Consider the following 54581-nt stretch of genomic DNA (forward strand, 5'->3'; position numbering starts at 1 on the left):
GCCCGGTAGCATGACTTAGCCTTCGGGCGTGACGTCGTCGCCGGCTCGGTGCCTGGACGGCGGGGCGCTCCGTCGCGTCAGGTATATTTCTTGTCGCGCTCGAGCAGCTCGATCGAGATGCCTTCAGGCCCGCGGATGAAGCAGATGCGTACGCCGGGACGGATGGTCGTCGGCTCGCGCGTGAACGTGACACCCTTGGCCTTGATTTCGGCGGCGACCGCGTCGATGTCCTTCACCGTCAAGCCGAAATGGTCGAGGCCCTGATGCGGGTGCGGAGGTGGCGGGCTGACGGCGCTGTCGCCCTCGAGCGGCGCGATGAAGATCCTGGCTCCGCCGAGGTTCACGTCGATTCGTCCCGGCGCGCGCACGATCTCGCCACCAAGGATGTCCTGCAGCCAGGCCGCAGTGGCCTCTGGATCGGGGCTGCGCAGATGGACGTGATCCCAAGCGACGGCGAACGGCATTTCATACTCTCCCAACGGGTCTATTCGATGCTACGGCGCATGCTAGCAGTATCGCCGGTGGCCACCACCGCCGTTGCCGACTCGCATGACGTTGGGGGAACCTTAGTTCGTCGCCCGAATTAAGGTAAGCTGTGACTAAATCCATCTTCGATGGTGCTGCGGTCGCGATCGGTGTGCAACCATGAATGCGAGGCTCGACCGACTCGGATTGGGGCGCTTGGCCGGCACCGGCGAACGACTGGCGCGGGCGGTGACGATTGCGAGCGTCTCATTTGGCCGAAGCCTTCTATGGCTGTTGGCGGCAATCATCGTCGGTTGCGGCATTTGGATGCTGCTACCTCTCTCCAAGGGCAACAGTGCTGAGCCGGTGAGGCCTGAGCTGGCGGCTGTTGAAGCGCCTCCCTCCGGCGATGCGTCCAAAGTAGCCTCGCCAGTGTCCGAAGCTCAGGTGCCGGCGACAGCAGAACTTGGTCGTCTCAGGATTTCATCACAGACCTGGCGTCGCGGCGGCCTCGGCTCCAAAGCCCTGGTGACGTTCACGCTGCGAAACGACAACGACTATGCCGTAAAGGATGTCGAGATCGTCTGCGCCTTCACGCGGCGCGATGGAAGTCATCTGACCGACCGCAGCCGCGTGCTGGCGGATCCGGTCAGCATGAAGAGCCGCAAGACCTTTGTGCGTATCCCGATCGGCTTCGTTAACGTGAATGCCGATCAGGCAAAATGTTCCCCGGTTGCAGCACGCCGTGCTTGAAGGCGACTTGTCCCGGTAGCTGAAAAGTTACCTTCTGCAGTCCTTGGCCGAAAACTATGCATCACCATTTGAACCGAACGGCTGGGCCAGGAACCAATTGGAAGATCGCCTGTTGAGGCGAGCAGAGCCCACGCGGGGATGCGGGGGGCGGAGCGCGGCCAATGCCCATCTTTAGGTATTTCATCTTTGTCGGTGGAGCTTTGCTCACACTGCTGTTCGCGGCGGATTTCGTTTTCCCGGCGGCGCCCGTAGCGCAGGCCGTCGCGACCGCAAGCAACGACCAGCCGCTGATCCGAATCCGGTCCGACCGCCATCTGCCTGAGCGCGTCGTCCTCGACACCAGCCAGCCGACGATTGTCGCACCCGCGGTTCAGACTGCCGCAGTTGCGGCTCCCCAGCCACCGGTACAGGAGAGCCGGTCGCCGGCTTTGGCCGAGATGTCTGCCAAGACGCGGGTGCGCGAGACCTTCGCCCAGTTCACGCCAGAGCCGAGGGCCGGGACCGCCGCAGCGAGGAAGTCCGACGCGGGCCAGCCCCAGACGTTCCAGGCCCAAGCGTCTCCTGTCCAGGCTCAGCCCAAGCGTAAGATCGTCAGGACGCAACCGGCGCATCAGCCGGGCCGCCCCATGATGCTGGTCGCTCAGCAGCCGCATTTCGGTCTCTTCAGCACGACTTGGTGACGGCGCCTTCGGCTGCCTCGATCGAGGTGGGAAGGGCTTTTTATTGGCCGGCCTCTCTGCTAATTCGAACCAATCCGACCGCCGTCGGGTGTGCTGGCTCCTCGCCAGTGCCGGCCGGCGGATCTCGGTGGCCCGCTACTCGGGCCAGGGCGCTCGTAGCTCAGCTGGATAGAGCATCGGATTTCGATTCCGAGGGTCGGAGGTTCGAATCCTTCCGAGCGCGCCAGTCCTCTTTGTTCCATATATGTTCTAAAGCGGCGAGGATGCCGGGTCACCGCCGCGAGGGCCTGCGGCGTCCATCAGCCTGCCGGGACACCGCTTTGCCGGCCGCGTGCCAGCGTGTCGGAGGGCGCCTCGTGGAAGATCGCGCGGTAGGCTGCGGCAAATTCGCCGAGATGATGGAAGCCTTGGGCACGTGCGCAGGTGGCCACGGTGACGCCACCCTTGAGGAGGCGGGCGCGGGTCGCCCACAGCCTCTTCAGGCGAATGTACTGGTGCAGGCTCATGCCCCGCACCTTGCTGACGGCGCCGCCGAGCGTACGGATCGAGACGTCGAACTCGCGGGCGAGATCGGCTGTATAGATCGGCGCGGTCGGATAGGTAGCGACGTAGTCGTCGATGCGCTGCACGAGCTTGATCGCCCGCTCGCTGTGGACCGAGGTGCTCCGATCCGACGTCGAATCGATTCGAAACAAATCGTCGAGCGCGAGCAGCAGGCCTTCCTGCAGATGGGCCGCAACCTCGGTCGTCTCGAACAGGTCTGGCTGCACTGACGCGGTGCGCAGGATGTCGAGCAGGAGCTGTCGGGTGTGGAGCAGGGCGGGCCGGTTCGCGACATGGGCGCGCAAATGGTCGGCGCGGTCGAACCAGCCCCGGTCTCTCAGCTCGGGGGAGAAGATGATCATGGCGTGATGATTGGTCCGGGGCTCGACGAAATGGCACTCATCGTTGCCGTGGAGGGCAGCGAAGAAGCGGGCGTCGAGATCCACACCTTTGAAGTTGACCTGAAGATCGTCGCTCATCGACAGGATCACCATCCCGCTCGACATGCGATAAGCGGTATCTAGGATCCGCGCGAACGATCTCATCACGATGATGCGGCACGCCGGCAGGGAGACGATGGCTCGGGCCGCCGCGAAGTTCGGGATGTCGAGCGGAATGCTCCTCGCATCCTCCATCGTCTCAATCGGCCGAAACGCATCGACATCGGAGAAGCCGATCAGTTGAAGGGCAGAGGAGGGAGCGAGGTCGTCGAACAACATGATTCTGGCCGGCCGCTGAAATGAGACAATCAAAGGAACATCGCTGCATCATCAATGGCGAAGCATCGAGTTTCAGTAAACCGAATTTCAGGGCCGTAGTATTGCGGACATCATGCCATGAGGTACGTTGGCTCATCGCCGTTCCTCAACGCTCTGCACCTTCATGTTGACAGCACCGAAACACGATCGGTTAAATCGTCATAAGTGACCTTTTCGGCTGATCTCATCTTTGATCTAGATCAAACATGAACGGCTTGGGGCCAGTGATCCACTGCGCAAGACATGATCTCGCAAAAGCGAAGGGGCCCGAAGGCCCCTTCAAACGTCACCAGCGGCGATAGCCGTAGTACCCATAATGGCGCGGCCCGTAATAGCGCGGCGGCCCATAGTACCGCGGGCCGTAATAATATGGCCGCGGCCTGTAGTAGTAGCCATAATAGTTCGGCCGCCACCAGCACCGTCCCCAGGCGTCGCAGACCATGCGGACCTGCTCGACGCCGGAGACCTGCGGTGTCGCAGGTGCAGGCGCGATGGGCATGGCGGATGCCGTCGACGATGCAACGAGGGCGCCGAACAGGAACGCGGCCAATCGGCCAGTCGTGAGGTTCATGATGTCTTCCTTCGCTTACGCGATGCAGGATATCGAGGTTGTTCTGATCAAATTGTGGCCGAACCGAAATGTAATACAGATGAACAGGCGAGCTGACCCTTACGTCACGGCTCGGCAGCGGGCCGTAGGCCGGGCAGGCCGTGTCGTGACTTGAGCTTGATCCTGCGCAATTCGCAAGTTTGCCTTGGCTCTTACTGTCGCCGTCATGGCAGCGGCGTGGTGCCTGCTGCCGGGCAAGGTGAGCTGAATGCGAGTCATTCCAGATCTGTCGATCTCGCCGGAGAAGGTGTTCTTCGTCATCTCGAAATCGCGCCGGTCCGACAGCGAAGCGGGAGGGGGTGGCGTCATCCTGGACTTCGGCGACGACGACATGAGCTACGGCCGCGGTGGGCGCGGCGAAAGCACCGACCGTGCCGAGCTCGCGGGCTTCATCCGCGCTCTCAATGTTGACGAGCAGATCGATCTCGTGGCGCTGACCTGGCTTGGCCGCGGCGACGGTGATCTCTCCGATTGGCGTCAACTGCGCGCCCAGGCCGCCCAGGCGCACAACCAGCGTACCGCCTCATACCTGATCGGTACGCCAATGCTCGCCGACTATCTGGAGGAGGCGATGACGCAATTCGGCAAGTCCTTCGAGGAATTCGAAGAACAGCTCTGATGCCGGATGCGGCGTCTGCAAGTGAAGGAGAAGTTGCGATGGACAAGATGAGAATGGACAAGGGTGACTGGCTGGTCGTGTGCGACGGGCGCAAGGCGCTCATTCTGGAAAACCTCGGCGACGAGATGTTTCCGAACCTCCACACCAGGGAGGTGCACGAGCAGCCCAATCCCGCGACCGCCGCTCAGGGGGCCGACGCGCCGGGCCGGTTGCATGGCGCGGTCGGCGGCGCACGCAGCTCGGTCGAGCAGACCGATTGGCACGACGAGGCCGAGCGCGCCTTTCTGCGGAGCCTAGCCGGCCGGCTCGATGCCGCCGTCAGCTCCGGTGAGACGACGGCCCTGACCATGGTGGCCTCGCCACGTGCGCTCGGCATGATCCGCGCCGACTATTCGGACGGGCTGCGCAAGGCGCTTCAGGGGGAGGTCGGCAAGGACCTCGTCAAGCTGCCGGTCTACGAGATCGAGAAGCAATTGCTGCGGTCGGGCGCCGCCAAATAGAGGAGCCGCAGCGGCCGCGGCGCCTCAGTAGCAGGGGTGCCGCCGGCCGTCCTGACCAATATAAGCGGCCGCGCTGCGGTAGCAGTGGTTGGTCGCCGGGCCGTCATAGTAGGCGAAGGTGCCGGGGGTGATACCCGGGCCGTAATTGTGCAGGTAGCTGATCGGGTAGGGCAGCGGGCTCGCGTAGGAGCGGTGGTACCGGTGGCGGCCGTTCGCCTCCGCGAGGGCGGGGGCCAGGACCGCAGCCGTCAAGGCCGCAACCGCGGCGACACGCGTCAACTTGCTCATCTCGATTCTCCGGAACCCGCTCGAATGGGTCAGCCTGTTATAGCAATTTCGAGCGGCCAAGCATCGCTCCGGAGGCCAGAAATCAAGGCCAATCCCGCAGATTTCCGGGTGGGTGTGACAGAATTGCCGGACATGCGGCCAAAGCTGCCCATTTTTGGCCTTTTCGGGATGCTTAACGAATTCCCCACACAAGTATGACCAAAGACTATTCGGTTCAGAATTCTTCCGCCGGCCCGGGGGCATTTGCCGGCCCCTCGAGTCCGGTACATTCCTGAAGGCCTTCGCCGTCATCTCGCCATGCGCATCACGCTTCCGAGTCTGCTGTTGCTCTGCCTCGCCGCCGCCACGCCGGCGCGCGCCGAGCTGCACATCACGCGCGACCACGGCGGCTATGTCGAGGAGTACAAGGCCAAGTACAAGCGGGTGCGCGAAAAGGGCGAGCGGGTCATCATCGACGGCATCTGCAATTCGGCCTGCACGCTCGTGCTCGGCATCGTGCCGATGAACAAGATCTGCGTGACGCCGCGCGCGAGCCTCGGCTTCCACCAGGCCTATTACGACAAGGCGTTCACCTTCGGCATCAAGGTCACCAGCGCTGAGGGTACCTCCGATCTCATGTCCTACTACCCCGACACGGTGAAGGACTGGATTCGCCGCAATGGCGGGCTCACCACGGACATGAAGAAGATCAAGAACGGGGTCGAGCTCTGGAAGATCGTCAATCCCTGCCCGGACGAATGGTGAGCGGCTGAGACGGACCGCGATCCTCCGTCGCAGCGCAGCATATCGTCACCACGAAATTCGCATTGCCGCATGGCCGAGGGTCGGGCAATGAGGGCGGCAATGAATCATAATCAAGAAGCCCTGGCCGCCCGCGCCGCGCCGATCCTGTTCGTGCTGCTCTGGAGCACCGGATTCATCGGCACCAAATACGTCGTCAACAATGCCGATCCCTTGACCTATCTCGCCATCCGCATGGCGATCGTGGTCGGGCTGATGGCAATCATCGCGGGAATCGCCCGGCCGAAATGGCCTGATAGCGCCGGCATCGCGCACAGCGCCGTCGCCGGCATCCTCGTCCACGGCTTCTATCTCGGCGGCACCGCGATTGCGATCGCGCATTCGATTCCGGCCGGCCTGTCGGCGCTGATTCCAGGTCTGCAGCCGATCCTGACCTCGACCATCGCCAATCGCTGGCTCGGCGAACGGGTCACGCCGCTGCAATGGGCCGGGCTCGTGCTCGGCCTCGGGGGGGTGGTGCTGATCCTGCACAACCGTCCGATGACCGGCGAAGCCGGGCTCGGCTGGCTCGCCTCGGTGGTCTCGCTGGTCAGCATCACGCTCGGCACGCTCTATCAGCGCCGCTATTGCAATCACATCGACTGGCGCGCCGGCAATCTCGTGCAGTACGTGGCGGTCACCATCTTCTTCGCGGTCGGCGCCTTCCTGTTCGAGGATCGCGTGGTGCACTGGACACGGGAGTTTGTGCTTGCGCTCGCCTGGCTCGCGGTCGCGCTCTCGATCGGATCGATCGGGCTGTTGTACTGGCTGATCCGCCACGCCGCGGCGACCTCGGTCGCGAGCCTGTTCTATTTGGTTCCGGCCGTCACGGCCCTGATGGCCTATCTGCTGTTCGGAGAAAAGCTGGATGCGATTGCCATTGCTGGCATGGCGCTCTGCGCCGCGGCGGTCTTTGTGGTCAATTGGCGGTCCTGACGGCACGCAGTTCGGCTCGCCGGAAACGCGGAAGTGCTTCAACGCCGAGCAAGCGGCGAGGATAGATGCGGGCTGTCTCCGGGCGCGCCCGCACCCGGAGACGTCTTCCGGTGCGATCAGCGCTTGGCCTTCTTGGCCTTCTTCTTCGACTTGCCGGCTTTCTTGGTCGCCTTTTTCGCAGACTTTTTCGCGGCCTTCTTGGACGACTTCTTTGCGGCCTTCTTCGTCGTCTTCTTCGCAGCCTTCTTGGCTTTCTTCTTGGCCGCCTTCTTCGGCGCTACTTTCTTCGCGACCTTCTTGGCGGCTTTCTTCACCTGCTTGACTGCGGTGACTGCCGCGTCCTTGGTCGTTTCCACGGCAGTGGTGATCGTCTCCATCGCCTGTTCGGTGATCGGTTTCTCGTCGTCCATATCGTCCCCCACGGTTTGCATGGAGCGATGACGATAGCGGGTTTCGAAATCGTGTCAAAGCGACGCTCAACCTTTGCGGATCTTTGCGTAGGCGGCGAGCGCGCGTTCGCGTGCCCTGGCATGATCGACGATCGGCTGCGGATAGGTCTTGCCGATCGTGATGCCCGCGCTCGCAAGCTCGATCGGCGTTGCCTGCCAGGGCCGGTGGATCAGCTTGGCGGGCAGGGCCTTCAGCTCCGGAACCCAGCGTCGAACATAGGCTCCATCAGGATCGAACTTCTCGCCCTGAAGCTGCGGATTGAACACGCGGAAATAGGGCGCAGCGTCCGCGCCGCAGCCGGCGACCCATTGCCAGTTGGCAGGATTGCTGCCGGCGTCCGCGTCGACCAGCGTGTCCCAGAACCAGGCCTCCCCCTCGCGCCAGTCGATCAGGAGGTGCTTGACCAGGAAGGAGGCCACCACCATCCGCACCCGGTTGTGCATCACGCCGGTGTGCCAGAGCTCGCGCAGGCCGGCATCGACGATGGGGTATCCGGTGCGCCCGCGCTGCCAGGCGGTGAGCGCTTCTTTGTCGGGCTGCCAAGGGAAGGCATCGAAGTTCGTCTGCAGGTTTTCGGCGGCAAGGTTGGGGTGATCGTGGAGGAGGTGGCGGCAGAATTCGCGCCAGCCGAGCTCGCTCAACAATTTTTCGACGCCTTGCCCGCGTGCCGGATCTTCCGCCGCGGCAAACCGGGCGGCGTGCCAGACCTGACGGGGGCTGATCTCGCCGAAGCGCAGATGCGGCGACAGCCGTGAGGTCCCGTCTCGGTCCGGACGGTCACGATCGCCGGAATACGTTCGAACAATGTGCTTGAGGAAGTCGCGCAGGCGCAGATGGGCGGAGGCGGCACCGGGGCTCCATGCCTCGCGCAGGCCGCCCGCCCAATCGGGCGTGGTCGGCTCGAGCTTCCAGCTCTCCAGTCCATCGCTCGCGATGCTCGGTGCAGGGCGCAGCTGCTTCGGCGCGGGCAGGGGCTTTGGCGGGTCGCCGAGGGCCAGTACGCGGCGCCAGAACGGGGTGAACACGCGCAGGCCCCGGCCGTCCTTGGTGCGGATCGCCGCGGGCGGGACCAGCAAGTCGCCCGGAAAGCTTTGCGCGTGCATGCCGAGCTTCGCAAGGGCCGCTTGGAGCTGTCGCTCAACCGCCTGATGAGGCGCCTGCGCGATCTCGTTCCAGTAGACGGCGCGGGCACCGCTCTGTCGCACCACCTCAGGGATCACCTTGGCCGCCGGTCCTCTGCCCAGGACGAGCGAGCCGCCGCGCGCGGCGATCTCGGCTCCGAGCGCCCGCAGCGACTGCGCCAGCCACCAGCGTGCCGCGCCGCCCGGCGCTCGCCCCGCCGCCTCGTCCAGTACGTAGAGGCAAAGCACCGGCGCTCCGGACTTGGCGGCGGCGTGGAGGGCGGGGTGGTCGGACAGGCGGAGATCGTCGCGAAACCAGACGATGACGGGCGGGGTCAGGGAAGGCCTCGTTTACCAATTGGAAACCGTACGGCGTGCGGCGGTGGGAACCCGTCGTTAATGCGGCTGTAAGTCAATTGCACCAATATGCAGGAATTACGGGGGTCATTCCATCCATGTCCAATCTTCTAACGGCGAAGTTCCTGCCGCGGTTTAAGCTCGGCACCAAAGCGGTCCTGTGCGCGGTGCTGCTGATCGCAATGAACACGGCGCTCGTGGTCGGCGCCGGCTATTGGTCACTGACATCCGCCTTCACTGACCGCGCCCTGCGCGACATCGAGGTCAATCTGCGCACGCTGGGGCTGGCCTTTGCGGAGACCGTTCCCGAAGCCAAGATCACGATCCGAGACGGCGCGGTGGTCCGCGCCGAGATCCCCAAAATGCCCGACTTCAGGGATCACGCCATCGTCGACCGGGCGGTGTCCTATGTCGGCGGCAACGCGACCCTGTTCGTGTTCGACGCGGCGAGCGGACAGTTCATCCGCCGCTCGACCAACGTGAAAAAGGAAAACGGCGACCGCGCCGTCGGGACCCAGCTGGCCGCCGATCATCCGGGGCAGGCCCCGCTGCGCCGTGGCGAGGCCTATAAGGGGCCGGCCACGCTGTTCGGCAAGACGTTCATGACCGCCTATTTCCCGATCGCCGATGGCACCGGCAAGGTCGCCGGCATTCTCTATGTCGGCATCCCCATGGTGCAGTTCGAGGGCATGCTGTCCCAGGCGATGGAGAGCATGGCGGCCGCTGCCGGGCTTGCCGCGCTTCTGGTGCTGGTCCTGACCCTGCTGGTCGTCCGGCGCATCACCCGGCCCCTGACCTCGGTGACGCATTCGCTCACCGCGCTTGCCAACGGTCAGAGCGACGTCGCGATCGAATGCGAGGACCGTGCCGACGAGATCGGCGAAATCGCCCGCACGGTCGCGGTGTTCAAGAGCAACTCGCAGGAACGGGCGCGCCTGCGCACTGAGCAGGCAGTGGCAACCGCTGCTGCAGCCGAGCAGCGCAAGGCCGAGCTGCGCAACTTCGTCGAGGGGTTCCGCGGCAGCGTCGGCGGCATTCTCGACAAAGTGCTGGCATCGTCCGGCGAGTTCGAGCGCGCCGCGCGACAACTCACCGACGCCGCGCGCTCCACGGCCGATCTGTCGGCGCAGTCGGCAGGAGCATCCGAAAGCGCCTCCGAGCATGTGCGTTCGGCGGCGTCCGCTTCCGACGAGCTGTCTCAATCCATCTCCGAGATCACCCGCCGGGTGCAGGAATCGAACGAGATCTCCGCCGAGGCGGTGCGGCAGGCCGAAGCGACGGACCAGCGCATCGCGCAGCTCTCGGAGGCCGGCTCGCGCATCGGCGACGTCGTCAAGCTGATCACCTCGATCGCCGAGCAGACCAATCTGCTGGCGCTGAATGCGACGATCGAGGCTGCACGCGCGGGCGATGCCGGCCGCGGCTTCGCGGTGGTGGCTCAGGAGGTCAAGACGCTCGCCGGCCAGACCGCGAAGGCGACCGACGAGATCTCGAACCAGATCGAGAGCATGCAGCTTGCGACCGAGGAATCGGTCGCAGCCATCAAGGCGATCAGCCAGACCATCGAGCGCATCAGCGGCATCGCAGGCTCGATCTCGGCGGCGGTCGAGCAACAGAAAAGCGCGACGCACAACATCGTGGCCAGCGTGCGCGCCGCGGTGTCAGGCACGGCCGATGTCGCGGTCAATGTCCGTCACGCCGCCAAGGGCGCCAGCGAGACGGGCGAAACGTCGAGCCGCATGTTTGCTTCCGCCCAGGCGCTGTCGGGCGAGAGCCTGCATCTGAAGGCCGAGGTCGAGAGCTTCCTCGACCGCGTGCACGCGGCGTGATTCTGGGTCATCATCCCGGGATGGTCCGAAGGACCAGCCCCGGGATCTCGAGATCTCGGGTTCGATGCTGACGCATCGCCCCGGGATGACTTTTTGGGGCCGCTATCCGCGACCGCCAAAAGTCATCTGGGCTGCGGGACGATGCGGATGTAGGGCTTCGGCTCCTTCCAGCCCTGCGGATAGATCGTCTTGGCCTCGTCGTTGGAGACCGAGCCCGCGATGATGACGTCGTCGCCCTGCGACCAGTCGGCCGGGGTGGCGACGCGATGCTTGGCGGTGAGCTGGAGCGAGTCGATGACGCGCAGGATCTCCTGGAAGTTCCGGCCCGTCGTCATCGGATAGACCAGCACCAGCTTGATCTTCTTGTCCGGGCCGATGATGAAGACGTTGCGGACGGTTTGGTTGTCGGCCGGCGTGCGGGTGAGGGGATCGCCAGAGGTCGAGGCTGGCAGCATGCCGTAGAGCTTGGAGACGTTGAAATCGGTGTCGCCGATCATCGGGTAGTTCGGCGCGGCGCCTTGGGTCTCCATGATGTCTTCCGACCATTTTGCATGACGGTCGACCGGATCGACCGAGAGGCCCATCAGCTTGACCCCGCGCTTGTCGAATTCCGGCTTCAGCTTGGCGAGGGCGCCGAGTTCGGTGGTGCAAACCGGCGTGAAATCCTTCGGGTGTGAGAACAAGAGGGCCCAGCTGTTGCCGATCCAGTCGTGGAATTTGATCTTCCCTTCGGTGGTTTCGGCTTCGAAGTCAGGGGCGGTGGCGCCGATCGGAAGTGTCATGATCTTACCTCATCTCATTGAATCTAATCGAGAATTCGTCTCCGGCCGTCACATCCATTATAAGAGCTTCGCCGGCCTAAGTGAACGCCAACTGAACCGGCTCAAGTAAAATGTGAATTCCTTCTTTGAAGAGCCGATTTTCTAGCAACTTATTGTTACAGCGGCAGCTGCGGCGAAACAGCTCCACCCGGGGTCACACGGTCTCGCTCGCCCCGATAATGCCTTTTATGACTTTCATCACGCTCGCCCGGCGCGTTCTAGAACCAGATTGGTCCTGATAGCGACCAATTGGCAACCATCTAGAAAAGTCGCGATCCCCGTATCGAATCGTTAACCACCCCTTTACGCCGGCATGGAAATGCTGGTCGATCAGAAGAAGTCTGGAAGTGAACTATGTCCGCCGCTGCGCCTAAGCCCACCGAGCCGTCGTCCCTCGTGCCGTCCTGCCGCGATACCGCAGCTCATGCCCTTTCCGTCGTGCGGGACGGCGTGATCACGGGCGAAGGCCCGACCACCAAGGGACGGGTGCATTTCTCCCGCTCGCTCGACGCCGATGACACCGCCTGGTGCGTGCGCATCCTCACCGCCACCGCCGTCAACGACCAGCCGGTCAGCCGCGCCGAGGCCGAAGTTCTGTTCGAGATCAACGAGGCCGCGACGGAGCGCACCGATGGCGGCCGGTTCGACGACCTGCTTGCCAAGGCGGTCGCCCATTATGCCGCGAGCGCCTCGGGCCTGAAGGTGCCGCCGCGCAGCGTCGCGCTGTCGGCCGACACCGAGATCGAGAGCTGGGCGCCGTCCTATGCCTCCAAGGTCAACAGCGAGATGCTGGAGTGGATCGCCGGCCAGATGCGTGGCAAGCGCCAGAACAACCGTCGCCTGATGGCGATGGTGGCGACCTTCCTCGGCGCCACCGCACTGCCTCTGGCGGGCCAATTGCCGAACGTGTTCGACATCGGGATGTAAGGCAAATGGGCCGCGGTCGCGGCTCGCAGCGTCGTTCGGTTTCCTCCTGTCCCGGACGCGGCGCAGCGCGTAAGCGGTGCGGCGCAGAGCCGGGACCCAGGACGCCGCGCGGTTCGCTGTGACATGGGCCCCGGCTCTGCAGCGCATCGTCCAAGAGACGCCGCGCTGCGTCCCGGGCACGAGACCTGAGTTTCAGGCAAACAACTGTCCCAACAGCGTCATTGCGAGCGCAGCGAAGCAATCCAGAATCCCTCCGCGGATACATTTCTGGATTGCTTCGCTGCGCTCGCAATGACGGAGTGTGTGGTGGGCAGCGCCGTTCTTCAATTCGCATTTCGCTCGCGGACACGCTTCCGCATCCTCGCGGCATTTCTCGCCCGAGCTTTGCCTTGTCGTCCCACCCTCAATTGAAAGAGGGCGCAGGGAAGACCGGGTGCCGGCCGGGCACCCACGGTCCACTGTGCGAAAGGTGGCAACGAAGAATTTGCACAGCGGCATACAGGTGAAGCCAAACATCCGGCCTTCCCTGCGCAGTGGCTTTACGGCTTATGTCGTGCTCTCCCCGGGGAGCGATGCACTATTGCCCCCGTCGCCTTGCGGATGGCTGATGCGCTTGCCCGGTTGGGCCGCAACATCACCGCAAGACTTGGCGCACAGACCCCGGGCGCCAGGACCACACGATTTTGCCGTACGCCGATGACACCGGTCGTATGCGCGAGGTCTTTGCTCACGGCTCTCCGCCCTGCAAACCCTTTCGCGCCAACGCCATCAGCGTCCACCGCCCCCCGGCCCGCGTTCGTGACGATCGCGATACGCCCCTCTTCCTTGGGCCGGGTTGCGCGACACATAGGCGATTTCCGAATTTCGGTAAAGCGGAATATTTTGGGCCGCGTGCGTTGACCCATAGATTGGATGTTTTGCCCGTCGGGCAACGCAAGGGATGGTAGCTGCAACCATTCAATCCGGCGCGGTCTGCGCCGCCGGTGGATTCGGTGCAAGCGCCTGCGCCGGCTTCGTCGCGGCCGGATAGAGCTCGGTCTTGGCGAGATCGCGGCGGAGCGACGATGGCGCCGTGTGCAGGGCAAAAGCGATCGCGATCTGCGTTCTGTTCTGAAGCCGGTACTTGCGCATGATGTTGCCGATATGAGCCCGCACGGTGTTTTCCGAGATGTTGAGCTCGTAGGCGATGTTCTTGTTCTGCATCCCCCGCGCGATCAGCGTCATCAGCTCCCGTTCGCGCGGCGTCGGTGCGATCAAGTCCTTCGGATCCGAGCTCATGGCTGATGCCTCCCTGGCCTTTGCGAACATCCCGGCATGCTCTCACTCCGTCTTGAGCGCCTCGATCGGGCTCAGCTTGGACGCCTTGTGGGCTGGATAGAAGCCAAAGACGAGGCCGGTCGCGATCGAGAAGACGAGAGACAGGCCGATCGCCTGGCCGTCGATCGAGGTGACCCAACCGGCCATGCGGGCGACCGTCATCGAGAGCGTGATGCCGCCGGCGACACCGATGGCGCCGCCGAGCAGGCAGAGGACGAGCGCTTCGCAGAGAAACTGCAGACGGATGTCGCGCATCCGCCCGCCGAGCGCCCGGCGGATGCCGATCTCCCGCGTGCGCTCGGTGACCGACACGATCATGACATTCATGATGCTGATGCCGCCGACGAGCAGCGAAACCGAGGCGATGGCGACGAGCAGCAGCGCGACGGTGCGGATCGCGCCCTGCTGCGCTTCCATGGCGGCGGCGGGATCCTGGACCTTGAAGTCGTCGTCCTGGCCGGCGGGGATGCGGTGGCGCTGCCGCAGCAGGTTCGCGATCTCCGCGCTCGCGCCCGCCATCTGACCGTCTGCGGCGACCTTGGCGATGATGTAGGCGACCGCGTCGCGGTTGATCTTGCTGGCGCTGCCGAGGAAGCGCAGCTTGGCCGTGGTGAGCGGCACGAAGGCGACGTCGTCCTGAGCCGGTCCCTTGCGGTCGAGCACGCCGACCACCTCGAGCGGGACCTTCATGATCCTGATCTGCGCGCCGATGGGATCGTCGCCGGGTGCGAACAGCTCGCGCGCGACCGTGCTTCCGAGGATCACGACCTTGCCGGCACCGGCCTCCTCGGTGGCGGAGAAATAGCGCCCGGCCGCGAGCTGCCAGTCGCGCACCATGAAGTGGCCGGTGGTCGTGCCGTTGATCGTCGTGTTCCAGTTCTTGCCCTCGTGGATGACCTGCGCCGTTCCCGCGATGGAGCCGGCTGCGGCCTGGATTTCCGGGATCTGCTCGATAATGGCCTGCACGTCGCTCTCGGTCATCGTCAGCTTGCTGCCGTCCTTGAGACGCACACCGCCCTGGTAGACCGCGCCGGGGGTGATCATCAGCACGTTGGCCCCGATCGAACGGATCTGCTCCTGGAGGCGGAGCTGCGCGCCGGCCCCGATCGCGAACACCGTCACGATCGAGGCGACGCCGATCACGATGCCGAGCATGGTGAGGAAGCTGCGCAGCGGATTGAGGCGCAGGGCGTGCAACGCGATCTGAAAGCCCTGCAGCATCGTCATGACACAGCGCTCCGTTTCGCCAGAGCAGGGGCCTGCGTTTCGTCGCCGACGAGCTCGCCGTCATGCAGGTGGATCGTGCGCCGGCACTGGGCCGCGATGCCGGGATCATGGGTGATCATGACGATGGTCTGGCCGATCCGGTTGAGCGCGGCGAACAGGGACAGGATCTCGGCACCGGTGCGGCTGTCGAGCGCGCCGGTCGGCTCGTCGGCGAGCACGATCAGGGGGGAGGCGATCAGTGCGCGCGCGATCGCGACGCGCTGCTGCTCGCCGCCGGAGAGCTGCCGCGGGAAGTGATGGGCCCGGTGCAGCATGCCGACCGCCTGAAGGCTCGCTTCCGCGCGCGCCATGCGTTCCTTGCGCGCGATGCCGCAATAGACCAGCGGCAATGCGACGTTCTCGATGGCATCGTGGCGGGCGAGCAGATTGTAGGATTGGAACACGAAGCCGATGCTGCGAGCGCGCAGGGACGACCGGCGATCTTCCGTGAGATCGGCAACGTTGGCGCCCTGAAGATAGACCGCGCCCTCGCTCGGCAGGTCGAGCAATCCGATCATGTTCATCAGCGTCGACTTGCCGGAGCCGGACGGTCCCATCACGGCGACGATCTCGCCTTGCGCGATGTCGAAGCTGACATTGCGCACCGCGGCCACCGCGACGCCCTCGGTGCGATAGGTCCTGCTGACCGACTGGAGGCTGATGAGGGGCGCAGCGGCGGTCATGACCCGAACCTGATTCCGAGTATTTCCATGCCCGCCGGGCGGATGGCTTGGCCGACGGCGACCTCGCTGCCCTCGACGAGGTCTCCGCTCCGGAGCGCGACCTGCTCGGTGCCGGCGGCGCCGACCGTGACGGCGACGCGCTGCAGCGCGCCGCTGGCGGTGCGCACCCACACGCCGCTGCGTCCGGTGTCCGGCCGCGTGCCGGTCGGCTGGAATCGCAGCGCTGCAAGCGGCACTTTCAGCACGTCGTCCTGGCGTTCGATGACGATCTTCACCAGGGCAGTCATTCCCGGCAGCAGCGCGCCGTCGAGGTTGGCGGTCGCCAGCACCACGGTGTAGGTGACGACGTTCTGCTGGGTCTGCGGCGCCTTGCGCACCTGGCGCACCACGGCCTCGAAGCGGCGGTCCGGGTAGGCGTCGACGGTGAAATGCGCGTGCTGCCCGGGCGCGATGCGGCCGATATCGGCTTCATCGACCTGCGCGTGAATCTCCATGTCCTCCAGGCGGTGCGCCACCATGAAGGTGGTGCGCGCTTCAAGTCCGACCGCGAGCGTCTGCCCCTCGTTGACGAACCTGCCGACCACGACGCCGTCGATCGGCGAACGGATCATGGTGCGGTCGAGATCGGCCTGGGCTGCGGCGAGGACGGCGGCTTTCTCCGGCACCGCCATGCGAGCCTGCTGCAGCTCCGCCTCGATGCGGCGGACGTCGGCCTGCGCACCCTCCACCGAATAGGAGTTGAGGGACATCAGGATCTCGGCTTCGCGTTCCTGGGCGAGGCGCGCGGTGAATTCGGTCTGTGCGTCGTCGACCGCGGTCGTCGCCACCACGTTCTGCGACTGCAGCGCCAGCTTGCGCTGCAGCGTTTTCTGAGCCGAGGACTTCACCGCCTGCGCGCTCTCGAGCTTGGCCGCGAGCACGTCGCGGCTGCCCCTCGCATTCTGCAGATCGATCCTGGCCCGGTCGAGCTTGGCCCTGGCGATGTCGACCAGGGCATTGGCGACGGCCAGCGACGCCCGGGCCTCGTCGACCTTGGCCGCAAAGCTGCGCGGATCGATCAGAGCAAGCGGCTGATCCCTGGTGACGGTGTCGTTGAAGTCGACATAGACGCGGGCGAGCTGCCCCGACAGTTGCGATCCAACCTCGATCGTCTTGACCGGCTGCAGGGCGCCGGTGACGGTGACGGTCTGCTCGATGCTGCCACGCTGGATCGAGGCATAGCGGAACAAGGGGGCATCCGATCCGATGGTCGGCGCTTCGCGGCCGCCGGGCACGAGCAGCCGCCTGGTCTGCTCATAGCCGCGAGCGGCCGTGTCCGCCGCGCTCCCGGCAGCGCCGGCGATCGTGCCCGGACCGGCGTAGAGGATCGCAGCGAGGCCGCATGAAGCTCCGAGCAAGGCAAATGCTGGCACAAATCGCATATCAAAACTCGCCGATTGAATTAATTTCGGGGAATCAGGAAAAAGTGGCAAGCTCGCTATGGTTGTAAAACGTCTAAGGTTGTATCGAATGTCAGTATGTCGTCCTCGCCGGGCTGACGGTCGGGCGTGGCGCATCATCCAGTGGTAAAGCAGGTGGGGTGCTACTTTTCGTGATTTGATCAGGATGCATACGGAGCGTATCGATATGAGGCGCGCGGTATCGATCTCGATAAGCTGACTGAACGTCCCGTCTGATCCGGCCGGAGCGGCCAGCAGCTGGCGTCGAGCCGACACATGGGTGGCGATGCCATGATGCAGCCGGCGAGACCACGACGCAGCATTGCCGCATTCTCGATGTCGGTGCGCCCCGATGCCGCCGGCGGTAAGATCGACGTCCTCCCATCACGAAGCCCGATATGTGAACGCCTTCACTCGCCTCCGGAGCGTGTTGGCCCTATGACATCGAACCGGCAGACCGACGCGCTTGGCTCGATCTGCGCGAATCATCCAAGCACCTTGATCTCGCTTGCAAGAAGAATGGATAGCTCGTTGCCCTTTCATCGAGCCCCAAGCCGGGGAGCCCATTGCCATGAGTTCGGACCAAGCCACAGTTTATGTCGTTGACGACGAAGCCCAGATTCGAGCCGCGATCGGAAGTCTCTGCGAGGAGACCGGGCATCAGGTGAAGTTGTTCGCCTCGACCGACGAGTTCCTCACCGAGACCGTTTCGCCCGGGCCGTCATGCCTCGTGCTTGACGTGAGGTTTCCCGGCACGTCGCCGACCGGGCTCGAGCTTCAGCGCCGGCTGGCCGAGACGGGCGTGTCCATTCCGATCGTCTTCATCAGCGGCTACTCCGACGTCCGCGTCTCGGTCGAGGCGATGAAGCGCGGCGCGGTCGAGTTTCTGCCAAAGCCGTTTCGCGAGCAGGAGATCCTCGATGCGATCAGGCACGGCATCGAGCGCGACCGCAGGCGGCTGCAACGCGAAGACAGCGTCCGTGAAGCCCGCCAACGCGTCGAGACGCTGACGGCCAGAGAGCGCGAGATCATGCTGCTGATGGCCGAAGGGCTCGTCGCCAAGCAGATCGCCGCACGACTCGGCGTGAGCGAAGTGACCGCGAAGGTCCATCGCGCCAGGATGATGCGAAAGCTGCAGCTGCGTACGCCGATCGAGGTGGTGCGCCTGGTCGACAGCATGGGGCGCCAAGCCGAGACGACACGCAGCGTCTAGTCCGTAGCGACTAGCATGAACTGCAGTCTGTCGCGCCGGCCAGGATCGGTTCAGTCTCACCCCTACGATGTCGGCCTCTTTCCGGGAAGGCATCCGAAACCAGTCAGACAACTTGGCCAGAAAGGGATACTCCATGCGTAAATTGTTTTTTGCTTCCGTTGCCGTGTTCGCTCTGTCCTCCGCAGCTCAGGCCGCCAACACCTCCACCACGGTGCAGGTCGGCGTCGTGAACTCTTCGAGCGTTTCGCAGCAGGGCCTCACCAACTCTACCTCGTCGACCAGCCAGCTCGGCATCATCAACGGTGCGACGACGATGCAGGGCACCAGTGCTGCCTCGCTCAACAACGGCAGCACCGTGAACCAGATCGGCGTGCAGAACACGGCGGCCACCGGCCAGGTGGCGCTCGGCAACAACGGCAGCGCGATCACCCAGAACTCGTTCGGGCCTGCCGCGCTCCAGAACAACTCCGCCGCCGTCGGCCAGCTCAGCGTGTTCGGCATCAACGGCAGCACCGTCTCGCAGACGGCGAACTGAGGCACGGTTGGTTTGGGTCGGACGCACCCAGGTTGGTGCGTCCGGGCCACTCTCTAGAGCACCGCTACCGGGCAGGACGGTCAATTGCGACGCCGGCTCATTCTCGCGGAGGACAGGACATGCGGATCACCTATTTCATTGCAACTCTCGCAGCATTCGGTGCACTGACGGCAGCCGATGCCCGGGCCGGCAACTCGGCCAGCGTGCTGCAATTCGGCACGACCAACTCTTCGTTCATTTCGCAGAGCGGCGGCACCAGCAACAGCGCCACCACGATGCAGTTCGGCGCCACCAATGCCGCGACGACCTTGCAGACGGGCTCGCTGCTCACCGTCAACACCTCCGTGATCGGGCAGGGCGGCACCACTGCGACCGCAACCAATACCGCGCTGACCGGCCAGGTTGGCGGCTCCAATTCGAGCCTGATCGGCCAGATCGGCGCGAACAACACCGCCGGCGTCGGACAGCTCGGGATCCTGAACGGATCGACTGTCCTCCAGCAGGTTCCGTGAGCAGATCCGAAGTGGTGAGGCATGTCATGAAACGTCATCTCGGCGGCGCATGTGCCGCAACGCTCGCTCTATACCTGGCCGGCGCCCTTTCGGCGCAAGCGCAGACGGCCGACATCAAGACCATCGTGTCGGTCGGCGGGCCGCCCGTGGTGCTGAACCAGAACAGCCAGCTCAACATGGCGGGCGTGTTCATGATCGGGGGCACGACCAGCGCGACGGTCACCCAGAACGGCACCAACAACGCCACCGGCGTGCTGCAGTTCGGCGGAACGAATTCCGCATCGATCGGGCAGGCCGGCGTCAACAACTTCGCCTATGTCGGCCAGGCCGGCCAGTCGGCGACCAGCCTGATATCGCAGCTCGGCGCGATGAATGCGGGCACGGTGGCGCAGTTCGGCACCGTCAACGCCTCGACCATCGTCCAGACCGGTCCCTGACGCGCGAGCGATCTCGCCAGTGTCGACAACGAACGGGGAAGCGCGATGCGAGGCGGCAGACAGGTGCTGAGGCGGGCTTTGGCCCTGGCGGCGATGCTCGCCGCCGTCGGTGCGGCGACGCCGGCAAGCGCGGGGACCGTCCAGCGCAGCGTGACCAACCGGAACGTAAGCATCCAAACGGTCGTGCAGTTCGGCGACAATGTTCAGCCTGTCACGATCGAGGAGAACAGCCGCATCAACATCGCGCGGGTGATCCAGATCGGCGGGACCGGCACGGTGGACGCGACCATCATCCAGAACGGCACGCACAACTATGCCAATGTGATCCAGGTCGGCGGCACCACCAATGCGGCGATCGGTCAATCCGGGGTGAGCAACACCGCCGAGATCACCCAGATCGGCAATTCCACCAACGCGCTCCTGCTCCAGATCGGCGACATGAACACGGGAGCGGTGAGGCAGTTCGGGCGTTTCAACTGGCTGGCGATCTTCCAGTTCGGCCGATGATGGAGGTGTAACATGAAGCTGCTTCTGCTCGCATCCGGACTGGGATTCATGAGCGTGGTTGCAATGGCGCCGGCCGGCGCCGGCGACGGTCACACCACCGTGGTCCAGGACGAGAACGGCACGTCGGTGATCACGCAGAGCGGTGATCCGGCGGAGGCCGAGGTCACGATCGACAAGGAGCCCGGGCGCACGACGGTCACCCGCCGCAGCGGCGGCAACACCGCGATCGTGACACAGGGCAGCGCAAGCCCGCATGACATGCTCGACTGGCTGCGCAAGCTGCAGGGCCACTGACGCACGAAGCCATTGAAATGAGAGAGGAATTCCGGGCGTTCTGCCGCACCTTGTTCCCGGTTATTCGCGTGCCTTAACCAATAATTAATTATACGTTTGCGGGTGGGCGACAGCCCGGCCTAGCCTCCTTTCGGGGAGCCGCTATCGCGAAGCCAAACGAGTGTGGTGCGTATCATGATTGCCAGATCATATAGGGCGTTGTTCGCCTCGCTCAGCGCAGCTGCGCTGCTGCTTAGCTCCAGTGACAGTCTTGCCGGACCCGCCGGCGCCACTGCGTCAGGCGTCGCAACTGCCGCCGCGCCGCCGGCTGCGGCACGTCCGGCGATCGGGCCGGGCGCCAGGTTCCACCGCCGCAGCGCTCCCTGGGTCTATTGGCCGGGCGGCGGCAGCTACTTCTACGACGGCGCCGGCTACAGCCAGCCCTTCGCCGATGTGAACCAATCGCTCTCCGCCGATGTGCGCTACACCTACACCTATGATGTGCCCTGGGACTGGACGCATCGCTATCCGCCGAACGTCGTGCCGTCCAATCGGCCCTACGTGCCGAGCTGCCCGACGGAGCAGGTGACGGTGCCCGGCCGTGGCGGCAGCGAGCACACCGTCAACATCATGCGCTGCTATTGAGCTAGCCGAGTTCGAAGCTGGTGACGCCGAAGACGCGGTCGATGCGCAGCGGCGCGATCGGCCCCGTATACATCCGCGCCGTCTCGAACACCGGCTCGAGGCCGAGCGCCTCGGCGAGCGCGATCGCGACGGGATTGACGGCGGGGACGTCGAGGAAGACCTCGCCGGCGCCCGCGCTTCCGAGCAGCGCCTGCACGACTTGATCCGCGGCGTCGCGGTCGTCGGCGACGAGCGGGCCGATCTTGTAGCCCGTCCGGCAGGGCCGGATCACACCCCATGCAGCGAGCCTGCCCTCGCGCAGCAACGCGCGGCCGACATGACCTCGCGTGTTGATCCAGACGCGCAGGAAGGCGCTGCGCGCGGCGGGGAATACACGGGCGTCATCGGCGTCCACCAGCGCAAACGGGACCTTGTCGAGCGCCACGACATCGGCAGACGGCTTGACGGATTCCGCAACGGTGCCGCCATAGCGGATATTGGCGTAAGCGAGCTGGAAACCCGACTTCTTGTAATTCTCCTGCTGCGCCACGACGCCGTCGAGGCCGATCACGCGCGCGCCTGCATGCGCGATCGCGGCATTCCAGATGCGCAGGCCATGGCCCGCGCCGCGAAAGCGCTCGCGCACGATGTAGAAGCCAAGGAAGGCGAAGCGGTCGTCGTAATTGACGCAGGAGACGGTCGCGACCGGCTCGCCGTCGATCTCGCCGACGAAGAAGCCTCGGGCATCGGGGATCGCGAAGCAGGCGGCATCCGCCAGCCCCGGATTCCAGCCCTCTGCAGCGGCCCAGTCGACGGCGAGGGCGATTTCGTCGGGGCGCAAATTGCGGATCTGCAGATCACTCATTTCAAGCGCCTCATGATGGATGTCTTCGGCCATGGACCTGCCGACGCGTCTGGCTGTAGAAGGCCTCATGATAGGCCGAGCCTGCAGCTCGCCTCAACTAAAGGGATCATCGGATCATGGCAGTAGAGAAGGTTGCGCTCGTCACCGCCGGCGGCAGCGGCATGGGGGCGGGGGCTGCGCGGCGGCTGGCGGCGGACGGGTTTGGCGTCGCGATCCTGTCGTCCTCGGGCAAGGGCGAGGCGCTGGCGGCCGAGCTCGGCGGGCTCGGCGTTACCGGCTCGAACCAGTCGAACGACGACCTGAAGCGCCTCGTCGAGGCTGCGATGGCGAAGTGGGGACGGATCGACGTTCTCGTCAACAGCGCCGGGCACGGGCCGCGTGCCCCCATTACCGAGATCACGGACGAGCAGTGGCACACCGGCCTCGACACTTATCTCTTGAACGTGATCCGTCCGACCCGGCTGGTGACGCCGCTGATGCAGGCGCAGAAGGGCGGCGCCATCATCAACATCTCGACCGCCTGGGCGTTCGAGCCCAGCGCGATGTTCCCGACCTCGGCGGTGTTCCGCGCAGGGCTCGCCGCCTTCACCAAGATCTTCACCGACGCTTACGCGGCCGACAATGTCCGCATGAACAACGTGCTGCCGGGCTGGATCGACAGCCTGCCGCAACAGGACGCGCGGCGCGACAGCGTGCCGATGAAGCGCTACGGCAAGGTCGAAGAGGTCGCGGCGACAATCTCGTTCCTGGCCTCCGACGGCGCCGCCTACATCACCGGCCAGAACATCCGCGTCGACGGCGGGCTGATGCGCTCGGTCTGAGCGGCGGCCTCAATGTGAGGCGATGAGCCGCGCCAGCTCCGGCAGGATCTTGTAGCGGGCGATCTCGTGCGGATACTCGCCGCGATTGGCCAGCAGGACGATGCCGATCCGCCGCGCCGGCACCAGGCCGATATAGCCGGAGGCGTTGTTGAGGCCGCCCGGCTTGTCGACGATGGTGACGCCTGGAACGCGCACGGTCTCCCAGGCCGGGCCCTGTCCGAATCTTTCGTCGACGCGGAAGGCCTCGCGCTGCGTCAGCCGCAACGCCTCGCGCAAATGCGGGTCGATCGCGCGGCCGTCGACGCAGGCGGCCGCGAAGGCGGCAAGGTCGCGGGCGGAGGCGAACATCTGGCCCGTGCCGGGAAAATCGAAGTAGCTCTGCTGGTTGCCGATCGGCCCGATCGCCATGCCCTGGTCGGAATAGCCCTGGACCACGCGCTGCATCGCCGCCGCGTCCATGACGGCGCGATGGTCCGGACCGCGCTCGGGGAGGAAGGTGGAGCCCATGGCGAGGGGGCGGAGAATGCGGTGCTGGATCAGCGCATGGATCGGCTTGCCGTAGCAACGCTCGAGCACGAGCTGAAGCAGCACATAGCCGGCATGGGTGTAGACGCGTTGCCGGCCAGGTGCGATGCCGGGTGCCGGCGTGAAGGCGTTCAGCAGGGCGATGAACTGCTCGCGCGTAAACTCTTCGTTCGGCCAGGGCGGATGGTCGGTCGGCAGTAGCAGGCCCGACGTGTGCGTCGCCAACTGGCCCACAGTGACGTTGCGGATGTAGTTGCCGCTCAGCTCGGGCAGGTATTTCGGCAGACGATCGTCGAGCCGCAGCTCGCCGCGCAGCACGCCGAGCGCCACGAGCGTGGCCTCGAACGGCTTTCGCAACGAGGCGAGGTTGAACAGCGTGTCGGGCGTCACCTTCTGTCCGGTCGCATCGTCGGCGAACCCGTAGTTGAAGAACTCGACATGGCGCCCGGCATAGAGGGCTGCGGCGAGGCCGCCCGCATGGTCCGCCGTCGCGGTCGGCACCAGCTCGCCGGCGACGATGTCGCGCATTTGCGCAATCATGTCGGAATCGGCCGAGGCGCGGCGCGGGCAAAGCGCCATCGCCATCGCAATGGACGCGGCCTGGGCGAAGCCTCGCCGGGTGATCGGGGATGAGATGACAACGGGCGGCACGTGCTCTGATCGATCATGCTGATGCGCCCCGGACATGGTTTAGCGAGAAGACCGCGAGGTCCCAATTCACGATTGCGCGTTGTGGGTTCCCGTCATCCGGGCTGCGAAACTGAGCCGTCAGGCTAACAATTGTTGACGGCCGCGACCCCGGCGTGTATAGTTAGCTTCATGGCTAACCAATTATCCAATCTCGACCAGATCTTCGCCGCGCTCGCCGATCCGACGCGGCGGGCGATCGTGATGCGGCTGTGCGCGGGCGAGGCGTCGGTCGGCGAGCTCGCCGATCCCTTCGACATGGCGCTGCCGAGCTTCATGAAGCACATCCACGTGCTCGAGACGAGCGGGCTCGTTCAGTCCGAGAAATCGGGACGCGTGCGCACCTGCCGTCTCAGCGCGGATGCGCTGGTCGGCGCCGAGGATTGGTTCCAGCAGCAGCGCGCGGTCTGGGAAGCGCGGCTCGACCGCTTCGAGGCCTATGTGATGAAGCTCAAGAAAGAAAGGGCGGGCGTCAAGCGGCCGTCCCGAACAACCAAACGGAAAGGTTCCTGACAATGACTGGTTCTGCCAACCCCGCTCTGTCGCAATGGTCGCTCGACCGCGAGATCGTGATGTCGCGCGTGATCGACGCGCCGCGCGATCTGGTGTTCGAGGCATGGTCCGATCCGAAGCATCTGCCGCAATGGTTCGGCCCGAAGGGCTTCAAGGTCGAGACCTTCGAGATCGACGTGCGCGTCGGCGGCGTCTGGCGCTTCAACATGATCGGGCCCGACGGTACGGTCTATCCGAACCGGATGCGCTTCCGCCGCATCGAGCGGCCGTCGCTGATGGAGATGGATCACGGTACAGACCAGGATGACGATCCCCGCATGTTCCGCTTCACCGTCACCTTTGCCGAGCAGAGCAACGGCAAGACCGTGCTGATGATGCGGCAGCTGGCCTCGAGCACCGAGCAGCGCGATGGCATGATCGGTTTCGGCGCCGTCGAATACGGCTACCAGACGCTCGACAAGCTCGCGGCCTATGTGGCGGGCATGAAGCGGTGAAGGCAGTCCCGCCATTCCCGGGCCCTGAGATGGCGAGCCGGGAATGACGGCGTGCGCGAACGCATTCTGATCAAGCCGCCGTCGAAATGGCGGCTTGCCTTGTACAGGTCAGGTCAGCGCGTTGGTGACCGGCGGCTCCTGCATCTGCTCCACTTGCGCGGCGCTGTCGGGACGTGCGGGTCCAAGCACGGGCTCGTCGCCCAGCGGCTCGAAGGCGGGGCGGAAGCTGAATTCGCCGCGGCCGTCGAGCGACGGACCTTCGTTGTAGCGGCCTGGCTCGAGCGGCGCTCCGCTGCGCTCGGTACCCATGAACATGTAGCTGAACTCGGTCGCTTCCTTGCTCCGGTCGAAGCTGTTCGGAATCGGCAGCGCGGCATCTCCGCCCAGCTCCTCGATCACGGCGAGCCATTGCTGTTGATGCATGGTGTCGCGCGCGATCAGGTAGCTGAGCATGTCCTGCATGCCCGGATCGCTCGTGGAGTTGAAGAGGCGCACCGCCAGCGTTCGGCCGGTGGCTTCGGCGGCCACGTTGCAATACATATCGGCGGCGAGATTGCCGCTGGCGTAGATGTGCGAACAATCGAACGGGACGCCGTCGGCGTTGGCCGGGAAGGCCGCCATGCCCGTCGACAGGATATGCCGATGCAGCATGCCCTCGATCACGTGTCGCGGCCGCTCGCCGCCGGACATCACCGCGCCGACGATCGGATTGCCCTGCATGCTGCTCTCCTGCATCGTCGCCGGTGCATTTTCCAGGTTCAGGGCGACCGCGGTCGAAAGCATCTCGATGTGGCTGATCTCCTCGGTTGCGGTGTTGAGCAACACGTCGCGATATTTGGCCGGAGCTCGCGCGCCCCAGGCCTGGAAGAAATATTGCAGGCAGACGCGGATCTCGCCCTCCACGCCGCCGATCGCCTGCTGCAGCTGGCGGGCGAAGATCGGATCGGGCTTCTCGACCCTGACCGGGTATTGCAGTCGCTTGTCGAAATAGTACATGCGCAACTCCTTTTTGTTCTGTCGGTATTGGCGCAATGAAGCCCGTGGGGTTGCGTTCCTAATCATCTGCAATCGCAGCTCAGGATCGCTTCCAAACTCGCCGACCGCAGAGCCGAAACGGACGCGGCCCCCGCGACCGTTCCTATGCGCGTCGATGGGAAGGCACGGCGACCTCGTCGAACGATCCGGCGATGCTCGCGTCGACCAGCACCCAATTGCCGTCGTTGGTCAAGGTGCCCGCCACGATGATCACGTCGGATTGCCGCGGTGAGGCCCGCGACATCAGATGGTCATTGTCGTTTGGGTGAGGGCGCAACTTCGCGCTGTGACCACGCGCTGCTGTGAACGGCGGGGCGCAGCCGGCGTTCCCGCGGTCGAAGACCACGTTTGCGTTTGGCTATCGCAGGTTAGCGCTGGGTCCTTCGGCCGGAACAGGCGACGAAGACATGGTCTCTCCTGCGGCAATCAGCGCGGCCGTGTTAGGAACAATCGCCCGTGCTTCCCGGTTGCGCGAACGACGCCAGTCAAATGGAGAACAGGAAAATGGCCAATGCAGCCCGCGATACGTTCGTGGTGGGACTACGCAATGCGCATGCGATGGAAGTGCAGGCGCGAGAGTTGATGGAGCGCCAGTCGGAGCGGCTGGACGAATATCCCGAGGTCAAGGCGAAGATCACGGCGCACCTTCAGGAGACCAATGAGCAGCTGCTTCGCCTCGAAAAGTGCCTGGAAGCCTGTGGCGAGAGCACGTCGAGCCTGAAGGATACGGCGCAGTCGGTGATGGCCAACATGATGGCCATGGCGCATTCGGTTGCCGGCGACGAGATTCTGAAGAACACTTTCGCGAACAACGCCTTCGAGAATTTCGAGATCGCCGCCTACAAGTCGCTGCTCGCGCTGTGCGGCGCGGCCGGCATGCCGGAGGCGAAGGAGCCGCTCGAGACGTCATTGAAGGAGGAGCAGCGCATGGCGGCCTGGATCGATTCCAATGTCGAGAAGGTCACCATGGAGTACCTCACGCATCAGCGCCAGGCCGCGTAGTTCTTCGCGTTCCTCGCTGACAGCGAACCACCGGCGCGCCCCGCGGCCGGTGGTTTTTTCGCGCCGCCGGGTTCCCTGCCATCTGCGCGTGAGCCTAGGAACGATCGCTGCGATCAGGCTTTGGCAGTGATGACGCACATCATCTTCAGCGATTACCGCAATCCGGCGGCGGAGCAGGCCTACGAGATCGCCTGGGACTTTCTTACGCGAACGGGCGCCATCAGCGACGAATTCGACGCCTGCGTGTTCCTGGCGCAGCGCATCACCGTGATGGTCGAGGAGGGACACACGAATCGGATCCGCATGGCCAACCGCGCGATCTCCGAATACCAGCGCCATGCCGCGGAACGCGACGATCTCATCCGTGGCGGCGGCCGTTACGCCGAAAGGCGTTGAGCGCCGGCGAAGCGGGTTTACTCCCTGGCTTCGTCCGTGACGATGTCGCCGAGCTTCTGCCAGCGTACGCCGTCGAACTGCACCATCTGGAACTGCTTGTTGACGCGATAGTCCGCTGGCGTGGTCGTGACCGAGATCCCCGGGAGCGTCAGGTCGAGCTCGACGTTCTTAAGGTTGGCCGCCTGTCGCATTACGTTCTCGCGCGTCAGATCGTCGCCGCATTGCTTCAGCACCTGCACCAGGAGCTGCGCGGTGATGTAGCCATAGACGTTCAGGTTCGAATCCCTGTCGCCCTCCGGGTAGTACTTCGCCATGAAGGCGAGGTAGCGCTTCATGCCGGGGTCGTCGTTCCATTCGGGGTCGGCGGCATCCTTGACGTAGCCGACGCTGATGATGCCCTTGGAATTATCTAGCCCGGCGGGCTTCAGCACGGCGCTGAGCGAGGAGGCGTTGATGTCGATGATGTGCAGCGCCTTCCAGCCGATCTCGGCGACCTTCTTGATGGCCTGCGCGGCCTGCTTCGGCGTCGTCGCGCTGAACAGCACGTCGGCGCCTGCATCCCTCAACCGCAGGATCTTCGAGTCGATCGTCGGCTCGCCGATCTCGTAGGAGGTCTCGGCGACGACCATGTTCGTCTTGTCGCCGAGGCCCGCCTTGAGGCCGGCGAGATAGTCCTTGCCGAGATCGTCGTTCTGGTAGAGCACGCCGATCTTGGCGTTCGGATGGTTCTTCAGGAGGTACTGCGCGTAGATCCGGCCCTCGACGAGGTAAGAGGGGTTGAAGCCCATGGTCCAGGGAAAGTTCTTCGGATCGGTGAAGCGTGCGGCGCCGGTGGCGGCGAAGAGCTGCGGGATCTTCTTGGCGTTGAGATATTTCTGGACGGCGACGTTCGGCGCGGTGCCGATGATCTGGAAGGTCAAAAGCACTTCGTCACTTTCGACGAGCTTGCGGACCTGCTCCACCGTCTTCGGCGGCGAATAGGCATCGTCATACTGGATCAGCTCGACCTTGCGGCCGTTCACGCCGCCCTGGTCGTTGATCATCCTCATATAGGCGGCCTGGGTCTTGCCGATCACCGCGTAGGCCGAGGCCGGGCCGCTGAGCGGCACGGTCTGGCCCACCTTGATCGCGGTGTCGGACGCGCCGGGATCGTATTTCTTTTGTGCCTGCGCTGCCGCGACCGAGAGGAGAAGGGCGGAGGCTGCGATGAATTTGGTGACGACGTTTTTCATGTCGGTTTCCTCCAGCAATCCTCATTCGCCCTTGAGGCCGGCGTCGCGGATCAGCTTGGTCCATTTCTGCGTTTCGGCGTCGATGAACTTGCTGAACTCGGCGGCGGTGCCTGGGCGCACTTCGAGGCCCTGCGCGGTCAGCTTGTCCTTGATCGCAGGCTCGGCGAGCGCCCGCAGAACCTCGGCCTGGAATTTGTCCACGATGGCGCGCGGCGTCGTGGACGGCACCATGAAGCCGTACCAGCCGGCCGCAGCCACATTGGGAAAGCCCTGCTCGCGCAGCGTCGGTGCCTGCGGATACAGCGCGCTGCGCTCGGCCGAGGCGACGCCGAGCACGGTGAACTTGCCGCTCTGGATGTAGGGCAAGGCCGTCGGCAGCGCGGTCAGTGTGGCGTCGACGCGTCCGGCGAGCAGCTCGGTGTAGGAGGCCGCATCGCCCCGGAACGGGATGTTCAAACCCTTGACGCCGGCGTCGCGGAACAGGAGCTCTCCGGCAAGATGCGGCTGCGAGCCGGCGCCTGGGGAGGCGAAGGTGAGGCCGTCGGGCTTGGATTTGCCGTAGGCGATCAGGTCGGGAAGCGTCTTGAACGGCGCGTCGGCGCTGATGATGAGGAACAGCGGCGCGATCACCACCATCGCCACCGGCGTCAGATCCTTGCGCTCATAGGTCAGCTTGCCGAACAGCGCCTCGGCGGTGGCGTAGGGCGCCGCGACATAGAGGATGGTGTAGCCGTCGCCCGGCGCATGGGCGACCATGTCGTTGGCGATGCGCGTGCCGGCGCCCGGCTTGTTCTCGACAATAAACTGCTGACGCAGGCTGCGGCCGAACTCTTCGGCGAGCAGACGCAGCGAGATGTCGTTGGACCCGCCGGGCCCGTAAGGCGAGATCAGACGGACCATGCGCGAGGGCCAGGCGTCCTCGGCATGTGCCCTCATGCCTGAGCCGGCCGCGAGCCCGCCCGCGATCGTGCCCAGCAGAGCTCGCCGCGTCACCTTGAACGATGCCACTGTTGTCTTCCTCCCTGTATTTGTTTCTCTTTTATCTGCCGCTCTTACGACCTCAGATCACCTTTCGTTGGGTGAGCTGCTCGATCCTGGCGTCCGAGAGCCCGAGCCAATCCCGGTAGACCTCGTCATTGTCCTGGCCGACGTCGCCCGCAGCATGGCGCAGGCGCGCGGGATCGACGGTGAAACGCGGCACGACATTGGTCATGGCGACCGTGCCGAAATCCCGGTCGGCAACGCGCGTGATCACCTCGCGCGCCTTCACCTGCGGGTCGTCGGCGATCTGATCTATCGAATAGATCGGGGCGAGCGTTCCCTGCGCGGCGTTGAAGCTCGCGAGGACCTCGTCGAGGGGGTGCGCGGCGCACCAGGCCGCAAAGATGTCGTTGAGCTCGGCGGCGTGCTGGACGCGCTGCTCATTGCCGGCAAAGCGCGGATCCGCGATCAGATCGGGGCGGCCGATCGCCCGGCAGTTCGCTGCAAAGAGCGCGTTGGTCGAACCTGCGAGCGTGACCCAGTGACCGTCGCGGGTGCGAAACACCGCGGCCGGTGCTGAATAACCATTGGCGTTGCCGATGCGGCTGCGAACGGTGCCGAGCTGGTCGTGCTCGATGGCGAGGACGTCGAGCAGGCGGAAGGTGGCTTCGGTCAGCGCGAGATCGATCTCCTCGCCCGGCGCATCCGGGTCGCGCGCCCGCTTCCACAGCGCTGCCAGCACGCCGACGGCGCCGAACAGGCCGCCGATCGAATCCCCGATCGGGTATCCGGGATGGGTCGGTTCGCCGCCGCTCTCGCCGGTGATGTAAGTCAGTCCGCCCATGGCCTCGAAGATGCGGGCGAAGCCGGGGCGCTCCCGATAGGGACCATCCTGCCCGAAGGCGGTGGCGCGCAGAATCACGAGACGCGGCTGGATCGACCACAGCACCTCCTTGGGAAGCCCCCAGCGATCCAGCGTTCCCGGACGAAAATTCTCGATCAGCACGTCGAAGCGTGGAAGCAGCTGCTTGAACAGCGCAAGCCCTTCCGGCGTGCGCAGATCGAGCGTGGCAAACTTCTTGTTGCGGTTGGCGGCCTTCCACCACAGCGGCTTGCCGTTCTTGAACGGCGGAAACGACCGCACGCCGTCGCCGTGCCCGGGCATCTCGATCTTGAGCACGTCCGCGCCGTAGTCGGCCAGCAGCGTGGCGGCGAACGGCGCGGCGATGATCGTCGCGATGTCGAGAACCTTCAATCCTTCGAGCGGTCCAGCCATATCATGTTCCGGCGCTTATGATTTTCTTGGTTTTGCGCGGCGGCGGCTTGAGCTCGGCCTGCCCGACCATGGCCCGGATGCCATCGGCGAGCGCCGCGATGCGCGGACCGATTTCGCCCTCGAGCTGCCCGGGCTGCAGCCGGAAGGCGGGGATGCCGCAATTGATCGAGAATGATTGTTTCGCTTCGCCGATATGAAACAGCGGCGCGGCGACGGCATGGATCGAGGCTATGTACTCGCCCCAGCAGGTGCAGAAGCCGCGGCTTTTGCATTGCGCGATGCCGGCGCGGTATTTGTCGCGGAGCGCCGACCACAATCCGGCATCCTCGGCGGCGAGATTGCGTTCCAGCCGGTCTGCATCGGCCGGCGGCAAGGTCGCCGCCGCGGCGCGGCCCATGGCGGTCATCACGACGGGAATGGGCATGCCGATGTCGGGCACGTGCGGGCCGACATCGCCGGAGCGCGCGGTCTCGACATAGATCATCGACGTCGCATCGAGCAGGCCGATCGACACCGTGCCGCGGACGCTGTGCGCCAGCTCCTGCATCATCGGCCGCGCCACCTGGCGGAATTGCATTCCGGCGAGCAGGGGATGCGCCATCCGCAGCGCCCGTGCACCGACGCGGTACTTCGACCGCTCGGCGTCGTAGCGGAGATAGCCGAGCTCGGCCAAGGTATGGGTCAGCCTCGCCACCGTCGGGCGCGGGATGCCGGTCAGCGTCGACAGCTCCATGTTGCCCAGCAGCGTGCTCCCGGCCTTGAACGCCTCGAGCACGACGAGCCCCTTGGCCAGAGTGGTGGCGAAAGCGGCGTCATCCGCGCTCTCGGCCAGCACGGCTGCGGCAGAGGAGAGCGGGCGCTGCGGCTTGGGTGAGTCAGTCGGAGCCATCCCCGAATATCAGACGGACGGATTTCAAATGTCCAATAGATTCGCCATCCATGGGAAAATTGTCCGATATGTGGACACTCGGCTCAGCGCTTCTTGCGCCTTCCGGGCACCGCTGGAACGACCGGGCACACAGATTTTTGTCGTGATTGCCTGTCGTTCCGTGACAGGATTATTACGACGACGTGTCAGATCGATAATTTTTGCGGAGCGGTTCATGTTGCAGTGGCAGGCGCGGTCAAATCCCCTGGCGTGGTGGTGGGGATCCCTCACGCTTGTGAGCAGCGCCAATATCCTCGTCTGGTTCATGCTCTATCGTGAGTTCTATCCGACGCCTTCGGCCAGCCTCGGTGGCGGCTCGGACATCGGGCTGATGTTCCTGCTGTGCGCCGGCTATGTGTTCGGCTGCGCCTTCCGTTCGGTGCTGCCGCGCGCCGACGTGCAGCGCATCTGCCTGTTCGACACCTGGCTCTCCAGCGTCGCCGTCGGCCGGACGGTGGCGACGGTGGCCGAGCTCTGCTTCGCCGCGCAATGGGCCATCATCCTGCATCAGCTCGGCAAGATGACGGGCGCGGAGACCGCGGTGAACATCGCGCTCGTGATCGTGCCGATCATCATCATCGCGGAATGCTTCTCCTGGTACGCGGTGGTGACGACCAACTTCCTCTACAACGCGATCGAGAATTCGCTGTGGGCTGTGACCTTCTTCCTGGCCGGCATCGCGCTGTGCCGCCTGATGCCGGAATTCCAGGGCGTGGTGCGCTGGGCGCTGATGTCAGGCATCGTCGGCATCGCCTGCTTCCTCGCCTTCCTCATCACCGTCGATGTGCCGATGTATCTCAGCCGCTGGCGGGCAGGGCATGAAGAGGGCAACACATTCCTCGGCTTCCTCGAAGGACTGCATGACGTCTCGACGCGCTGGGTGGTGACCCATGACATCGCGCACTGGAAGGGCGAGCTGACCTGGATGTTCCTGTATTTCAGCGCCGCGGTGTGGTCGAGCCTCGCGCTCTGCGCGCTCTACGCGATGGAAGGCTATCTGACGCGCTATCTCGCCTGACGGTCAGATTCCAACTTGACGCGTTCTCTGAAGCGAAGCGGTATCCACTTCGCTTCAGAGGCTTTATTTGCCGACCAGGCTGCATTTGCTGCGATCGAGCGGGCGGAAGGCCTGGTCGGGCGGGATCGTCGCGACCAGCTTGACGAAGTCCCACGGGCCCTTGGATTCCTCCGGTGTCTTGACCTGCACCAGATAGAGATCGTGCACCATGCGTTGGTCCTCGCGAATGCGGCCGTTGGGGGTGTAGGCGTCCGACACCGGCGTCGCCTTCATTTTGGCCATCACGACGGCGCCCTCATCGGAACCGGTGTCCTTCACGGCCTGCAGATAGTGGCGCACGGCGGAATAGACGCCGGCCTGAATCTGCGAGGGCATCGCCTTGCGGCGAGCATAGAACGCATCGGAGAATTTCCGGGCTGCCGGCGAGACATCCTCGAAGAAGGAGGTGACGATGAGATCACCGCGCGTCGCTTTGAGCCCAACCGCCTCGATGTCGACGTTCTGGAACGACATCGGCACGATCTTCATGCCTTGGCTGGCGAGGCCGAACTCCTCGGCCTGCTTGATCGCGGTCGCGTTGTCGCCGGCAACGTTGATGGCCAGGATCTTGGCGCCCGACGACTGCGCCTGGAGCAGGAATGAGCTGTAATCGGGCGTGCCGAGCTGCGCCTTGACGCTGCCGGCGACCTTGCCGCCGAGTGCGGCGATGCGCTCGCGTGCGGTCACCTCGATCGAATGGCCGAAGGCGTAGTCGCCGGTGATGAAGAACCAGGGCTCCTTGCTGGTCTGCATGATGCCGGAGACCACGGCGGTCGCGGTGGAATAGGCGTCCTGGGTCCATTGCACGCTGGTTGGCGCGCACGCTTCATCGGTCAGCTGGTTCGCGCCGGCGCCGGAGATGAGGAATATCTTGCCGTTGCCGCGCACCAGCTCCTGCACCGCCAGCGCTGCGCCGGAGCTGCCGCCATCGGCGACGGCCTGGACCCCGTCGCTGAACCATTTTCGCGCCAGCGATGCGGCGAGATCCGGCTTGTTCTGGTGATCGGCCTGCAAGATCTCGATCGGCTTGCCGTTGATCTTGCCGCCGAACTCCTCGGCGGCCATTCGCGCCGCTTCGACTGAGCCCGGACCCATGGCGGTCGCGAACACGCCGTTCATGTCGGTGAGGACGCCGATGCGGATGGCCTCGCCCTTGATCTCGGCCCGCGCGGGGAGGGGCGCGAGCGCAAGTGCGATCAGGAGGGTGGCGGCGGAGGTGGTGCGGGTCGTGCCCATGGCGTTTCCTTGATGTTATCGTTGATTGATCGATGTTGACGGTCAGGCCGGTTCGGCGATCACCGTGTTGCGCAGGGTGCCGATGCCGGAGATCTCGACCTCGACGGTGTCGCCGGGGCGCATCCACAGCGGCGGCGTGCGCTTGGCGCCGACACCGCCCGGCGTGCCCGTGACGATGACGTCGCCGGGCAGGAGCGGACAGATGGTGGAGATGTAGGCGATCAGCTCGGGGATGGCTGTGATCAGGAGATCCGTCGTGGTGTTCTGCACGACGTTGCCGTTGAGCCTTGTCTGCAAGGTGAGCTTCGACGGATCCGGAATCTCGTCGGTCGTCACCAGCCACGGACCGAAACTGCCGCTCTCGGCAAAGGTCTTCCCGGCGAGGAATTGGCTGGTGTGGCGCTGCCAGTCGCGGATGCTGCCTTCGTTGTAGCAGGAATAGCCGGCGACGTGGTCGAGCGCGCGGCCAGGGGGGATGTGACGGCCCGCCTTGCCGATGACGAGCGCGAGCTCGCCTTCGTAGTCGAAGTCGTCGCTCACCCCAGGTTTGACGATGGGCTGGAGATGGCCGACCTGGCTACAGGCGAAGCGCGCAAACAGCGCCGGCTTTTCGGTGACGGTGCGGCCGGTCTCGGCGACGTGATCGCGATAGTTGAGGCCGACGCAGATGATCTTGCCGGGATCGGGAATCACGGGCGCGAAGTTGATCTTGTCGAGCGGATGATCAGGGGCCGCGGAGGCGGCCAGCCTTGCCGCCTCGGCGAGCTGACCGGCTTCGAGCAGCTCCCGCAGCGTGGTGCACCCCGCTATCCGCGCGCCGAGATCGACGACACCGTTGTCCTTGACGGCGCCGAAGGTGGGGCGTCCGTCGGCGAGGAAAGAAAGCAGCTTCATGAAATGTCCTTGACAGGGTTCGGTCAGGCCGCGGAGGGCGCTTGGGCTGAAGGAATTTGGGTTGGAGGCGCGATGGCGGCGCTGAGGCGGTCGAGCTCGGCCTCGTTGCGGGCGGAGCCGCGGATGTAACGGTCGGGACGAACCAGTGCGGCGATGATGCCGTGCTCGCGCAGCCAGGGCCCAAGATCGTTGGCATCGTCGCTGGTCAGGATCTTGATCCCCGTCTGCGACAGCGCGAGACGCGATGAGAGTGCCGCCGCCGTCTCGACGAGCAGCACGTGGTTGTAGCCGGTCCGGTCATCGCTGCGGCTGGCGTCGGTCAATGTGAACTGCGGCGCGAGATGTCCGGCGAGCGGCAGGTCGCCGAACACTAGTCCGGGGCCGAGCAGGGGCTTCTTCACGTCCAGCTTGACCGGCGCGTTCTCGCGCGCTTCGCCGGCGGCAAGGCCGGCCTCGATCGCCTTGGTGTTGATGACACCGCCGAGGCGAATGGCGAGCTCGATGAACGCGCGCACATGCGGCAGCCGTTCGCTCTGATAGGTGTCGAGCAGATCGGGCGCGGCGCCTTCGCGGATCACGCTCGCCAGCTTCCAGGCGAGGTTGGCGGCATCGCGAATGCCGGCGCACATGCCCTGGCCGAGGAACGGCGGGGTCTGGTGCGCAGAATCGCCCGCGAGCAGCAATCGCCCGTTCCGCCATTGCTGCGCGATGACCGAATGGAACGTGTAGACCGCGGCGCGCTCGATCTCGGCATCGGCGGGCGTGATCCAGCGCGACAGCAGCTCCCAGACCTTCGCGGGTTGCGCAACGTCCTGCGAATCCTCGTCCGGGAGAACTGTGATCTCCCAGCGGCGCCGCATGCCGGTGCCGCGTACATAAGTTGCCGGCCGCCTGGGATCGCAATGCTGGAGGCTGTAGTCACCGAGGTCGTCGCGCGCGCGATTGAGCAGGACGTCGATCACGAGCCAGCGCTCGTGGAAGCCGAGGTCGTCCATGCCAGAACCGATGAAGCGGCGCACCAGCGAGCGGGCGCCGTCGCAGCCGATCACGTATCCGGCGCGGACCTCGCTGAGCCTCCCGTTGGAGAGGTCTTCGCAGCGGACGCGCACGCCGTGCTCGTCCTGATCGAGCGCGAACACCTCGCAGCGGTTGCGCAAGGTGACGTGTGGCCAGCGGGCGAGGCCGCCGATCAACACATCCTCCAGATCCGGCTGGTGGAAGCGGTAGCTGAGATGCCAGCCCATCGGGGTCAGCGTCTGCGGACGGGACCAGTCCAGCAGCATGCGGCCGGCTGCATCGAGAAACAGCATGCCGGGACTGAGAATGACGTGCGGCAGGATCGCCTCGGCAAGCCCGATGGTCTGGAACACGCGCATGCATTCATCGTCGAAATGCACCGCGCGCGGCAGATGATAGGTCCGCGCCTCGCGCTCCAGCACCAGAGTCCGCACGCCGCACAGGCCGAGCAGGTTGGCGAGCGTGGCGCCCACCGGCCCGCGGCCGACGATCACGACGTCAAACTCTTCCGGGGTGGATTTATCTTGCATGGGGTATCTCTTCCCCAAGCAGGGCCGGCGCATCAACGCCGGCGCGGCAAGTGTCCGCCCAGCGGACGGCCTCTATTCCGCAACAGGAATGGCCGACGCCGTTTCCAGCAGCTGGCTCGCAAACTGCGCGACCGCTTCCTCGATCCCTAGCGCCGAGCGGATCCAGATGATCGAGATGCAGCCGAATACGGCGCCGTCCCGCACGATGGCAACGGCAATCGAAGCCGTCTTGGGATTGTATTCGCCCTCGGTTCGGATCGCGTAACCTCGCGCCGCGGTCTCGGCGATCATGCGGTCGAGCCGGCCCTGGTCGAGGAAGGGGCGGTCGTCGGCCTCATCGATGCGGCGGAGATGATTGATGATGAGATCGCGTTCGCGCGCAGGGCAGGCGGCGAGATAGGCGCGGCCCGCAGACGTGCGCAGCATCGGCAGGCGCTTGCCGATCATGCCGCGGTCGATCGAGAGCGGGCTGCGAGAGTGGGTGGTCTCCTGCACCACCATCGCCGCGTTCTCGTAAGTCGAGAGATCGACCGGCCAGACCAGCTTCTTGCTGAGATCGGCGAGATAAGGCGCCGCCGCCTGGCAGATCACCACGCCGGGATCGTAGCCGTCGCCGAGGCTTAGGGCACGCCGGGTGACCCGAAATCGGTCGTCGCTGGCGCTGCGGGCGATATAGCCGAGCTCCTCCAGGGTTTCGAGGAGGCGGTAGACGGTGGGTCGGGGCAGGTCGAGCGCGCGGGCGACGTCGCCGGCGCGGATGCCGCCGGAGCGGTTGACCTCGTGCAGCACGTCGAGCCCGCGCTTGAAGGCACGGACGCCCTCAGACTGCCGAGGCTGGCCGTTCCGCGTCCGCTCCTTGGACACTTCCTATTTCCTCCCTTGTGGCACATCGCGGCGCGCTTATTGTCGCCTGCGAACGCGAGGCGATTGCGGAACGCCACCGTAGGATCGCGCGCGGCCGGTATCAAGCTCGCCGCAGTACGGCGACCGCGATGCCTCCGGGAGGAATTCGATGGAAATCGCAGCGCTCGGCTATATCGGAATCAGTTCATCCCAGCTCGATCAGTGGAGCCGGATGGCGACCGGGCTGCTCGGCATGCAGCAGGTCGATCGCGGCGGCAAGATGCGGGCCTTCCGCATGGACGACCGCAAGCAGCGGCTGATCGTCGACGGCGGCAGCGATGCCGGCCTTGCAGTGATGGGATGGGAAGTTCCGTCGACGGTCGCGCTGGACAGGTTGGCAGGACGGCTCGAAAGCCATGGCATCAAGGTGGCGAAGGGCTCGCGCGCACTCGCTGACGAGCGGCATGTCGCCGAGCTGATCGCGTTCACTGATCCCGCCGGCAACCGGCTGGAGGCTTTTTGCAAGCCGGAGCTTGCGAGCGAGCCGTTCAGGCCGGGTCGCCCGATCTCGGGCTTCCGCACCGGCGCGCTCGGCATGGGGCATGTCGTGCTCAATGTGGAGGACGTCGAGCCGCTGTTGCCGTTCTATCGCGACGTGCTCGGCTTTCACGTCTCCGATTTCGGGCTGAAGCCTTACGGGCTTTATTTCTTCCACGTCAACGGCCGCCACCACTCCTTTGCGATGGTCGGCTCGGGGCGGAAGGCGATGCATCACTTCATGGTCGAGCTCGGCTGCCTCGATGATGTCGGGCAGGGCTACGATCTCGCACAAATGGACGAGGGACGCATTGCCTACACGCTGGGCCGGCACACCAATGATCACATGACCTCGTTCTACGTGAATACGCCGTCCGGCTTCTTCATCGAATATGGCTGGGGCGGCCGCGTCATCGATCCCGAGACCTGGCAGCCGCACGAGACCTTTGATGGGCCCTCGCTGTGGGGCCACGAGCGGCTGCATATGCCCGAAGAGCAGCGCACGCGATTGCGCGAGATGCGGCTGGATGCGGCTGCCCGCGGCGTGCGCGTCGCCGATCCACGCGTGCCGCCGCTCAATTGCGCGTGGCTGGACTCGGTGGTCGCGCGTGAGTGACCTGCGGCGACGTCGCGATCAGGCTTCGCCGAGATCGACCTCGGTCAAGATGCCCTGGCGCAGCGCCAGCCGGACCAGCTCGATGTCGGAGCCGACGCCGAGCTTGTCCTTGATCAGCGAGTGCAGGTTCGCCACCGTCTTCGGGCTGACATGCAGCGTCTCGGCGATCTCCTCCGTCGTGTTCTCGGCGAGCAGCAACCGCAGCACCTCGAACTCGCGTGGCGTCAGCACGTCGGCAGCGGAGCTCTCGCCGCTGATGCGGCTGAGTGCAAGCTCGTGGTCGATGTCGGGGCTGATGGCAATCTTGCCGGCGAGCACGTCCTTGACCGCGCGCACCAAGGTCTCGGGCGGGCTGGTCTTGGTGACGTAGCCCCGTGCACCGGCGCGGATCGCCTGCACGGCAAATCCGGCGTTCTCGTGCATGGTGAAAACGAGAATCCGTGCCGCCTTGTCCCACTGCCTGATCCGCCTGACGGCCTCGATGCCGCCTATGCCGGGCATGCTGAGGTCCATGATGACGAGGTCGGGCGTCTCGGATTTGTAGAGGCGATAGGCTTCCGCTCCGTCGGCCGCCTCGGCGACAACGCGCAGGCCCGGCTGCTTCTGCAGCACCGAGCGATAGCCCTCACGGACGACGGAATGGTCGTCGACCAGCAGGATGGTCGCTTCCGCCGTGCTCATGCAGCGTGCTCCAGGGCCTCAGAGGCGGCAGCCGGGAGCGGAATGAATACGCGCAGCGAGGAGCCCTGAAGGCCGGTCTCGAAGCTGATCCGGCCGCGAAGCGCGGCGACGCGCTCGCGCATGCCCAGCAGGCCCATGCCCGATTTTGCGGAAGCCTCGTTCGGGCGGCCGTCGTCCTCGACCACGAGAGCAATCTCGCTGTCGGCCATGGTCAAATGCAGGCTAACCTTCGTTGCACCGGCATGCTTGGCCGCGTTGGTGAGTGCCTCCTGCACGATGCGGTACAGGTTGGCACTGACGGAGGCGGGCACGCTGTCGAAGGCGCCGTCGAACCGGATCTCGAAGCGCGGCTGGCCGCGGCTGCGGCCGTTCCACCCCGAGATCAGGCCTTCGAGACTGGCGACCAGGCCGAGCTCCTCGACATCGGGCGGCCGCAGCCGGAACAACGCGCCGCGCAGCGTCTCCATCATGCCTGTCGCGGTGCGGGCGATGCTGTCGCATTCGCCGAGCAGGTCGGGACAGTCCTGTGCCGCAGTCTGGCGGGCGGATGCGGCCAGCGCGCGGATCGCGGCGAGGGACTGGCCGAATTCGTCGTGCAGTTCGCGGGCGAGATGGCGGCGCTCCTCGTCCTGGAGCGCGATCAGCTTCCGCGTCAGCTCGTTGCGCTCGGCAAGCGCAGTGTCGAGGCTTTCGGCGAGGTGGTTGAAGACGTCGCGGATGGCGGAGAGCTCGGCGAGATCGAACGGCGGCAGCCGCGTGGTGAGGTCGCCGGCGGCGATGCGTTCGAGGCCGCTGCCGATCATGCGGGTGGGGCGCAGGGCACGGGCCAGTGCGGCATAGACCAGCGCACAGAGCAGCGGCAGCGCGATCGCAAGCGCGATCATCAGGCGGCCGGCCTCATGCCAGGCCTCTGCCGTCTGCACCGCCGGGTCGATCGAGACCACGGTCTCGCCGAGTTTGGTTCCGCGCACGATCACGGGCCGCGCCGCCTCGCGGCCGGGGTCGAACAGGCTGCGATAGAAGGCGGAGAAGGCTTGCGGCGGCGGGCTCGCCGGGGCAGGCGCGCCGCTACAAAAGCGCTGCAGCATGTCGCCGCTCGCGCTGCGGAAGCCGAGGCAGAGGCCGGGCGTCATCACATGGGCCGACACCGGGTCGAGGTCCGGAAAGTCCGAGCGAGGGCTCGCCGCCCACTGCACCTTGCCTTGCTGCAGCTCCAGCGTCTTGGCCACGATGGCGGCGATCCCGTCGATGCGCGCATGCGCGGCGCTATCGGCGGTGACGAGGAAATAGGTCGATATCACGGCGAAGCAGGCAGCCGATATCGCCGCCACGCGCAGCGTCAGACGGACCTTGAGATCGAATCTCGGGCGATTCCACATCGGCTTGCACCTGGTGCGAACGGGCTTGTCGCGCCTCATTAAAGGGCAGAACGCCGGCGGCGGGAAGCGTTCCCGACTTGCCGCACCGCAATGTCGTGAAAATTTCCCGGCATTGGTCGGGATCGTGGCAGCTGCGGGGCCTGAGGCGGCCCGTCCAGATTTTCGTCCCATCCACGAGGTTCGTTCATGCACCGCTGCCGCCTTGTTCTCTCCGCCTGTCTCCTCCTCGTCCTCTCTTGCTCGCCCCTCGCTGCGCAGGCCGCCATCGGCGTCGCCATGGACGATTTCAGCTACACCGACACTTCGGGCGAGCCGACCGACCAGACCGCGGCCCACGAGCGGCGGCTGGCGGCGTTCATGGCCGCGCTTCGAAGGGACATCGAGGCAGACCAGCGCTACCGCTTGGTGCGATCCGTCCAAGACGGAGCGGTGTTCAAGGTGGTCGGCGGCATTCAGAAGACGAGCACGCTGGTGCAATGGGCCAAGGTCGCCGTTATCGACGTCGGCGCCAAGACGCTTGTGCTGGACAAGCTCTACAGCTTCCGCGGCGACAATGACGAGGCATGGGAGCGCGCCCAGATGTTCGTGTCTCGCGAGGTCATGGCCGCGCTCGGCACGCCTGCGCCGGTCGCGCTTGCCGTGTTCGATTTCGAGCTCGAGGACATGACGGCCGCCTCAGCGGGGACGTCCGGTGCGTCGGATGCGCCATATCTCGCGGAGGTCACTGGCGGTGTGCGCGAGGCGCTCGGCCAATCCGGCCGTTACCGCATCGTCGAGGTCGGCGCAGAGGCGGGGAAGGCCGGCGCTTTGCGGGATTGCGGCGGCTGCGAGGTCTCCATTGCGCGCAAGCTCGGCGCGGACCAATCACTGATCGGCGTGGTGCGCCGCGTCAGCCGCACCGAATACACGCTGGGCTTCCAGGTGCGCGATGCCAGGACCGGCGCGGTGCTGGCGCGTGGCGACAGCGGACTACGCATGGGCGCCGACTATTCCTGGAAGCGCGGGGCCGTGCGGCTGGTCACCGACCGGCTGATCGAGGGGCAACAGGCCAACGACGCGCCTAGAAGGTAAGCTGGACCTTCATCGACTGCGCGCGGTCGCTGGCGAGCTCGAAGGCCGCGGCCGCATTCTCGAACGGCATGGTGGCCGTGATCAACGGCTTGACGTCGATCAGGCCGTCGCCCATCAGGCGCACCGCGAGCTCGAATTCGGGATCGAAGCGGAACGTGCCGCGCAGCTGCAATTCCTTAGCGACGATCGTGTTGATCGGCAGCGTCATCTCGCCGCCCAGGCCGAGTTGCACCAGCGTCGCGCCGGGCCTCAGCACGTCGAGCGCGGTGCGAAGCGCGGCCTGGTTGCCGGAGGCCTCGAACAGCGTGTCGAACACGCCCTTGCCGGCGCGCCAGGGATCGAGCGCAGTGGCATTGGTCGCGACGTTGATGGCATGCGTGGCGCCGAGCTTTTTCGCGACCGCGAGCGGGGCGTCGGCCACATCGGTGACAACAATCTCCGACGCGCCGCCGAAGCGCGAGACCAAAATCATCAGCGCGCCAATCGGACCGCAGCCGGTGATCAGCACGCGCTTGCCGAGCAGGGGACCGGCCTGCTTGCCGGCATGCAGGCACACCGCAAGCGGCTCGGCGACCGCGGCTTCCGCCAGCGACAGCTTGTCCGAGATCGGCACGGCCTGCGTCGCGTCGACCGTGATGAACTCGCGAAAGCCGCCCTGCACATGGGGAAAGCGCATCGCGCTGCCGAGGAAGCGCATGTCGAGGCACTGGTTGCGCATGCCTTCCTGGCAATGCAGGCAAGCCCCGCACGGTTTGCTCGGGTTGACCGCGACGCGCGTGCCCGGCCTGACATTGGCGACGCCGTCACCGACGTCAGCGACGACGCCGGCGATCTCGTGACCCAGGGCCATCGGTTGCTGAATCCGCACGACACCGAAGCCGCCGTGATGATAGTAGTGCAGATCGGAGCCGCAGATCCCGCCATTGGCGATCTTGACGCGGACCTCGCCAGGGCCGGGGGCGGGATCGGCATAATTGTCGATCCGCAGATCCTTCGGGGCGTGAATGACGACGGCGCGCATGGCTTGCTCCTTCGTGGTCTTGGCGATCACATCGCGGCGATCATGCCGCCATCGACATAGATGATCTGGCCGTTGACGTAGGTCGACGCATCCGAGGCGAGGAAGATGGCGGCGCCCACCAGCTCATCCGGCTTGCCCCAGCGCTTGGAGGGAATGCGGCCCATCAGCCAGGTATTGAAATCGGCGTTGTTGACCAGCGCCTCGTTCATGTCCGTGAGCATGTAGCCGGGGCCGATCGCATTGGCCTGGATGCCGTGCTGGGCCCATTCCACCGCCATCGAACGGGTCAGGTTCTTGATGCCGCCCTTGGCCGCGGTGTAGGGCGCAATGGTGGGGCGGGCGAGCTCGCTGCCGAGCGAGCCGATATTGATGATCTTGCCGTGCTTGCGCGGGATCATGCGCTTGGCCGCCTCGCGGCCGATCACGAAGGCGCTGGTGAGGTTGGTCTCGATCACCTTGCGCCATTCGTCGGTGGTGAACTCCACCAGCGGCTTGCGATGCTGGATGCCGGCATTGTTGACGAGGATGTCGACGGCGAGGCCTTGCCTGTCGAACTCGTTGAAGGCGGCGACGATTGCGGGCTCATCAGTGACGTCAAAGGCAGCGCCTTCGGCCTGATGGCCGGCGGCGCGAAACTCGGCGACGGCCTGCTCGACGCGCTTGGGATCGACGCCGTTGATGATGATCTTCGCGCCGGCCTTGGCCATGCCTTCGGCGATGGCGCGACCGAGGCCGCGGGACGAGCCGGTCACGAGCGCCGTGCGGCCGGAGAGATCGAAGAGGGACGTGCTCATCTCAAAATTCCTCAGACGTTGGAGCGGCGCACGGTGAGATCGGTGCGCTCGAAGACGGCAGGCAGGAGGTCGACGCCCAGGCCGGGACCTTCCATCGGGAAGACATAGCCGTCCTTGATGGTGGGCATCGTGGTGACGAGCTCATTGTACCAGCCCTTGTAGAAGGCGCGCACTGATTCCTGGATCAGGGTGTTGGGCTGGCTGAACGACATGTGGATGGCCGCGATGAAGCCGATCGGGCCAATACAGTCATGAGGAGCAAAAGGCCGGTGATAGGTCTCGGCCATTGCCGCGATCTTGCGGCCTTCGGTGAGACCGCCGGTCCAGCACAGATCGGCCATCACCACATGCATGGCGTCGCGGTCGAGCATGTCCTTGTAGGGGAAGCGCGAGCCCAGCGTCTCGCTGGCGCAGACCCAGACGTCGGTCGAGCGGGCATATTCGGCCAGCGCCTGCGGCGAGTTCATCCGGATCGGGTCCTCGTACCAGGTCGGCTTGTAGGGCTCGAGCGCACGGGCGATCTGCTTGGCGGTCGGTAGATTCCAGAGCGAATGGAGCTCGACCATGATCTCCATCTTGTCGCCGACGGCTTTGCGGATCTTCTCGAACGGCTCAATCGCCTGCTTCATCTGTGCGGCGGTGATGTAGAGGCCCTTGTTCTCCTGCGCGGCGGGATCGAACGGCCAGATCTTCATCGCCGAGATGCCGCTTTCGAGCAGGCTTTCGGCGAGCGCATCGGCATGGTTCATGAAGCCGTCGAGATCTTCATAGGGCCCCTTGGAGGCGCCGAGATTCCAATTGGCCACCGGGCTGATATTGGTCGAGCGCACATATTGCGTGCCGGCGCAGGTGTTGTAGATGCGCTGCTTGTCGCGGCAGAGGCCCCCGAGCATCTGGTGCACCGGCTGACCGCAGACCTTGCCGAATAGATCCCACAGCGCGATGTCGATCGCTGATGCCGCGCGGTATTCGACGCCGGTCGAGGACTGCGCCATCGGCAGATTCAGCATGTCGCGATGGATCGCTTCGATGTGCAGGGGATTGCGGCCGAGCAGGCGGCCGGCAAAGGTGTCGTGGATCTGAGCTTCGACCGCGCCGGCGCCATAGAAGGTTTCGCCGAGACCGATCAGACCAGTGTCGGTGTGGATGCGGACCCAGATGACGTTGGAAAATTCCTCGGTGCGCAATGTCTCGATCGACGTGATCTTCACGGCAAGTATCCTCCCATCGAACGGCGCTTCGCACCCGACGTCTCATTTTGCGCTGCAGCATGCTGCAGGTCGTGCCGAGTTCTTACGCTTGCTTGTAATATATCACAACATGTTTTAAGGGTGCCACAAACAAGGCGCCACCCAGCAACGAGAGCGCGGGCTGACGGGAGAGGACGGCATGGCACGGCGCAAGCGCGCACTCGCGGTGGTGAGACACGACGACGGGGAGGGCAGGCCCTCCCGGCGCAACCGTCTCAACTTCTTCGAGCTGGCTTATCAGAGGATCGAGGAGCTGCTCGTTCATTGCGAGCTCAAGCCCGGACAATTCATGACGATGCTGGAATTGCAGCAAATCACCGGTTTCGGCCGCACGCCGGTGCATCACGCCGTCAATCGTCTCTCCGCCGACACCCTCATCATCATCCGGCCGCGTCACGGCCTGCACATTGCGCCGATCGATCTGGCGCGCGAGCGCATGCTGCTGGCCTTACGCCGCGACATGGAGCGCTTCGTGATCCGCCTCGCGGCCGATCGTGCCAGCCTGTCGCATCGCAATCAGGCGCTGCACATCGAGCGCCTGCTGCGCGAGCGCCGCGCCAGCCTGACGCTCGACGAATTCAATCATATCGACCGCCGCATCGATGCGCTGGTGCTGGAGGCCGCCGGCGAACCTTTCCTGGTGCATACGCTGCGGCCGCTGCACACGCTGTATCGGCGCATCGGCTACATCCATCATCGCTTCATGCCGGGGCAGGCGGATCTGTCAGGCACGATCGATCATCATCTCGCCATTCTTGCAGCCGTTGCCAACCGCCGCGTCGAGGAGGCGGTGAAGGCGAGCGACGCGTTGATCGACTACATGGGCGAGATGTTTACGGGCATGGAGGCGGGGATCGATCCGCGCCTGCTCGATTGCAGCATCGAGCCGCTGCTCGGCGCGTAGAGCATGATCCGGAAAAGTGTGAGACGGTTCTCCGAAGAGATCATGCGCAAGACAACAAGCTAAAGCGTGATGAGATCCTGATGTCATCGCGCTTTAGAGAGTTCTGAAGAAAAGGAAGAAGAATGTCAACGATGGCGATGCCACAGGCGACCGCGAGCGAAGCCGCGGTCCGCTACCTCATCACGAACTACAGTCCCAAAGGCAACAAGGTCGGTTGGCTGATGATGGCCTCGATCCTGGTCGAGGCCTGGGACCTCTATTCGATCGCCTTCGTGCTGATCTTCATCAAGGAGCAGTACAATCCCGATCCACTGATGCTCGGCCTCGCCGCCGCGGGCACGCAGGGCGGTGCCCTGATCGGCGCGCTGCTCGGCGGTTGGCTGTCCGACAAGATCGGCCGCCGCGTGATGTTCCTCGTGACGATGGTGCTGTTCATCGTGCTGGCGCTGGCGCAGGCCTTCGTACCCAGCGTCGGCTGGCTCGTCGTGATCCGCTTCCTGCTCGGCATTCCACTCGGCTCCGACATCTCGACCGGCTACACCTACATCATGGAATCCATGGCCAAGGGCGAGCGCGAGGTCATGGGCAACCGCTGGCAGTTCATGTTCGCCGTCGGTGAAGTTCTCACCATCGGCGTCATCGTGATCTTCCTGCTGGTCGACATGAACCACGAGATGCTGTGGCGCGTGACGCTCGGTCTCGGTGCGGTGCCGGCACTGATCATCCTGATCATGCGTCACGACGTGCCGGAGACGGCGGTGTGGCTGGTGCAAAAGGGGCGCTACCGCGAGGCCAAGCAGGTCGCGCGCGAGATGTTCAACGACAATCTCGACATGCTGCCGGATCGGGACGTCGAGGTTCCCAAGACCAGCACGCGCGCATTCCTCGCTGACCTCAGGAAGGATCCGATTCGCTGGCGCGCCACCCTTTATGGCTGGATCGCCTGTTTCGCCCAGGCGAGCGAGTTCTCGACCTTCGCATTCTATCTGCCGGTGCTGTTTGTGATGGTCGGCGTATCGAGCGTGCTTGGCATCAATGTGGTGACGATGGCGCTGTTCTCTTTCGCCGCCCTGTCGGGCTGGGTCGGACCCTTGCTGACGCCGAAGATCGGCCATCGTGGCATCGCCATCGCCGGCTTCGGCATCGTGCTGGTTTCGCTGCTGGTCGCGGCCTTCGCGCTCTACACCGACAACAAGATCCTGCTGCCGTTCGCCGCCGCCGGCATGCTCTGGGGCCATTATTGGGATGCGTCGAACTGCATGACGATCCCGACCATGGTCGCCCGTCCGCGATATCGGGGCACCGCAAGCGGCTTCGCCTACATGTTCGTGAAGCTGCCGTCGTTCCTGGCGATCTTCCTGTTCCCAACGGTGTTTGCCGCGATCGGGCAGGCGAACGCCACGCTGATGGTCGCGATCTTCCCGCTGGTAGGCCTGCTTGCCGCGATCTTCATCCTGCCGGAAGTCTACGGCTACGAGAACGACTGACGATGAGCGCTATCTGATCGCGGCGGCTAACGCCGCGATCAGGGCCGGCGGCGTCACCAGCAGGCCGAGCTTGAGGAACGGCCAGGCGCCGACCTCGATTTTCTCGCGGCGGAGCGCGACCAGCCAGAGGATGGTGGCGAGCGAGCCGGTGACCGACAGATTGGGGCCGAGATCGACGCCAATCAGGATCGCGCTGACGACGGGCACCGGCAGATGATCGCCGGCGGCAACCGAGCCGGCGACGAGGCCGACCGGAAGATTGTTGGCGATGTTGTCGGCGAGCGCGGTGGCAATGCCCACGCTCCAGGCCGCCTGCGGGACCGATTGAGCTACCGCCTGGTGCAGCAACGCGTTGAGCTGCGCGATCACGCCGGTCTTGATCAACGCCTCCACCATGACGAAGAGCCCGCCGACGAGCGGCAACACGCTCCAGGACACCCCGCGCAGCACGGGCAAGGGTGATTGCCGGCTGAGCAGCAGCACGATCGCGGCCGTCACGCCGCCGCAGATAAAGGTCGGCAGGCCGAGCTGCTTGTCGAGCGCTGACGCCGTGACCAGCACGATGCCGATCGCGACGATGCCTATTGCGGTGAGCTTGCCGCCGCGGCCGAGCTTGGGATGCGGCACGCTGCGCGCGATCGTCTCTTCCTTCAGCGCGTGGTGCTGGGTCAGGCGCAGCACGATGTAGGTCAGCAGGATCGACGCCGCCGAGGGCAAGGCGAACAGGCGTAGCCATTCCGTCAGGTGCGGCATGCGCGCGCCGAACACGACGAGGTTGGCGGGGTTGGAGATCGGCAGGACGAAACTCGCGGCATTGGCGATGAAGGCGCAGACGAACAGATAAGGCAGCGGCTTCGCGCCGGCCGCGCGCGTCGCGGCATAGACGGCCGGCGTCAGCACGATCGCGGTAGCATCGTTGGAAAGCAGCACGGTCACGAGCGTGCCGACGAGATAGATAAGAAGAAACAGCCGCTGCGGCGAGCCGCGTGCGTATTCCACCGCGAGCGCGGCCAGATAATCGAACAGGCCTTCGAGCCGCGCCAGCTCGGCGATCAGCATCATGCCGATCAGGAAGAGATAGACGTCGAGGCCTTTCTCGATGCCGAGAAGCGCGTCCTGCCAAGGCAGCAAGCCTGATAGCACCAGGGCGCTCGCGCCGATCGCGGCCCAGATCGCCTCGGGCAGGCGAAACGGCCGGATGATGACGCAGGCGGTCGCGACGAAGATGATGCTCCAGGCCCAGATGGCGTCAGACGGCACGTTCATTCCTTGAGGTTCGGTCAGTCATTCGGCATCGATAACCGATGCGGGAACGGCTGTCTTCCCCTAGAGTCTTGCCGCGGCAACGGACTGGAATTCGTGGCTGCTTCTCGCGAATGTGACACTCACCTTGCGACTGACAGCTTCTCCATGATTGCCTTGCGCAGGATGCGCGAGAGCGATTCCACCGAATACGGCTTCTGGATCAGCTCGAATCCGCGGTGGGCGTTCTCGGCCAGCACGTTGCTGTAGCCGGAAGTGAGCACCACGGGCAGGCCCGGATAGCGCTCGCGGATGATGCCGGCGAGCTCGACCCCGTTCATGCCGGGCATGATGACGTCGGAGAACACGAGGTCGACGGCAAATTCGTTCTCGCCCAGGATCGCCAGCGCCGCGTTGGCATTGGCGACGCGGCGCACGACATAGCCGAGATCCTCCAGGAGCTCGGTGGAGAAGCGGCCGACCTCGTCGTCGTCCTCGACCACGAGCACGCGATAACCACGCCCGGTCGTGGCCGCCTCGTGGCTCAGGGCCGCTGCTTCCTTCTCCGTGGTGGGGCTTTGCGCCTGCGGCAGGTAGATGGTGAAGGTGGCACCTTCACCTTGCGTGCTCGTCACCGCAATGTCGCCCTCGGACTGCTTTGCGAAGCCGAAGGCCTGGCTGAGCCCGAGGCCGGTGCCCTTGCCGACCTCCTTGGTGGTGAAGAACGGCTCGAAGATCTGTTCGAGATGTTCCGGCGCGATGCCGCTGCCGGTGTCGGTAACGGAGATCGCGACATAGTCGCCGCGGCGCGCCGATTGTGCGCGCAGGCTCGGTATTCCCGAGACCTTGCGCACGGCGATGGTGAGGCGGCCTTCGCCGTCCATGGCATCGCGGGCGTTGATGGCGAGATTGATCAGCGCGGTCTCGAACTGGGCGATGTCGGCCACCGTGAAGCAACCGGTGTCCCGAACCTCCACGGCGATCTCGATGCGGGCGCCGACCAGCGGCCGCACCAGCTGCGCCACGCCCTCGACCTGGCTGCCGACGTTGAAGATCTGCGGCTTCAGCGGTTGCCGGCGCGCGAAGGCCAGAAGCTGCGCGGTCAGCTTGGAGGCGCGCTCGACCGTGTCTGAGATGGCATCGACGTAGCGTCGGCGGCGCTCCTCCGGCAGCTCGCGGCGGCGCAGGAAATCGGTCGCAGAGCGGATGATGGTGAGAAGATTGTTGAAGTCGTGAGCGACGCCACCGGTGAGCTGGCCGATCGCCTCCATCTTCTGCGACTGCCGCAGCGCTTCCTCGCCGCGGCGCCGCTCGGTGATGTCCACCGCCTCGGGCACGGCGCCGGTGATGTTGCCCTGGCGGTCGAGCACGGGACGCATGCCGAAGTCGAAATCGCGCTCGCCGATCGGAAGGCGCAGGCGCATCTCCAGCCGCACGGGTTCGCCCTTGAGCACGGTGTCGAAGGCCTCGCGCACGGCGGCACTCATGCCCTCCGTGCCGGTGAACCAGGGTGTGTCCCAGAACGGCTTTCCGACCACGTCCGCGGAATTCGCCTTGATGCCGGCGAGCGCGGTCTTGTTGGCGTAGACCAGCTGGCCCTCGAGATTGACCAGGCCCTGATACTGATTGCTCGTCTCCAGGATCGCGCGCAGCCGCGCCTCGTTGGCTTCGAGCTCGGCGGTGCGCTCGGCGATGCGCTCTTCCAGCGTCTCGTTCAGCCGCCGGAGATCGATCTCGGCCTGCTTGGCGACGGTGACGTCGTGGGCGACGCCGATGAAGCCGATATGCTTGCCGGTCGCATCCCAGCGCGGCTGCGATTCCGAGCGGAGCCAGCGCCATTCGCCGCTGGCGTTCTTGTAGCGCGCTTCCAGCACGAAGGGTTTGAGGGACGCTTCACCCTGGACGGATTGCTGCAGCACGTGCGGCAGGTCGTCGGGATGCAGCACCTTGCGCCAGTCGAAGTCGATGGCCTGGTCGTAGGGCAGGCCGACGAAATCGACATAGGCCTGGTTGGCGAAGGACCGCTTGCGGTCGAGCTTGGTGACCCAGATCGGCACCGGCGCGCTGTCGGCGATCAGCCGGAAGCGCTCCTCGCTTTCGCGCAGCGTCTCGCGCGCCAGCGCCTGATCGGTCATGTCGATATGAGCGCCGACGAGCCGGATGGCGCGGCCGTCCTTGTCGCGCTCGATCTTTGCGACGACCCGGATCCAGCGGGTCTCGCTGTCGCTGGGGCGGATGATGCGGTATTCGGCGCTATAGTCCTCGCTCGCTCCGGCGAGCGCTTCGAAGAAATGCTTGACAGTGGCGTCGCGGTCGTCGGGATGGATACGGTTGACCCAATCCTCGTGCGACTCCTCGGCGGCTTCCGGCGGAAGGCCGTGGATCATCAGATATTCGGGCGAACGCCGGTTCTTGAAGCCTTCGCGGAAATCGACCTCGACGCCGCCGACCTTGCCGATGCGCTGGATGCGCGCCAGCTCGGCCTCGCGCTCCTGCAGCGCGCGATAGGCATTGTCGCGCTCGCGCGCGACGTCTTCGAGGTGCTGGCGCAGCCTTTCGGCGGCGATGGTCTCGGGCAAGGGTTCGTTCAAGGCATCGGCCGTTGTCATGCAGGTGCGCACGTGCCGGACCGATATTCACACAGACGGAGCGTGATGGCCATTGTTTAGAGGGCAGGTGGTGCCGGGAAATGGGGGCGCGCGCCTGAACGCAGAGAAGTACGCGGTGGTAACGTTCGGTCTGGCGATTTGTTCCGAATACTGGAACGATCGGCGGATTGAGGCGTCGTCGCGAGGTGCCAGCGCGCTCATAGGCTTTCCTTTCCCACGAGGCTAAATCTTGAAGCTCTTTATCTGCCAGGCCTGCGGCAACGTCCTCTATTTCGAGAACCGCGCCTGCGAACGCTGCGGCCATCGGATCGCCTTCCTGCCAGAGAAGGAGACGATGTCGGCGATCGAGGCCGACGGAGACGCCTGGACCATCCTCGCCGACAAGAGTGAGAGCCGGATGCTGTGCCGGAATGCCGAGTACGACGCCTGCAACTGGCTGACCGACGCAGGCGATAGCACCGGCTATTGCCGCGCCTGCCGCCACAACGGGACCGTGCCGAACCTTTCGGATCCGGCGCAGCTCGCCGGCTGGCGCGAGCTGGAGGTGGCCAAGCACCGGCTGTTCTATTCCCTGATCCGCTGGAAGCTGCCGCTCCAGACCCGCCAGGACAATCCCGAACATGGCCTGATCTTCAACTTCCTCGCCGACGATCCGCACAGCGGCGAGAAGGTCATGACCGGCCATGACAACGGCCTGATCACGATCGCGCTGACCGAGGCCGACGACATCGAGCGCGAGCGGCGCCGGCTCGAGATGGGCGAGCCGTACCGGACGCTGCTTGGGCACTTTCGCCACGAGGTCGGACATTACTTCTGGGATGTGCTGGTGCGCGATGGCGGCAAGCTCGACCAGTGCCGCGCCGTCTTCGGCGACGATAGCGCCGATTACGGCCAGGCCCTGCAGCGCCATTATGCCGAGGGCGCGCCGCCGGACTGGCAGCAGAACTACGTCTCGGCCTATGCCACGACCCACCCTTGGGAGGATTTCGCCGAAACCTGGGCGCACTACCTCCACATCGTCGATGCCCTCGAAATGGCCGCCGAGTTCGGCATGGAGGTGCGTCCCAAGGTCGACCGCGACGGGGAGCTGACGGCGCGCATCCGCTTCAACCCGTACGAGGCCAGGGATGTCGAGGCGCTGGTCAACGCATGGCTGCCCTTCACCTTCGCCATGAACAGCGTCAACCGCGCCATGGGCCTGCGCGACCTCTATCCCTTCATCCTGTCGCCCGCGGTGGTCGGCAAGTTGGGCTTCATTCATGACCTGGTCCGGGACGCGGCCAAGGCCGGAAAGTCCTAGGGATGCCGCACGGCAGGCGCGCCGGGCCCATTTCGGTCTTGCGCTGGTACGCCAAAGACGGCCCGATTTAGACCGTTGCCTCCGGCCCATTTTGATGTACCACGGGAGCCACACGGCCCCTCCCAAAGGCCCCAACGGCCAGGGAAGGGTCCCGCCCAAGGTCGAGACTCAAGAAAAGCATGTTCAAACGCATTCTGATCGCCAATCGCGGCGAAATCGCCTGCCGGGTCATCAAGACTGCCCGCAAGATGGGAATTCAGACGGTCGCGGTCTATTCCGAGGCCGACCGCGATGCCCTCCACGTCGAGATGGCCGATGAGGCGGTGCTGATCGGCCCGCCGGCCGCGGCCGAGAGCTACCTGGTGATCGAGAAGATCGTGGAGGCCTGCCGGAAGACGGGTGCCGAGGCTGTGCATCCCGGCTACGGCTTCCTGTCCGAGCGCGAGGCGTTTCCGCGCGCGCTGGAAGCCGCAGGAATCGTTTTCATCGGCCCGAATCCCGGTGCGATCGCCGCAATGGGCGACAAGATCGAGTCCAAGAAGGCCGCCGCAAAAGCAAAAGTCTCGACCGTGCCGGGCTATCTCGGCGTCATCGAGGACGACAAGCACGCGGTGCGGATCGCCGACGAGATCGGCTACCCCGTCATGATCAAGGCCTCCGCCGGCGGCGGCGGCAAGGGCATGCGCATCGCCCATTCCAAAGCCGAGGTTGCCGAGGGCTTCAACCTCGCCAAGGCGGAGGCAAAGGCCTCGTTCGGCGACGACCGCGTCTTCGTCGAAAAGTTCATCGTCGATCCCCGCCACATCGAGATCCAGGTGCTGGGCGACAAGCACGGCAACGTGATCTATCTCGGCGAGCGCGAATGCTCGATCCAGCGCCGCAACCAGAAGGTCATCGAGGAAGCGCCGTCGCCGCTGCTGGACGAGGCGACCCGCCGCAAGATGGGCGAGCAGGCGGTCGCGCTGGCCAAGGCCGTGAACTACGATTCCGCCGGCACGGTCGAGTTCGTCGCAGGCCAGGACAAGAGCTTCTACTTCCTGGAGATGAATACGCGCCTCCAGGTCGAGCATCCCGTCACCGAGCTCGTCACCGGCATCGATCTCGTCGAGCAGATGATCCGCGTCGCGAGCGGCGAGAAGCTCGCCATCGCGCAGAAGGACGTCACGCTGACCGGCTGGGCGGTGGAATCGCGCCTCTACGCCGAAGATCCGTTCCGCAACTTCCTGCCCTCGATCGGGCGCCTGGTGAAATATCGTCCGCCGGCGGAAGCGAGCCACGACGGCATCACCATCCGCAACGATACCGGCGTGCAGGAGGGCGGCGAGATCTCGATCCATTACGATCCGATGATCGCCAAGCTCGTCACCCATGCGCCCTCGCGCGCGGCGGCGATCGAGGCGCAGGCGACTGCACTGGACTCGTTCTATGTCGATGGCATCCGCCACAACATCCCGTTCCTGTCGGCCTTGATGCATCATCCGCGCTGGCGCGAGGGACGGCTCTCGACCGGCTTCATCGCCGAGGAATTCCCCAAGGGTTTTGCGGTGCGTGTGCCCGAGGGCGAGGTCGCGCGTCGCATCGCCGCGGTCGGCGCCGCGATCGATCACGTGCTCGGAGCGCGCAAGCGGCAGATCTCCGGCCAGATGGGCGGCCGCGTCGTGCAGCGCGAGCGGCGTCGCGCGGTCTGGCTCGAGCGCCAGGAGATCCTGCTCGAGGTCGCGCGCGAAGGCGAGGCGATCGCGATCCGCTTCATCGACGCCGACGGCAAGGCCGGCAACACGCATCTGTTGCAGTCGCCGTGGAAGCCGGGCGATCCGGTCTGGCAGGGCACCATCGACGGGCAGTTCGTCGCGGTCCAGGCTCGGCCGATCGCCAACGGCATTCGCCTTGCGCATCAGGGCGTCGAGGTGCCGGTCTATGTCTGGACCGAGGCCGAGGCGGCCTCCGCGCGGCTGATGCCGGTAACGACGGCCTCCGACAGCGGCAAGAAGCTGCTCTGCCCGATGCCGGGCCTCGTCGTCTCGATCGCGGTCAGCGAGGGGCAGGAGGTCAAGGCCGGCGAGACCTTGGCGGTGGTCGAAGCCATGAAGATGCAGAACGTGCTGCGCGCCGAAC

At 65.1% G+C, this 54581-nt stretch carries 57 protein-coding genes, 1 tRNA gene and 1 pseudogene (2 of these 59 only partly in view); 29 read left to right on the forward strand and 30 right to left on the reverse strand.

All coding sequences use genetic code 11. From position 1 onward, the window contains the following. A pseudogene (locus I6F28_RS11125) lies at nucleotides 1-19 on the forward strand (hypothetical protein); it begins 478 nt to the left of the window's first position. Between the two features lie 58 nt (nucleotides 20-77). On the opposite strand, the gene I6F28_RS11130 reads toward I6F28_RS11125, so the two are convergent. Then, a complete protein-coding gene (locus I6F28_RS11130; protein ID WP_036011159.1) occupies nucleotides 78-464 on the reverse strand; it encodes a VOC family protein in 387 nt (128 codons plus the stop codon). Nucleotides 465-645: 181 nt separating this feature from the next. Here I6F28_RS11130 and I6F28_RS11135 point away from each other — a divergent pair, with 181 nt between their 5' ends. The 3 genes from I6F28_RS11135 (at nucleotide 646) to I6F28_RS11145 (ending at nucleotide 2124) form a co-directional block, all read left to right on the forward strand. Next, nucleotides 646-1218, forward strand: a complete 573-nt coding sequence (locus tag I6F28_RS11135; protein ID WP_036011161.1) for a hypothetical protein — start codon at nucleotides 646-648, stop codon at nucleotides 1216-1218. A gap of 161 nt (nucleotides 1219-1379) precedes the next feature. Then, nucleotides 1380-1898: a hypothetical protein gene (locus I6F28_RS11140; RefSeq protein ID WP_225139887.1), complete on the forward strand. Its 519-nt coding sequence runs from the start codon at nucleotides 1380-1382 to the stop codon at nucleotides 1896-1898. A 149-nt stretch (nucleotides 1899-2047) separates the two neighbouring features. Then, nucleotides 2048-2124: transfer RNA gene (locus tag I6F28_RS11145), tRNA-Arg, on the forward strand. A gap of 73 nt (nucleotides 2125-2197) precedes the next feature. Here I6F28_RS11145 and I6F28_RS11150 read toward each other — a convergent pair. Both I6F28_RS11150 and I6F28_RS11155 read right to left on the reverse strand, forming a co-directional pair. Next, on the reverse strand, nucleotides 2198-3160 hold the full coding sequence (locus I6F28_RS11150; protein WP_225113206.1) for an AraC family transcriptional regulator: 963 nt from the start codon (nucleotides 3158-3160) through the stop codon (nucleotides 2198-2200). Nucleotides 3161-3485: 325 nt separating this feature from the next. Next, a complete protein-coding gene (locus tag I6F28_RS11155; protein ID WP_036031624.1) occupies nucleotides 3486-3770 on the reverse strand; it encodes a hypothetical protein in 285 nt (94 codons plus the stop codon). Nucleotides 3771-4017: 247 nt separating this feature from the next. Here I6F28_RS11155 and I6F28_RS11160 point away from each other — a divergent pair, with 247 nt between their 5' ends. Beyond that, nucleotides 4018-4428: a DUF3775 domain-containing protein gene (locus tag I6F28_RS11160; protein ID WP_036031620.1), complete on the forward strand. Its 411-nt coding sequence runs from the start codon at nucleotides 4018-4020 to the stop codon at nucleotides 4426-4428. 38 nt (nucleotides 4429-4466) lie between these two features. After that, complete coding sequence (locus I6F28_RS11165) at nucleotides 4467-4928, forward strand: host attachment protein (RefSeq protein WP_036011176.1); 462 nt, start codon at nucleotides 4467-4469, stop codon at nucleotides 4926-4928. A 24-nt stretch (nucleotides 4929-4952) separates the two neighbouring features. On the opposite strand, the gene I6F28_RS11170 is transcribed toward I6F28_RS11165, so the two are convergent. After that, a complete protein-coding gene (locus I6F28_RS11170) occupies nucleotides 4953-5216 on the reverse strand; it encodes a hypothetical protein (protein ID WP_225113203.1) in 264 nt (87 codons plus the stop codon). Nucleotides 5217-5513: 297 nt separating this feature from the next. On the opposite strand from I6F28_RS11170, the gene I6F28_RS11175 reads away from it, so the two are divergent. Beyond that, nucleotides 5514-5960: a hypothetical protein gene (locus I6F28_RS11175; RefSeq protein ID WP_036011182.1), complete on the forward strand. Its 447-nt coding sequence runs from the start codon at nucleotides 5514-5516 to the stop codon at nucleotides 5958-5960. Between the two features lie 99 nt (nucleotides 5961-6059). Then, complete coding sequence (locus I6F28_RS11180; RefSeq protein WP_225139888.1) at nucleotides 6060-6932, forward strand: DMT family transporter; 873 nt, start codon at nucleotides 6060-6062, stop codon at nucleotides 6930-6932. Nucleotides 6933-7048: 116 nt separating this feature from the next. Here I6F28_RS11180 and I6F28_RS11185 read toward each other — a convergent pair whose 3' ends face one another. Beyond that, the gene (locus tag I6F28_RS11185; RefSeq protein WP_036011186.1) at nucleotides 7049-7342 is read right to left on the reverse strand and encodes a hypothetical protein; all 294 of its coding nucleotides are present in this window, start codon (nucleotides 7340-7342) and stop codon (nucleotides 7049-7051) included. 66 nt (nucleotides 7343-7408) lie between these two features. After that, on the reverse strand, nucleotides 7409-8800 hold the full coding sequence (locus tag I6F28_RS11190) for a cryptochrome/photolyase family protein (RefSeq protein WP_249781902.1): 1392 nt from the start codon (nucleotides 8798-8800) through the stop codon (nucleotides 7409-7411). 158 nt (nucleotides 8801-8958) lie between these two features. Between I6F28_RS11190 and I6F28_RS11195 the strand changes: the two genes are divergently transcribed. After that, nucleotides 8959-10689, forward strand: coding sequence for a methyl-accepting chemotaxis protein (locus I6F28_RS11195; protein WP_225139889.1), 1731 nt, complete (start codon nucleotides 8959-8961; stop codon nucleotides 10687-10689). A gap of 122 nt (nucleotides 10690-10811) precedes the next feature. Here the strand turns inward: I6F28_RS11195 and I6F28_RS11200 are convergent, their stop codons facing one another. Next, a complete protein-coding gene (locus I6F28_RS11200) occupies nucleotides 10812-11471 on the reverse strand; it encodes a peroxiredoxin (protein ID WP_036011192.1) in 660 nt (219 codons plus the stop codon). Nucleotides 11472-11864: 393 nt separating this feature from the next. Between I6F28_RS11200 and I6F28_RS11205 the strand changes: the two genes are divergently transcribed. Then, nucleotides 11865-12437 (forward strand): hypothetical protein, encoded by a 573-nt coding sequence (locus I6F28_RS11205; protein WP_036011195.1) that lies wholly within the window; start codon nucleotides 11865-11867, stop codon nucleotides 12435-12437. Nucleotides 12438-13394: 957 nt separating this feature from the next. Here I6F28_RS11205 and I6F28_RS11210 read toward each other — a convergent pair. Genes I6F28_RS11210 through I6F28_RS11225 form a run of 4 tightly spaced genes read right to left on the reverse strand, consistent with a single transcriptional unit; the run spans nucleotide 13395 to nucleotide 17124 of the window. After that, nucleotides 13395-13715 (reverse strand): response regulator transcription factor, encoded by a 321-nt coding sequence (locus I6F28_RS11210; protein ID WP_198399585.1) that lies wholly within the window; start codon nucleotides 13713-13715, stop codon nucleotides 13395-13397. A gap of 42 nt (nucleotides 13716-13757) precedes the next feature. Further along, on the reverse strand, nucleotides 13758-14981 hold the full coding sequence (locus I6F28_RS11215) for an ABC transporter permease (RefSeq protein ID WP_225139890.1): 1224 nt from the start codon (nucleotides 14979-14981) through the stop codon (nucleotides 13758-13760). After that, nucleotides 14978-15703 (reverse strand): ABC transporter ATP-binding protein, encoded by a 726-nt coding sequence (locus I6F28_RS11220; protein ID WP_225139891.1) that lies wholly within the window; start codon nucleotides 15701-15703, stop codon nucleotides 14978-14980. The genes I6F28_RS11215 and I6F28_RS11220 overlap by 4 nt, the downstream gene beginning before the upstream one ends. Continuing rightward, entirely contained in the window at nucleotides 15700-17124 is a 1425-nt protein-coding gene (locus tag I6F28_RS11225) for an efflux RND transporter periplasmic adaptor subunit (RefSeq protein ID WP_225139892.1), read from the reverse strand. The genes I6F28_RS11220 and I6F28_RS11225 overlap by 4 nt, the downstream gene beginning before the upstream one ends. A gap of 589 nt (nucleotides 17125-17713) precedes the next feature. Here I6F28_RS11225 and I6F28_RS11230 point away from each other — a divergent pair. The 7 genes from I6F28_RS11230 to I6F28_RS11260 all read left to right on the forward strand — a co-directional run bounded on the left by I6F28_RS11230 (nucleotide 17714) and on the right by I6F28_RS11260 (nucleotide 21264). Next, a complete protein-coding gene (locus I6F28_RS11230) occupies nucleotides 17714-18355 on the forward strand; it encodes a response regulator transcription factor (RefSeq protein ID WP_157280488.1) in 642 nt (213 codons plus the stop codon). Nucleotides 18356-18488: 133 nt separating this feature from the next. After that, nucleotides 18489-18890, forward strand: coding sequence for a hypothetical protein (locus tag I6F28_RS11235; RefSeq protein WP_036029057.1), 402 nt, complete (start codon nucleotides 18489-18491; stop codon nucleotides 18888-18890). Between the two features lie 119 nt (nucleotides 18891-19009). After that, the gene (locus tag I6F28_RS11240) at nucleotides 19010-19402 is read left to right on the forward strand and encodes a curlin (protein WP_036029059.1); all 393 of its coding nucleotides are present in this window, start codon (nucleotides 19010-19012) and stop codon (nucleotides 19400-19402) included. A 26-nt stretch (nucleotides 19403-19428) separates the two neighbouring features. Continuing rightward, nucleotides 19429-19839: a curlin gene (locus tag I6F28_RS11245; RefSeq protein ID WP_036029065.1), complete on the forward strand. Its 411-nt coding sequence runs from the start codon at nucleotides 19429-19431 to the stop codon at nucleotides 19837-19839. 45 nt (nucleotides 19840-19884) lie between these two features. After that, nucleotides 19885-20346 (forward strand): minor curlin subunit, encoded by a 462-nt coding sequence (locus I6F28_RS11250; protein ID WP_036029066.1) that lies wholly within the window; start codon nucleotides 19885-19887, stop codon nucleotides 20344-20346. Between the two features lie 12 nt (nucleotides 20347-20358). Next, complete coding sequence (locus tag I6F28_RS11255) at nucleotides 20359-20640, forward strand: hypothetical protein (RefSeq protein WP_225139893.1); 282 nt, start codon at nucleotides 20359-20361, stop codon at nucleotides 20638-20640. 174 nt (nucleotides 20641-20814) lie between these two features. After that, nucleotides 20815-21264: a hypothetical protein gene (locus I6F28_RS11260; RefSeq protein ID WP_225139894.1), complete on the forward strand. Its 450-nt coding sequence runs from the start codon at nucleotides 20815-20817 to the stop codon at nucleotides 21262-21264. Nucleotide 21265: 1 nt separating this feature from the next. Here I6F28_RS11260 and I6F28_RS11265 read toward each other — a convergent pair whose 3' ends face one another. Continuing rightward, on the reverse strand, nucleotides 21266-22108 hold the full coding sequence (locus I6F28_RS11265; RefSeq protein WP_225139895.1) for a GNAT family N-acetyltransferase: 843 nt from the start codon (nucleotides 22106-22108) through the stop codon (nucleotides 21266-21268). 116 nt (nucleotides 22109-22224) lie between these two features. Between I6F28_RS11265 and I6F28_RS11270 the strand changes: the two genes are divergently transcribed. After that, the gene (locus tag I6F28_RS11270) at nucleotides 22225-22929 is read left to right on the forward strand and encodes an SDR family oxidoreductase (protein WP_036013481.1); all 705 of its coding nucleotides are present in this window, start codon (nucleotides 22225-22227) and stop codon (nucleotides 22927-22929) included. Between the two features lie 9 nt (nucleotides 22930-22938). Here I6F28_RS11270 and I6F28_RS11275 read toward each other — a convergent pair whose 3' ends face one another. Further along, the gene (locus tag I6F28_RS11275) at nucleotides 22939-24105 is read right to left on the reverse strand and encodes a serine hydrolase domain-containing protein (RefSeq protein WP_524536101.1); all 1167 of its coding nucleotides are present in this window, start codon (nucleotides 24103-24105) and stop codon (nucleotides 22939-22941) included. Between the two features lie 168 nt (nucleotides 24106-24273). On the opposite strand from I6F28_RS11275, the gene I6F28_RS11280 reads away from it, so the two are divergent. Both I6F28_RS11280 and I6F28_RS11285 read left to right on the forward strand, forming a co-directional pair. Beyond that, nucleotides 24274-24654, forward strand: coding sequence for an ArsR/SmtB family transcription factor (locus I6F28_RS11280; protein WP_225139896.1), 381 nt, complete (start codon nucleotides 24274-24276; stop codon nucleotides 24652-24654). A 2-nt stretch (nucleotides 24655-24656) separates the two neighbouring features. Next, complete coding sequence (locus tag I6F28_RS11285; protein ID WP_225124945.1) at nucleotides 24657-25148, forward strand: SRPBCC family protein; 492 nt, start codon at nucleotides 24657-24659, stop codon at nucleotides 25146-25148. A 108-nt stretch (nucleotides 25149-25256) separates the two neighbouring features. On the opposite strand, the gene I6F28_RS11290 is transcribed toward I6F28_RS11285, so the two are convergent. After that, complete coding sequence (locus I6F28_RS11290) at nucleotides 25257-26144, reverse strand: manganese catalase family protein (RefSeq protein ID WP_225139897.1); 888 nt, start codon at nucleotides 26142-26144, stop codon at nucleotides 25257-25259. A gap of 142 nt (nucleotides 26145-26286) precedes the next feature. Next, entirely contained in the window at nucleotides 26287-26427 is a 141-nt protein-coding gene (locus I6F28_RS11295; protein ID WP_225139898.1) for a hypothetical protein, read from the reverse strand. Nucleotides 26428-26687: 260 nt separating this feature from the next. On the opposite strand from I6F28_RS11295, the gene I6F28_RS11300 reads away from it, so the two are divergent. Together I6F28_RS11300 and I6F28_RS11305 are read left to right on the forward strand one after the other, a co-directional pair. Then, on the forward strand, nucleotides 26688-27185 hold the full coding sequence (locus I6F28_RS11300; RefSeq protein WP_225139899.1) for a ferritin-like domain-containing protein: 498 nt from the start codon (nucleotides 26688-26690) through the stop codon (nucleotides 27183-27185). 129 nt (nucleotides 27186-27314) lie between these two features. After that, nucleotides 27315-27581 carry a hypothetical protein gene (locus tag I6F28_RS11305; RefSeq protein WP_081493004.1) on the forward strand — a complete coding sequence of 89 codons (267 nt, stop codon included), beginning with the start codon at nucleotides 27315-27317 and terminating at the stop codon, nucleotides 27579-27581. 17 nt (nucleotides 27582-27598) lie between these two features. On the opposite strand, the gene I6F28_RS11310 is transcribed toward I6F28_RS11305, so the two are convergent. Genes I6F28_RS11310 through I6F28_RS11325 form a run of 4 tightly spaced genes read right to left on the reverse strand, consistent with a single transcriptional unit; the run spans nucleotide 27599 to nucleotide 31959 of the window. Next, nucleotides 27599-28813 carry an ABC transporter substrate-binding protein gene (locus tag I6F28_RS11310; RefSeq protein WP_225139900.1) on the reverse strand — a complete coding sequence of 405 codons (1215 nt, stop codon included), beginning with the start codon at nucleotides 28811-28813 and terminating at the stop codon, nucleotides 27599-27601. A gap of 21 nt (nucleotides 28814-28834) precedes the next feature. Further along, the gene (locus I6F28_RS11315; protein ID WP_225139901.1) at nucleotides 28835-29821 is read right to left on the reverse strand and encodes a Bug family tripartite tricarboxylate transporter substrate binding protein; all 987 of its coding nucleotides are present in this window, start codon (nucleotides 29819-29821) and stop codon (nucleotides 28835-28837) included. A gap of 52 nt (nucleotides 29822-29873) precedes the next feature. Further along, nucleotides 29874-31070, reverse strand: a complete 1197-nt coding sequence (locus I6F28_RS11320) for a CaiB/BaiF CoA transferase family protein (RefSeq protein ID WP_225132561.1) — start codon at nucleotides 31068-31070, stop codon at nucleotides 29874-29876. Nucleotide 31071: 1 nt separating this feature from the next. Beyond that, the gene (locus I6F28_RS11325; protein WP_225139902.1) at nucleotides 31072-31959 is read right to left on the reverse strand and encodes an IclR family transcriptional regulator; all 888 of its coding nucleotides are present in this window, start codon (nucleotides 31957-31959) and stop codon (nucleotides 31072-31074) included. 214 nt (nucleotides 31960-32173) lie between these two features. Between I6F28_RS11325 and I6F28_RS11330 the strand changes: the two genes are divergently transcribed. Beyond that, nucleotides 32174-33016, forward strand: a complete 843-nt coding sequence (locus I6F28_RS11330; protein ID WP_036013504.1) for a hypothetical protein — start codon at nucleotides 32174-32176, stop codon at nucleotides 33014-33016. A gap of 63 nt (nucleotides 33017-33079) precedes the next feature. On the opposite strand, the gene I6F28_RS11335 is transcribed toward I6F28_RS11330, so the two are convergent. From I6F28_RS11335 to I6F28_RS11350, 4 genes are all read right to left on the reverse strand, one after another. Then, nucleotides 33080-34291, reverse strand: coding sequence for an ABC transporter substrate-binding protein (locus I6F28_RS11335; RefSeq protein WP_225132560.1), 1212 nt, complete (start codon nucleotides 34289-34291; stop codon nucleotides 33080-33082). A gap of 42 nt (nucleotides 34292-34333) precedes the next feature. After that, nucleotides 34334-35185, reverse strand: coding sequence for a fumarylacetoacetate hydrolase family protein (locus I6F28_RS11340; protein WP_225139903.1), 852 nt, complete (start codon nucleotides 35183-35185; stop codon nucleotides 34334-34336). Between the two features lie 23 nt (nucleotides 35186-35208). Next, a complete protein-coding gene (locus tag I6F28_RS11345; protein ID WP_225139904.1) occupies nucleotides 35209-36732 on the reverse strand; it encodes a bifunctional 3-(3-hydroxy-phenyl)propionate/3-hydroxycinnamic acid hydroxylase MhpA in 1524 nt (507 codons plus the stop codon). Nucleotides 36733-36804: 72 nt separating this feature from the next. Beyond that, nucleotides 36805-37596 (reverse strand): DNA-binding transcriptional regulator, encoded by a 792-nt coding sequence (locus I6F28_RS11350; RefSeq protein WP_036029106.1) that lies wholly within the window; start codon nucleotides 37594-37596, stop codon nucleotides 36805-36807. 148 nt (nucleotides 37597-37744) lie between these two features. Between I6F28_RS11350 and I6F28_RS11355 the strand changes: the two genes are divergently transcribed. Further along, nucleotides 37745-38728 (forward strand): VOC family protein, encoded by a 984-nt coding sequence (locus I6F28_RS11355; protein ID WP_225139905.1) that lies wholly within the window; start codon nucleotides 37745-37747, stop codon nucleotides 38726-38728. An 18-nt stretch (nucleotides 38729-38746) separates the two neighbouring features. On the opposite strand, the gene I6F28_RS11360 is transcribed toward I6F28_RS11355, so the two are convergent. After that, on the reverse strand, nucleotides 38747-39409 hold the full coding sequence (locus I6F28_RS11360; protein ID WP_036029111.1) for a response regulator: 663 nt from the start codon (nucleotides 39407-39409) through the stop codon (nucleotides 38747-38749). Continuing rightward, entirely contained in the window at nucleotides 39406-40788 is a 1383-nt protein-coding gene (locus tag I6F28_RS11365) for a sensor histidine kinase (RefSeq protein WP_225114973.1), read from the reverse strand. The genes I6F28_RS11360 and I6F28_RS11365 overlap by 4 nt, the downstream gene beginning before the upstream one ends. A gap of 186 nt (nucleotides 40789-40974) precedes the next feature. Here I6F28_RS11365 and I6F28_RS11370 point away from each other — a divergent pair, with 186 nt between their 5' ends. Next, nucleotides 40975-41859, forward strand: a complete 885-nt coding sequence (locus tag I6F28_RS11370) for a DUF3280 domain-containing protein (protein ID WP_225139906.1) — start codon at nucleotides 40975-40977, stop codon at nucleotides 41857-41859. On the opposite strand, the gene I6F28_RS11375 is transcribed toward I6F28_RS11370, so the two are convergent. The 3 genes from I6F28_RS11375 to I6F28_RS11385 are packed head-to-tail and all read right to left on the reverse strand — an operon-like array spanning nucleotide 41849 to nucleotide 44885. Then, nucleotides 41849-42880 carry an L-idonate 5-dehydrogenase gene (locus I6F28_RS11375; protein ID WP_225139907.1) on the reverse strand — a complete coding sequence of 344 codons (1032 nt, stop codon included), beginning with the start codon at nucleotides 42878-42880 and terminating at the stop codon, nucleotides 41849-41851. The two genes, I6F28_RS11370 and I6F28_RS11375, sit on opposite strands and share 11 nt — an antisense overlap. 26 nt (nucleotides 42881-42906) lie before the next feature. Next, nucleotides 42907-43674: a glucose 1-dehydrogenase gene (locus I6F28_RS11380; RefSeq protein WP_225114305.1), complete on the reverse strand. Its 768-nt coding sequence runs from the start codon at nucleotides 43672-43674 to the stop codon at nucleotides 42907-42909. Between the two features lie 11 nt (nucleotides 43675-43685). Next, complete coding sequence (locus I6F28_RS11385) at nucleotides 43686-44885, reverse strand: mandelate racemase/muconate lactonizing enzyme family protein (protein WP_225114304.1); 1200 nt, start codon at nucleotides 44883-44885, stop codon at nucleotides 43686-43688. A gap of 178 nt (nucleotides 44886-45063) precedes the next feature. Here I6F28_RS11385 and I6F28_RS11390 point away from each other — a divergent pair, with 178 nt between their 5' ends. Then, complete coding sequence (locus I6F28_RS11390; protein ID WP_128266336.1) at nucleotides 45064-45828, forward strand: GntR family transcriptional regulator; 765 nt, start codon at nucleotides 45064-45066, stop codon at nucleotides 45826-45828. A gap of 122 nt (nucleotides 45829-45950) precedes the next feature. Beyond that, nucleotides 45951-47315 (forward strand): MFS transporter, encoded by a 1365-nt coding sequence (locus I6F28_RS11395; protein ID WP_057029694.1) that lies wholly within the window; start codon nucleotides 45951-45953, stop codon nucleotides 47313-47315. Between the two features lie 9 nt (nucleotides 47316-47324). On the opposite strand, the gene I6F28_RS11400 is transcribed toward I6F28_RS11395, so the two are convergent. Together I6F28_RS11400 and I6F28_RS11405 are read right to left on the reverse strand one after the other, a co-directional pair. Then, on the reverse strand, nucleotides 47325-48575 hold the full coding sequence (locus I6F28_RS11400; protein ID WP_225139908.1) for an arsenic transporter: 1251 nt from the start codon (nucleotides 48573-48575) through the stop codon (nucleotides 47325-47327). A 125-nt stretch (nucleotides 48576-48700) separates the two neighbouring features. Next, complete coding sequence (locus I6F28_RS11405; protein WP_036013532.1) at nucleotides 48701-51178, reverse strand: hybrid sensor histidine kinase/response regulator; 2478 nt, start codon at nucleotides 51176-51178, stop codon at nucleotides 48701-48703. A 217-nt stretch (nucleotides 51179-51395) separates the two neighbouring features. Here I6F28_RS11405 and I6F28_RS11410 point away from each other — a divergent pair, with 217 nt between their 5' ends. Continuing rightward, nucleotides 51396-52466, forward strand: a complete 1071-nt coding sequence (locus I6F28_RS11410) for a zinc-binding metallopeptidase family protein (RefSeq protein ID WP_225139909.1) — start codon at nucleotides 51396-51398, stop codon at nucleotides 52464-52466. 179 nt (nucleotides 52467-52645) lie between these two features. Next, a protein-coding gene (locus I6F28_RS11415) for an acetyl-CoA carboxylase biotin carboxylase subunit (RefSeq protein WP_225139910.1) crosses the window boundary here: on the forward strand, nucleotides 52646-54581 show its 5' portion. The gene runs 80 nt beyond the window's last position; only the first 1936 of its 2016 coding nucleotides appear in the window; it begins with the start codon at nucleotides 52646-52648; its stop codon lies off the right edge, out of view.

The organism is Bradyrhizobium sp. NBAIM14 (assembly GCF_020193895.1).
Taxonomy (GTDB): domain Bacteria; phylum Pseudomonadota; class Alphaproteobacteria; order Rhizobiales; family Xanthobacteraceae; genus Bradyrhizobium; species Bradyrhizobium yuanmingense.

What these genes read in the sequence shown, in the direction of transcription:
- I6F28_RS11305 (WP_081493004.1), top strand. Translation starts at nt 27,315, where the DNA reads ATGACGCACATCATCTTCAGCGATTACCGCAATCCGGCGGCGGAGCAG.
- I6F28_RS11185 (WP_036011186.1), bottom strand. Translation starts at nt 7,342, where the DNA reads ATGGACGACGAGAAACCGATCACCGAACAGGCGATGGAGACGATCACC.
- I6F28_RS11330 (WP_036013504.1), top strand. Translation starts at nt 32,174, where the DNA reads ATGTTGCAGTGGCAGGCGCGGTCAAATCCCCTGGCGTGGTGGTGGGGA.
- I6F28_RS11340 (WP_225139903.1), bottom strand. Translation starts at nt 35,185, where the DNA reads ATGAAGCTGCTTTCTTTCCTCGCCGACGGACGCCCCACCTTCGGCGCC.
- I6F28_RS11370 (WP_225139906.1), top strand. Translation starts at nt 40,975, where the DNA reads ATGCACCGCTGCCGCCTTGTTCTCTCCGCCTGTCTCCTCCTCGTCCTC.
- I6F28_RS11250 (WP_036029066.1), top strand. Translation starts at nt 19,885, where the DNA reads ATGCGAGGCGGCAGACAGGTGCTGAGGCGGGCTTTGGCCCTGGCGGCG.
- I6F28_RS11375 (WP_225139907.1), bottom strand. Translation starts at nt 42,880, where the DNA reads ATGCGCGCCGTCGTCATTCACGCCCCGAAGGATCTGCGGATCGACAAT.
- I6F28_RS11210 (WP_198399585.1), bottom strand. Translation starts at nt 13,715, where the DNA reads ATGAGCTCGGATCCGAAGGACTTGATCGCACCGACGCCGCGCGAACGG.
- I6F28_RS11290 (WP_225139897.1), bottom strand. Translation starts at nt 26,144, where the DNA reads ATGTACTATTTCGACAAGCGACTGCAATACCCGGTCAGGGTCGAGAAG.
- I6F28_RS11320 (WP_225132561.1), bottom strand. Translation starts at nt 31,070, where the DNA reads ATGGCTGGACCGCTCGAAGGATTGAAGGTTCTCGACATCGCGACGATC.
- I6F28_RS11205 (WP_036011195.1), top strand. Translation starts at nt 11,865, where the DNA reads ATGTCCGCCGCTGCGCCTAAGCCCACCGAGCCGTCGTCCCTCGTGCCG.
- I6F28_RS11295 (WP_225139898.1), bottom strand. Translation starts at nt 26,427, where the DNA reads ATGTCGCGGGCCTCACCGCGGCAATCCGACGTGATCATCGTGGCGGGC.
- I6F28_RS11180 (WP_225139888.1), top strand. Translation starts at nt 6,060, where the DNA reads ATGAATCATAATCAAGAAGCCCTGGCCGCCCGCGCCGCGCCGATCCTG.
- I6F28_RS11220 (WP_225139891.1), bottom strand. Translation starts at nt 15,703, where the DNA reads ATGACCGCCGCTGCGCCCCTCATCAGCCTCCAGTCGGTCAGCAGGACC.
- I6F28_RS11265 (WP_225139895.1), bottom strand. Translation starts at nt 22,108, where the DNA reads ATGAGTGATCTGCAGATCCGCAATTTGCGCCCCGACGAAATCGCCCTC.
- I6F28_RS11230 (WP_157280488.1), top strand. Translation starts at nt 17,714, where the DNA reads ATGAGTTCGGACCAAGCCACAGTTTATGTCGTTGACGACGAAGCCCAG.
- I6F28_RS11335 (WP_225132560.1), bottom strand. Translation starts at nt 34,291, where the DNA reads ATGGGCACGACCCGCACCACCTCCGCCGCCACCCTCCTGATCGCACTT.
- I6F28_RS11175 (WP_036011182.1), top strand. Translation starts at nt 5,514, where the DNA reads ATGCGCATCACGCTTCCGAGTCTGCTGTTGCTCTGCCTCGCCGCCGCC.
- I6F28_RS11165 (WP_036011176.1), top strand. Translation starts at nt 4,467, where the DNA reads ATGGACAAGATGAGAATGGACAAGGGTGACTGGCTGGTCGTGTGCGAC.
- I6F28_RS11310 (WP_225139900.1), bottom strand. Translation starts at nt 28,813, where the DNA reads ATGAAAAACGTCGTCACCAAATTCATCGCAGCCTCCGCCCTTCTCCTC.
- I6F28_RS11395 (WP_057029694.1), top strand. Translation starts at nt 45,951, where the DNA reads ATGTCAACGATGGCGATGCCACAGGCGACCGCGAGCGAAGCCGCGGTC.
- I6F28_RS11225 (WP_225139892.1), bottom strand. Translation starts at nt 17,124, where the DNA reads ATGCGATTTGTGCCAGCATTTGCCTTGCTCGGAGCTTCATGCGGCCTC.
- I6F28_RS11365 (WP_225114973.1), bottom strand. Translation starts at nt 40,788, where the DNA reads ATGTGGAATCGCCCGAGATTCGATCTCAAGGTCCGTCTGACGCTGCGC.
- I6F28_RS11390 (WP_128266336.1), top strand. Translation starts at nt 45,064, where the DNA reads ATGGCACGGCGCAAGCGCGCACTCGCGGTGGTGAGACACGACGACGGG.
- I6F28_RS11300 (WP_225139899.1), top strand. Translation starts at nt 26,688, where the DNA reads ATGGCCAATGCAGCCCGCGATACGTTCGTGGTGGGACTACGCAATGCG.
- I6F28_RS11160 (WP_036031620.1), top strand. Translation starts at nt 4,018, where the DNA reads ATGCGAGTCATTCCAGATCTGTCGATCTCGCCGGAGAAGGTGTTCTTC.
- I6F28_RS11255 (WP_225139893.1), top strand. Translation starts at nt 20,359, where the DNA reads ATGAAGCTGCTTCTGCTCGCATCCGGACTGGGATTCATGAGCGTGGTT.
- I6F28_RS11360 (WP_036029111.1), bottom strand. Translation starts at nt 39,409, where the DNA reads ATGAGCACGGCGGAAGCGACCATCCTGCTGGTCGACGACCATTCCGTC.
- I6F28_RS11130 (WP_036011159.1), bottom strand. Translation starts at nt 464, where the DNA reads ATGCCGTTCGCCGTCGCTTGGGATCACGTCCATCTGCGCAGCCCCGAT.
- I6F28_RS11355 (WP_225139905.1), top strand. Translation starts at nt 37,745, where the DNA reads ATGGAAATCGCAGCGCTCGGCTATATCGGAATCAGTTCATCCCAGCTC.
- I6F28_RS11195 (WP_225139889.1), top strand. Translation starts at nt 8,959, where the DNA reads ATGTCCAATCTTCTAACGGCGAAGTTCCTGCCGCGGTTTAAGCTCGGC.
- I6F28_RS11135 (WP_036011161.1), top strand. Translation starts at nt 646, where the DNA reads ATGAATGCGAGGCTCGACCGACTCGGATTGGGGCGCTTGGCCGGCACC.
- I6F28_RS11380 (WP_225114305.1), bottom strand. Translation starts at nt 43,674, where the DNA reads ATGAGCACGTCCCTCTTCGATCTCTCCGGCCGCACGGCGCTCGTGACC.
- I6F28_RS11200 (WP_036011192.1), bottom strand. Translation starts at nt 11,471, where the DNA reads ATGACACTTCCGATCGGCGCCACCGCCCCTGACTTCGAAGCCGAAACC.
- I6F28_RS11235 (WP_036029057.1), top strand. Translation starts at nt 18,489, where the DNA reads ATGCGTAAATTGTTTTTTGCTTCCGTTGCCGTGTTCGCTCTGTCCTCC.
- I6F28_RS11240 (WP_036029059.1), top strand. Translation starts at nt 19,010, where the DNA reads ATGCGGATCACCTATTTCATTGCAACTCTCGCAGCATTCGGTGCACTG.
- I6F28_RS11280 (WP_225139896.1), top strand. Translation starts at nt 24,274, where the DNA reads ATGGCTAACCAATTATCCAATCTCGACCAGATCTTCGCCGCGCTCGCC.
- I6F28_RS11325 (WP_225139902.1), bottom strand. Translation starts at nt 31,959, where the DNA reads ATGGCTCCGACTGACTCACCCAAGCCGCAGCGCCCGCTCTCCTCTGCC.
- I6F28_RS11285 (WP_225124945.1), top strand. Translation starts at nt 24,657, where the DNA reads ATGACTGGTTCTGCCAACCCCGCTCTGTCGCAATGGTCGCTCGACCGC.
- I6F28_RS11215 (WP_225139890.1), bottom strand. Translation starts at nt 14,981, where the DNA reads ATGACGATGCTGCAGGGCTTTCAGATCGCGTTGCACGCCCTGCGCCTC.
- I6F28_RS11155 (WP_036031624.1), bottom strand. Translation starts at nt 3,770, where the DNA reads ATGAACCTCACGACTGGCCGATTGGCCGCGTTCCTGTTCGGCGCCCTC.
- I6F28_RS11245 (WP_036029065.1), top strand. Translation starts at nt 19,429, where the DNA reads ATGAAACGTCATCTCGGCGGCGCATGTGCCGCAACGCTCGCTCTATAC.
- I6F28_RS11140 (WP_225139887.1), top strand. Translation starts at nt 1,380, where the DNA reads ATGCCCATCTTTAGGTATTTCATCTTTGTCGGTGGAGCTTTGCTCACA.
- I6F28_RS11270 (WP_036013481.1), top strand. Translation starts at nt 22,225, where the DNA reads ATGGCAGTAGAGAAGGTTGCGCTCGTCACCGCCGGCGGCAGCGGCATG.
- I6F28_RS11150 (WP_225113206.1), bottom strand. Translation starts at nt 3,160, where the DNA reads ATGTTGTTCGACGACCTCGCTCCCTCCTCTGCCCTTCAACTGATCGGC.
- I6F28_RS11345 (WP_225139904.1), bottom strand. Translation starts at nt 36,732, where the DNA reads ATGCAAGATAAATCCACCCCGGAAGAGTTTGACGTCGTGATCGTCGGC.
- I6F28_RS11260 (WP_225139894.1), top strand. Translation starts at nt 20,815, where the DNA reads ATGATTGCCAGATCATATAGGGCGTTGTTCGCCTCGCTCAGCGCAGCT.
- I6F28_RS11170 (WP_225113203.1), bottom strand. Translation starts at nt 5,216, where the DNA reads ATGAGCAAGTTGACGCGTGTCGCCGCGGTTGCGGCCTTGACGGCTGCG.